The sequence below is a fragment of the Halobacteriovorax sp. GFR8 genome, from assembly GCF_050955245.1.
In the GTDB taxonomy this organism is placed as follows: domain Bacteria; phylum Bdellovibrionota; class Bacteriovoracia; order Bacteriovoracales; family Bacteriovoracaceae; genus Halobacteriovorax_A.
In genome coordinates this window covers 1498609-1556279 of the sequence record NZ_JBPBLR010000002.1, presented here as the reverse complement: position 1 = coordinate 1556279, position 57671 = coordinate 1498609, and the positions used below count along the sequence as shown (strand labels likewise).

Genomic DNA, 57671 nt, shown 5'->3' with positions numbered 1-57671 from the left:
GCTGCGGATCTTCAACTTGATTGATGAAGGTTTGGACAAGATCAAACCCATACATCGCAGGTTTACCCATTACTAGGTTAACATCCCATTCGATTCCGTTCTTATTTTCATTTGGATTTGTTTCATAAGAGTATTGGATAAGCTCAGTACAGACGAATCTTGAGTACGAGTTACCATTAAATGAATAATCATATTTTTTGCCAATACTTTTAAATGTACGCTCTAAGGCAAGTGCTTTGTCTTTCTTTGAAAGGTTAGGGCGTAGAATCACAAGATTATCCCATGCCATTGATGGGCCGAGCTCCATAAAGATAACTCCTGGCTTTAGGCCTTCAAGTGTAACATAAGGCCTACCCTCTTTTTCGCTCTTTTCATATTCATCCATAGACTCAGGATATTTCTCTCTAAGATATGACATATAGTCATGACATTTCAGCAGTTCATCTCTACAGCGCTTTGCAAAGACTTCATTTGTTTCAACATCATCTTTGAAGTAGTTATTAAATTTTGAATACTTGCCAATAAACATAAGGCCATGAGTCCAATTACCTTTGAAGACAAGGTTTGATAACTTCCCATAACGTTGGATCGCACCAATATCTCCAGGCTCAAACTCTCTTTCAGAAATCTTCTTAAGCTCTTCAATTTTGATAGCATGCTTGATTGGAAGGGCAACGTAGCTAAAACTTTTTAAGATGAATTCTTTAATGTTATAAAAAAGATTGTAGCGGCCAGCATTCCAATTTGTTTCTTTTTGTAAGCTTTTAAAAGAGGCCAGCTCTTGGCGTGATTCATCAATATCATCTTTAATATCTTCAACAAGGGCCCTTAGGTCCTTGTCATTTCCTGCAAGCTTCGTAATTTCACTGTCAAGATTATAGAAGTCTGTAATTGTCGGTGCCTTAATAAAGCGAAGGTTATAGCGATTATACGGAGGGTCCATATGATCACGGCCACCTTGATTATGAGAACGATTTGAATCGTTTAGCTGGCGTTTTGTTTCTTTGAAGTCTTTTTCAAAATGCTTTGAATAATAATCAATGTCTTCAAAGTCGTCAGAGAAGACAGAAATAAAATTCTCCCCAGACATCATCATATAATTCATGAGAGATAGCATTGCTTTATATTTGGCCGTACGAATTCGTATTAACTCTAGGGCCTTGGCATTATTCTTCTTTCTTATATGATAAGTTATCTTTTCCAGTGCCTCATCATGTGAGTGAAGAAGGTAATCAAGTTTTTCGAATTCATTTATTAACTCTACTCTTTCGTGATAACGAACAATATAGCGCGGAGTAAATGTTGTTTGATAAGATATGTCCTTAGTCGCGAAAACAAAATCCATTAGGGCATCTTGTAATTGTTTATCAAATGAAGCTGCTGACTTTTGAAAGTCTGAACTTTGATACTCTTTGGCCATGATGGAAAAAGGCAAAGATGTGGCAATTAGAATTGATACAAATAGAGTTTTCATTCTCCGCTTATACCAAATTTATTGGTATCGAGGCCCTGGCCTGTAAAGCTTACAGACCAAGTATCAATAGGTTAGTCACTTACCATTAGTGATAACATTATGGCGATAACGGTTATTAATCCAGTTACTTACATCACTTTTGTAGTTATTTGAAAACCTGCGGTCACTGAGTCCTCCAGGTAAAACGGTATAGACATCTGGGGATGAGTGATCTGTGACCATTTTCCAAGATGGAACAAATGATGTTGTTCTACCGTGGGCCTCATAGACAGCACCTTGAGTGATTGTCGAGCGATTACCTGGAATTTCGACATTATCAATATCAAAGCCTAAAAAGAGGGGAAGCTTACCATCAAATAAGATATGCTTCATCTTATAACGATTCTTATCTCCCCAGCGCATATTCTTTGGTGCCTCAACAAGGCACTTATTTAGGGCGGCTTCGATATAGCGCTCTTTTTCTTTGCTATCTTTAAACCAAATATGGTCAATATCATTCGTGAGGAAAATTCGATCAAATAAACCGTAGAAATCTGCAATGATTGAAGTTTCATCCATGCAATATGTCGTCACTTGCTCGCCGAGTAAGTGATCACTAAAGAAGCTTTTTAGTAAGCTGCGGTAGAAGTATTCAAAGATTGTAGCATCACGATTATCGACATCATAATGTCGCTTCCACTCTAGAAGACGTTTTCCAATTTCATTCTTTTCAAAAACACTATGAAAAACATTAATATAGAGATCTGCTTGGCGTGAGAAGGTGTCTGATTGCATCGTCTTAAACATCTCAACACTATGATCCTTATTTCCAATTAAAAGCTCTTCAATTCTATCTTTGCGATATGACGCCATTGGCGCATTAATCGCTGTGGGAAATTGCTCGTCTTGAATACGATTATTGGCCGTTGCAATAACTTTGATATCTGGATTCTTAAAATGATAGAGCTGGTGGCCTTCGTAATAGCCTTGCCATATATTTTGCTTAAAAAAGCCTTCAACAGGATATAGGCCAGAGTGGGCCCTTTTTGGTAGTACCCCTGATTGATGGTAGGCGATATTTCCGCTCGAATCTGATAGTAGCCAGTTACAGCTAATGGCAACGTTTGAAACGCAACCGAAAAGATCTTCAACATTCTTAGCATAGAGAAGGTCCATGATGGCCTTTAAGGTCTTTGCACCACCTCTTTTTCGACATGACCATGCCATCGATAGGTAGTGGCCATCAATGATATTTTTGTTTTCACTGTCGACTTCAAGAAATCCCGCATGAGTTTCTCGTATATAGAGCTCGACATCTTCTTTCTTCTTTCTTTTAATTATGTCTCGTCTCACTTTGAAATCAAAGAGGTTTGATTCAAATCGATACTTATTATCGCGGACTTCTTCAATAAAATGATCAACCATATCCATGAAGCCATAAGTAAAAGAAAATGCTGTATCATCGCTTCTTCCCATAACAAAGCCTGGTACACCTGGCATAGAGATACCAAAGAAGTTTCCAACATTTTTGATATTGGCCTTCATCTCATACCAAATGGCCGGTAGGCGATTGCACTCTAAGTGTGGATCACAGGCGTGAATGGCCTCTCCCTTCATATTTGAGACCCAATTATTTGAGGCCTGAATTTTTGGGATATTTTTCAAAAATTTATAGCTTTCAGGTATTAGTGGATTATAGATCCTAACCTTACTGATAAGATTAATTTCACTATCCGTAATTGTATCAAGAGCACCTTTTGCAAGTGATTTAATACGCTCAACTTGTGTATCTTGATCATTCTTGTCGTTTAATCTCTGGGCGTTTTGTAACAATTGAATAATAAGTTTTTCTAAATCCTGTTGTCCTTGAGCAAGTCCTAGAAAGCTCATGGCCTTAATTGTAAGAATAGTATCACTAATACGCCATTCATTGGGCCTGTGACCTAAAATTTTAAATTCAAATGGGAAGCCTTCACTGATGGCCTTATTAATTCCATCTACGTAGTGTGTTAATAAGGTATTGGTCTCTTCATCGATATTTTGAATTTCTTCTTTTGCAAAGTGGTCAATTCCCAGCTCTCGCATATATTTATCTATGGCAAAAGTCTCATCACTGTCCTTTATGCACTCACAGAGGCGTCCTTGAGCGATTAGGCGCAACATCTCCATTTGCATGAAACGATCCTTGCCGTGATAGTAGCCTTGTGCGAAGAGAAAAGATTTGACGTTCTCGCATGAAATATGTCGAGTGACATTATCTAAAACATCTGAGGTATAATCTAAATTAGGTTTTTCCATATCTTAATAATGACACGTTTAGCGTTTCCTAAAAAGGAATATTTTGGGATATAATATGTAAAATTACATTCAAGGATTATTTTATGACGACGACTGATCTATCAACTGATCACTCTCAAGATCACATGAAGATACCAGATCTTGAGCACAGAAATTTTAGAAATGATGACTTTTGGAAACAGATCCCAGCATGGGCAAATGTGACAAGAGGTGAGTTCTCAGACCACCTATGGCAGCTGAAGAATTCCATTCGAAAAATTGACCAAGTTAAAAAAGTTCTTGGTGATAAAATCTCAAAAGAGTTCTTTGAAGACCTACAACAAGGTCAACATATTACTCCAATGAATATCAGAATCACTCCATATGTTTTTGCACTTATCAATTGGGATGATCCTGTCAACTGTCCACTACGTAAGCAATTCTTACCAATTGGCTCTCAGTTCTTAGAAGACCACCCAATGCATATGGCCGACTCTCTTAGTGAAGATGTCGATTCACCAGTGCCAATGCTAACTCACCGCTACCCTGATAAAGTTCTTTTTCTTCCACTTACAATTTGTCCAGTTTACTGTGCTTATTGTACACGCTCTCGTGTGATTGGTGGTTCAACTGAAACTGTTGAAAAAGAATCTTACGGTGCAAACCAAAAGCATTGGGATAATGTGTTTGCTTATCTTGCTGCACATCCAAAGGTTGAAGATGTTGTTATCTCTGGTGGGGACGCATTCATGCTTAACCCTAAGCAGATTCAATATATCGGTGAAAACCTTTTAAAGATCCCTCATATTCGTCGTATCCGTTACGCGACGAAAGGGATTGCAATTTTTCCACAAAAGATTCTTACTGATGATGCGTGGATGGATGCCCTTATTAAGGTTAATAATCTTGCCAAAGGCTTTGGTAAGCAGATGATGATTCATACTCACTTTTCTTCACCACTTGAAATTACGAAGTGGTCACAAATGGCCATGGAGCGTCTTTTCAGTGAAGGGATTCTTGTTCGTAACCAAGCGGTTCTGCAAGAAGGTGTAAATAACCATGTTGATACAATGGTTCTTTTAACTCGTAAGCTTGGGTATATGAATATCCAACCATACTATGTTTATATGCACGATATGGTTCCAGGCTGTGAGCACTTTAGAACAACTCTTGGTGAGGGTGAAGAACTTGAAAAGGCCGTTCGTGGAACGACTGCAGGATTTAACACGCCAACATTTGTTTGTGATCTTCCAGGCGGAGGTGGTAAGCGCCACGTTGCTTCTTATGAATACTATGATCAAGAAAATGGAATCTCAGTATGGCGTGCTCCATATGTGAAGCCAGATAAGTTATTTACTTACTTTGATCCAATTCATAAATTAGCACCTGATGCTCAGCAGCGCTGGAGAGATGCAGCAGCTCGCAAGGCCATGATTGATGAGGCAATTGCAAAAGTAAAATAAATCCTAACTACCTAATATTACACTTACGTGTGGCATTTTCTTGGCACACGTAAGTATCTGATATTTCATTTTAGTAACCTGAAATTCAATATTTATATTCTGCTTGAGTAATTTACTCATTATTCCGATAAAATATATATAAATTTAATCTTAAGAAAATTAAGAGGGAAATATGTTTCGTCTCATAATATTAATCACTTTTGCCACTCTGTTTAATATGCACTCATATGCTGCAAATGAAACTGATGCGTTCATAAAAGCAGAGGCCCAAAATCTTGTGGCCGTTGTTGGAAAATCTTCAAAAGTTGATGCCAAGGCCATTGATGCCTATATCAAGAAAAATCTTGAGGCATCAAGTGATGAGTACGTAAAAGTAATTGTTAATAAGCTCAACAAGACTTCAGTCAATTCTAGGCCTCTATTGATGGCCCAACTCCTATACTCAGAAAAGAAATATCTTAAAAGGGGAGAAGCCTGTTATTCAGCAACGAACCAATGTCACAAAGGGCTAATCTGTGGCCTGCCACTATACTCTAAAGATAAGAATTATTATGAGAAATGTTTAGTTGCAAAAAAAGCAAATCAGGCCTGCTCGCCAGAAACTGATATGTGTGAAGCAGGCTCATGTAAGAAAATGAGACGCCTAACTAATATCAACACTTGTAGTATTGAAAAGGACTCTTGTTCAAAAGATAGTGAATGTTGTTCAAACTCTTGCGATAAAAGAAGAAAGATCTGTCGCGCAAATTATAAGTGTTCGAGTTGTTTTGGAATGGGACAAAGACCAGATAAGGGTGGAGAGTGTTGTGAATCACTTTTCAAAAACTCTAATGGTGTTTGTGCTCCTATTCTTCCAACTTTTTCATCACTACTTGAATTAATCATTCCAAGTGCGCATGCATATACACGTGCTGGTGATTCATCTGAAATTGAGGCCAAGGTAACGGCCCTTAAGTCAAAGCTTGAAGGCCAACTTTCAGACAATCAAGTTTCAAGCTCTCGTGTCGCTACTTATATGAGTAGTATTGAAAATAACTATAGCTCTTGTTCTTCAAAGCAAGTAAGAGTTTATGATAACGATGGACCGACTCGTTATCCACGTAAGGCATGTTTTGAAGAACTTTATGCAGGTATCTCAACAGAGTACTCTCACCAGCAAGCTGTTGGTAGTAAAATGAATGAGGCCACGAAATTAATTGATAATTTTAGAAAAGAAACGCTGGCCAACCCAAAACATCCACAAAATTCTGATGATGCGTTTAATAAGTTTGCGGCCCCATATCGAAATGCAATCACTTCATGTGCAAATAAAGGCGCTCCCTTAGGAACTGATCATAGCACTCGTTTGAGATTAGTTAAGCAATGTGTGGATAATGCTAAAATTACAATTAATGATGGTGTTGTTGAGGCGAATTATATTTCTATGATGACAGGAAAAGAAACAACTGATCCTGATTATACTCTTTATAATGGACACCAAGACGCTTCTCCGTTATTTGAAGATGTCTATATTTCAGATATGAAGTCTTGTCGAGTTAATCTATTTGGTGACTTTCTATCAGCACAATCAAATGACTACTTTGAAGTTATGATGATGATGTATGCAATGGACTATACAACTGGTGGGAAAGATGAAGGTGACTTCTTTCACATCAAATCACAATATAATACCTATAAAGCAGCAAGTGGATCTTATACTGGGACAGATAATCAGCCTTATAATTGGAATGTACAAACAAATTCAATGCGCGGCTTTAACTTCTCTCGCTTTGATCCGTCTATTGTTGGCCGTGGAAGACCGTTATGGGATGAGTTTGATTACTCTGTTGGTGAGGAAGCACTTAAAGAAATTACTAATTATATTGAAGACCTTCCTAAGAACGAAAAGAAAATCTTTCTGCACCTATTCTACAATGGAAAGCTTTCTCATAAGGATCGCAATAGTATTGTAAATTACTATATGAAAGATGATGATAAATTCCTTGAGGGATTTGATGGACATGACCCTAAGTCAGGTGCTGGACGTTACAATATTCGTGACGTTGTTCGCTTTGAGGCCATTAAGTATAAGCACTCGCAATTTAAACTTTATTCAGTTTTAAAGAAGAGATCACTTGAGATGATGTGCCGTTGTGTTGATACAGTCGGGCCAATGAGTCCTGAGGATTGGCTACAGCCAGATGTTGAGGCCAACTATATCGCAAATTGTAATGGCCTTGGTAAGTATGACACTTATGTTCTAAATAATGAAAAAGAAGTCTGTGATGAAACAGGTGGTAATTGTAAGAAAGTTTCTGATAAAGACTATATGAAGACAATTACGGATAAAGAAAAGCAAGAAGTAGAGTCTCTTGGTGGAGAGTCAGCGATCGAAAAAAACTCGCTTGGAAACGCGGTTGTTAAAAATGATGGTTATTCTTTAAAAGACCGTGAACAAGACTACTTTGTTCAAACCCTTGACCAGGTTACTGCTTGTATCGGAAGTGGTGAGTGTACAAAATCTTCTCGTTACGCAGAATTTGTACAAGATGGAAAAGTAAAATTTACGGATGCGAGAAAGGAGACAGCAAAAGGCCATGGTATGGATTTTACGCTATTTCTACGTGATATGGCCCTTATGAAGATTAAGGCCATCGAAGATGCAACATTACAAAATATTAGTGCAGGTACAGCGCTTTTTGAATACACAGTTCAGTGGCTTAAGGAATATAATTGGAATTATATTAAATACAATGGAAAGAGGTACACACTTGGCAAGAAGTGTCTTTATCCAGTTTGTTGGATTATGAAGTTAATGAAATTCTTTGGACTTCATAAGAATAGCCTTATTGGAAATCTCGTCAATATTACAACTGGAGGGATTCTCTTTGGTAGTGACTACGACGTCGATCTCGATCCCGAAAGAGGGCCGGAAAATATTTGTGGGCCAAGAACAAGCTCCACTTGGAAAATTTCTCGCATACCTGTTGGCCGTAAATACAAGATTAAATGTATGAGCTTTCACTCCCAAAATAACGACGTCTGTAATAAAGAGTTAGCAGCAGGGGCCTGTACGCGAAATACTTATGCAAAAAAAGAGGGAAGTGTTGCTCTAAAGCTTCTTGATCCTTTCTTACCAGATATGTCGAGTCTGTATTCGACTAATTACTCTTCTCGTACGAAGATTCCTTTTAATGCAGGAAAACACGATATTCATAACTATTATATCTTTAATGATCGCATCACAAATTTCTACCGCGATCATGCCAGAGGTTATTTTCTATCAACTCTTGTTTCAGAAGATAATGGTGATGAAAAAGAAACTGAAGATCGTAAAAGAATGGCCGATGAATTTGCCCAATATGCTTATCGTTACCACTTCTATGCTCCGAAAGTGAGTCGACTCGATTATTATATTACACCTGGTCTGATCCCATATTTTGAAATGCTTATAGCAAAGCTTAATAACTTTATGGGACAAACTCTAGCAAACTTATCTGGGACAGCGGCCTATGCGCTAAAAATGCACAACTTCTATCATACAGTAAATGACGGAATTAATGCGTCCACAAATGTCGAGCGTAAGCAGACTCACCGTGGGATACCTGATGTTCAGCTTAGTAATGGATTTGGTCAGTTTACCAATTGGCTAAGTGGTTTCAGCACTGCTGGCTCTAACTTTCAAGATGCTTTAAATGGTAAGAAAACCCTCGATTCAACAGTTAGTGGAAAATTAGAAACAGGTGGAAATTCAACGAACTCTGCGATTTCTCGTCTGAGTAAAGGGATTAGAAAACAACTCGATCGAAATGCGAAAAGACGTACCGATACACAACTTATGAAGGACACTCTTGCAAAACGCGGCAAGAGTGGTGAATTTGCTTCTCTTCAACGTATCGCTGATAAAAGAAGTGCTGAACATAGTGCAAACCTTTCTTCACTTACTGATTCTTTCCTAAATTCGACTCTCGGAAGCTCTGCCGCTTCTCGAATTAGAAGTCGTATGGCAAATGGTGGCCAAAATGGTGATGGAAGTCTTTCTGGAGAAGGCTACTCTCAAGGAGAGATTAACCCTGATGCTCTATCTGCAAGCTCTAAAAAAGGTCGCGGTGGAAATGGTATTGGTGATGGTTCTGGCGGTGATGGGCTTAATGGTCGCGCTGGAGCTGACGGTCTTGGTGCTGATGGAGCTATACCAGCTATATCATTTGATAACTTAGACGATACTGATGGCCTATTTGATATGGATGATGGTGCCATGGTTATGCTTGGCGATCAGAAAATGACAGCTGGGCAACTAAAGAATTATATTTCAAATATTAAGGATAAACGTGCTAGACAAAATCTATTCCAGAAACAAGACAAGGAATGGGAGCGTGATGGAGTGACTCTATTTGAACTGATCTCACAGCGCTATCAGCAAACAGCTTTTCCGAAAATGCTTAAGTAGGTGCCATGCACTTTTGGTTTCGCACTCGCTAAATAAGATGAGAGCTTATATTTTTTAGAAACTTGGTAAAATGGATAGGAATTAAAAAGGTGCAGCACTTTTGATTTAGCAAATGCGAAACCAAAAGTGCATGGCACCCTATGAACCAGCAATCATTAGATCTTTAAAGAGAATCTTTGGTGTGAATAGTGAGTGATCACTTGAAGATTCGATTTTATCTCCAATTAATTCGATTTCACTTAGCATTTTAAAGAAGTTTCCACTTACTGTTACGTCTTTAAAATAACCTTCAATTTCACCGTTATTCCAAACACGTCCACTAACTCCCAGTGAAAACTCACCACTAATTGGTCTAATTCCACTGTGAAGTCCTTGTGCCGTTAGGATTTCGACATAGCGACGAGAATTAAATTCGTTTTGAGTGTTTGTCCCTGCCTCAATAATGAAGTTTGAAGTCGTTGCTCCAAGAGACGACTTTGCTCCACGAGTTGCGCAGAAATTATTTTCAAGCCCTAGCTCTTTTGCTGTGGCACTATTATGTAGGAATTGAGCAAGCTTACCATTTTCTAGTAAAGTATTTACCTGCTTCTTCTTTCCTTCACCGTCAAATGGACAAACACTATAACCACCAACATAGAAAGGATCATCTTTAAATGTTAGACGTGAGTCTGCAACGATTTCTCCTAGTTTGTCACGCCATGGGTTTGATTTATCAATGGCCGCACGTGCACTAAAAAGAAGCATGAAGCTTGATAGAATATTATCAAATAAATCGATTTCAAAATTAACGTCATAGTCACCAGTTTTAATCTGGGAAGCATCAATGAAGTTATTGGCAACTTCTAATGAAGTATTAATTACTTTATCGTAATCAAGATCTCTAAAATCTCTCTTTGTATCAGCGAAGTAGTGCATAGCATTTTTATCGCCTTTTTTTACAAGGGCCGATGTGTATGCTGTATATGCCTTTGATTGATGCGTACAAAGCACACCTTTTGAGTTACCAATTGCAAAATTAGAAACCCCTTCTGCAATTCCATTATAAGGAGCACTTTGACAGTTCTCATCACGACGTCTTACTTCTGATTCAAGATAAAGTGACTTTTCAATCATCTCATTTGCATCAGGAGCATGTTCGATATTTGCGGAAGGATTAGCATCATCAAGAATGATTCCTTCTTGAATTGTTTGGTACTCATCAACTTTAGAAAATTTTGAGTTTTCACAAGCATTGTAAAGTGTTGTGCGAATTGCTTCGTCACTTAAGTCTTCTGTGAAACTCAGGCCAACTCTTTGATCCTTGATGACACGAACACCTAGAGCACCAGTGTTAGACTTCTTGTATTCACTTAGTTCGCCTTGCTCGGCCTTAAGTGAAAATGACTCAGAACCAGAAATGATAACATCGACATTATCAATTCCCATATCCTTGGCCATGTCAAGGGTACGGTTAATATAATCTTTTTGTAGTTGTGTTTTTGTCTTACTCATTACTTACCTCCACCCACTAGAATTTCATCTACTTTTAGGGCAGGTTGTCCTACAGTTGTGTTAACACCACCAGATACTGAACCACATACACCGGCCGCAAAATCAAGGTTGTCTGAAACCATCGAGATTTGCTTAAGTGTTTCTGGGCCTGTTCCAATTAGAGTTGCACCTTTAACCGCATCACCAATTTTTCCGTTCTTAATTTCGTAACCTTCAATAACTGAGAAGTTAAATTCACCTGTTCCCGGACTAACTGAACCACCACCCATTTGAGCACAGTAGATACCGTGATCAATTGAGGCGATCATATCTTCAAATTTATCCTTGCCTGCTTCAATATATGTATTTCTCATACGTGAAGTCGGTGCGTATTTATAGTTTTCACGACGTCCTGAACCCGTGCGTTCAAATCCCGTTTTCATAGCGCCAAGTTTATCAACCATGAAACTTGTAAGCTTTCCGTCTTTAATAAGTTGAGTCTTTTGTGTCTTCATCCCTTCATCATCAATATTGATTGATCCCCAGTAGTTCTGGTTTGTTCCATCATCTACAGCACTAACTACAGTAGAAGCAATCATTTGATCCATCTTGTCCCAGAAGACAGAAGCTTTCTTAGCAACAGAAGTCGTCTCAAGAAGGTGACCACAGGCTTCATGGAAGATTACTCCACCAAAACCATTATCAATAACAACAGGCATCTTTCCTGCTGGACATGGCTTTGCTTTAAGCTTCGTTAAAACTTCTCTGGCCAGCTTTTCAGAAATATACTTTGGGTCTTGACCTTGAATGAATTCCCAACCTGACATCGCTCCAGGAGAGTATCCAGCACTATCTTGAATCGTTCCATCACTTGCAATACAAGAAGCATATAGTCTTACATAATTTCTTTCATCAGTTACATGAAGACCTTCAGAGTTGAAAATTTCAATTTCTTGAAAGCGTAGTCCTGAGTTGATAGGAACTTGTGTAATTTTATCAGAGGCCTTTCTTGTCATCTCTTCAATCTTCATAAGAAGAGGGATCTTTTGATCGAGGGAGATATTGTTTTTAAGACCTGTTTGGACAAAGTGATTTTGAATTGGCTTTTCGAAATTAAAATTCGTCGCTGTCACAATCGGATCTCGAAGATCTTTTGCACTTAGAGAAGAAACAATATCTAGCAATTCTTCTTTCTTTGTTGAGTTTGTGTAACCATAGAGAACTTTTGTTCCGTAGAATAGGCGGATACCAATTCCAAAGTTAATACCGTTTTCAATATTTTCAACATTAGAGTTCTTAATGCTGATTGATTCAAACGTTTGGCGATCGACAAAAATTTCTGCAAAGTCAGCGCCGCGAAGTAGTGCGTAGTCGATAACTTCCTTTGCAATTGTACTATCTAACATCATTGTGTTTCCTCCAAAATATTAGGATATGTTAACAAAGAATGAGGGTGATTAAAAGGCAACAAGCGTACTAGGGCCCAGATTATGCCGCTTCTGGTTCGTTTTTTTCCTGTTCCTTAAGCTTTTGCTGAACTCGTTTCACGCTTGGGCTGTGACGCTCTGAACGATCAGTGGAGCGACGAGTTGTAAGACTTGTGATACTTACGAGAAGGTCATTGTGACGCGAAGAGATTTCATCAAATTGTTCTTTATCAAGCCTGTAGAGTTCACAATAACCAAGTGCGCGCACATTAGCGTTTCGCTTAGTGTCGTGCAGGAGGGCATTTTCGCCAAAGAATTGGCCTTCGTGAAGGGTGGCCACAACATTTCCATCACTGAGGATAACCTCAACACTTCCATGGCCAATAAGATACATTTCATGGCCAGTTTCGCCAATATTAATAATGGTTTGTCCTGGGCCATAGTATTTTTGCTCAAGGGCACCAGCAACTTCTTTTAAGCAACTTGACGTTAGCGTCTTAAAGATTGGAAGGTTTCGGATGAGCTTAATATTCATATAGACAGTAAGCTCACCTTGAAGGGCCTGAGGCAATTCATTAATGATCTTATTATCATTTTCTGTAAGCCTCTTTGTCACAAGGTGGTTGTAGTAGCTATATACATTTTGTTGCAGACGTTCAGGGACGTTATAGTGCTTCATAAAACTCACAAGATCATGCATCTTCTCTCTATTTTGCTGCTTGTAGCGTTCTCCATCTTGAACCATCTTGTTGACTGTACCAATAACAAAACCGTAGACACCGACTCCTAGGATCATGATAACCATTGTAAAGAGGCGGCCTTCATTTGTTGTTGGAGTAATATCACCATAGCCAATTGTCGTAAGAGTCGTTACTGTCCAGTACATGGCCGTAATATAGTGAGTGACGCGATCTTGTATTAGTGATTGGTCAATTGGAGTGATCATAATCCAGCATAGACTAATCCAGTGAACGGCAACCATAAAGAGCGTTAGAACAGCTGTGAATTTAATCATCTTTGGCACAAAGGCAAGATTTGAAACCATCTCGAAAAGACGTGCAATTCTTACAAGACGAAATAGTCTAAAATAAGTGAAGGCATGAAAGCCTAGGGCATAACTTAGAATGTCGTATGGAACCGATGCAATGAGGTCGATTCCGATTAGGGCATACCACTTATTCTTATGGGCCTTTGATGTGAAGCTCATATTCTGTGCTCTTTTTTTACGGATTCTTAAAATAAGGTCACTTACAAATAGAGTAGAAACTAAGAAGTCACAAATTAGCTGCCAGCCTTGAATCTTGGTTTGGAAAATAAATGAGAAAGGGGCCTCAATGGCCGTAAAGATAACTGCTGCAAAAATGATCGCATTCCATAAAATCTCTTTCTTTGTAATGTGTTTATTGTTGATCATTTTGCTCTTTTAAATGAAAATCGTTAACAGTTCCTTATTAATTACTCGGTTATTTATTAATTTTCTTTAAACTTTCTTAACACTTGAGAAGAATTGTTAAATTTTTGTAAACAATAATTCATCTTATTGACCAAATTTAGAATTACTCTCTATCATGTTGGGAATATTATTTTTTAGGAGTTAATCTAAAATGCTAAGAATTGGTTTATTTTTACTAACAAATATCCTTGTTGTTGCAACGATCGGTATTGTGCTTAATCTACTTGGAATCCGTGGCTATATGACGGAAGCGGGGATGAATTATAATTCCCTTATCATCATCTGTGCCGTTTGGGGACTTGGTGGATCTTTTATTTCTTTGGCCCTGTCAAAATTTATGGCGAAGATGGCCTATCGTATGACAGAGATCTCTCCAAACGATCCAAATTACGGTTGGGTTGCTCAATCCGTGCACCAATATGCCCGTGCAAGCGGAATCAAAAACCCAGATGTTTATATTTATAATTCAAATGAAGTAAATGCCTTTGCCACAGGACCTAGTCGCAATAACTCAATGGTTGCCGTTTCTGCGGGACTTCTTCATACAATGAGTCGTGATGAAGCTGAAGGGGTAATCGGTCACGAAGTCGCTCACATTGCTAATGGTGATATGGTGACGATGGCACTGGTCCAAGGTGTCGTTAACGCTTTTGTTATGATCTTATCACGCATTGGTGCCATGGTGATTTCAAATGCTCTTCGTTCTGATGACGAAGAGGGACCGGGACTTGGGCCTTTTGCTCATATGGCACTTGTCTTTGTTCTCGACATTGTTTTTGGCCTACTTGCTATGCCGATCACGATGTGGTTTTCACGCTTTCGTGAATACAGAGCAGATGCTGGAAGTGCGAAACTTGCAGGGCGTGACAAGATGATTGCGGCCCTTCAAAAGCTGCAACAAAGTACAAAAATGGTTGATAACTCAGATCCTAATCTTACAGCATTCAAGATCTCTAGTGGGCCATCATTTGCTGAGCTTTTTAGCTCACATCCAAGTTTAGATAAGCGTATTCGCGCGCTTCAAAGCGGTCTTTAAGGTTCTTAAGACTGCTTTAATGTAAATTGCGTAAAAGCTTCTAAGATACTCATGCCCCTTTTCACATTTGAACTTGGGGCATGATTGATCACGATTCCATCACAAGGTGCTAGGATAGGGGAGATAACTTCTTCTAAGCTATCTAACTTATCAAAGTGATAGACACTCATAATCTTTTCACCTTTTTTAAACTTCTCTCCAGGTGCCTTGTGGTACTCAATAAAGCCTGCACTTGGAGAAAAGAATCCTTTATAATTTTTTAATTCACAAAAATACTGTGTATTCTTCTTTGTGTTGATCTGATCTGCATCAATGACGCCTCTTTTAACAAGATAGTTAAAAATATTGATGGCATCAATTTGGCCGGCCTTAGAGTCAATTACTTCTTCACTTCCTAATTCAAGAGTATAAGCTTCAAAAGAATTCTCACTCTTGTGAGCTTCATGAAACTTTACCCATGGATAGAAACTTGCTTCATCCATTGCTCCACCAAACTCAGGTGGAATAACTAAGTGAAATGGAAAATTTAACTCTGCCATCTTCTCTTCTAAGAAGTCTGGGCCATAGATATAGCGACAGCCAACACCTGCAGTATGAAGGTCTAAAACAATATCTGCATCACTTGCTAGCTCTTGAAGGGTAATAAAGAGATTCTTATTTTCATCAATACCGTAGGCCTTGTGATAATTTCTGTATTCAGCAATCTTGGCCTTAAGTAGCTTTTTATACGCTTGCTTATTCTCACATGCTTTAATTTCATCTTCTGTGATTAGGCCTTGTCCTTCTTTTTGATTAAAGAAGTTGAGGTACATTCGGTTCCAATTATCTCCTGTAATAGGGTTGAAGCGCCCATAGGTATAGGTTCCCATCTTGATCGAGGTTGCATAAGGATTTGCATTTGGAACCATTCGAATTCTTGCGTTTATCTGTTCATCTTCTAATAAGTTTAGAAGCTTAAAAATTGCCATATTTCCTTGTAATTCTGCGCCGTGAACATTTGCTTGAATATAGATTGTTGGAGCACTTTCATCCACTTTGTCAGGAACTAGATCATAGATATTAAGTTGGTACTGGGCGTGATTTGTTTCATCGATATTAATAATTTTCTTTTCTAAGTTCCAATTAGACATGATCAACTCCCTAGTGCCTTTTTTATAAGTCACTAAATATTCGAATTTTGACAGATAACCTCTTAATTATACATTAAAACCCGTAAGTTGTTTGAATTAATCAAAATTTAAATAATAATTAAGTAATTTTAGATGCCCAGACGATAAGGTAGCGATGGTAAAAATAAGTCGACTTTTATATTCAGCTTTTCTTGTTCTAGCAGTAGTTCTATCTACCACTACGAGCGCGAAAACGAGTCAAAGAGTTTATACTCTTGATTTAAGTAAGCCTGATTATAAGAATCTTCTTACTCTACAGTACTACCACAATTCCATTGTCGATTTTCACGAAAATATTGAAAATGCTCGTAAGTATAAGAATCGTTACACGTTTCAATTCTTAATTGATGAAGCTTATGCAGCGTCGAGTGATTGTTTCCTTGCAGGACATAAGTCAACTTTAGTTAGTGGAAAGTGTCAGATCCCAAGAAAGATCTCTTGTGAAAAAAGTTTCTTTGGTAATCGAATCCTAAAAGTTAGATGTAATCCTTTACTCTTTGGCCCTGGTCAAGATGGACGAGGTGCTTGTGTAAACGCACGCCAAAAGGGCAGTAATCGCTCGAATTTTGGTACAGCTGCTTGTAAGAACTCTGCAAGTGAATACACAACGCCACAAATTGTTAAGGATCTTTTATCTGATGAAAAGAAAATGCAGGCCTTTGATAAGTTAGCTTCTGAAGTCGAGGAGTTTTGTCGTCATAATGTTGCTGATGCAGCATGTATCGCACAAAAAGAGAGAATTGCTAAGATTAAGGACTCTGTAGCTAAGGCAAAAGAAAATCAAGAAGGTCTTGAAAAAGGTGTAGGCCTAGGTCTTTCAAAGGGTGTTGGAATTCTTTCACGATGTGAAAAAGATTACCGTGCAGAAGCTGAAGATAACACGCTTGGTACTTTCTTTATGAGTTCACGTAATATTGGAGACACTCTTGTTCAAGTTGCTTGTAGTAATGATCAAATTGTTCAAAGTGTAAGTAGTTCTGAACTTGATACACTTTCAAAGGATTTCGATCGTATTAAGAGACACTCATCAATTAAGTCTCTCTTAGATGACGGATTAAAAATCGGTAGTGAGCTTTCAATGAAGAATTATATTCTTCATAAGCTTAAGTCTAAAGGTGCAAGTGAGTCCAATTTAGATCGTGCAATTGATGATATTCTTAAAGAGGCTCAAGATTTCGGACAGGAGCCATTTCTAGGAATTCTTAATAGTGCAAAAGATGAATTTAAGAAGGCCATTGCTGAAGGTAAAATTAAAAAGACAAATAAAGGAGAGTTAAGAACTAAGGTTAACGACCTCCTTGATGGTATTAATAAGCAATGTGATAAAATTAAGAGAAAGTTCCCATGTGTGACGTCTTCTCAGGCCGGTAATTATTATACGGGGACACTTCCATATTGTGCATCTGTAAGAAGCTCTAAGAATTATAAAGACTTTATTGCTTCTGAACAGAATAACTATATTTCTAATATGATGAATTTTTCGAATGAAAATCCGGATTTTAGAAAGTATTACGCGACAAATGAATTTCGTTCAAAATTTCATGCTCCATCAAATGACTTTGCAAAAGATTGTGCTGAGAAAACTCCTTTATTTGGAGCACATAAGCCAGCTAGTGCTATTTCTACAAGTGATTTTGAGGACCTTGATAAGACAGTAAGTAAGAATATGCTTGAGGATTTAGAAGATCTAGAAGATAAAATTCCTTCTTCTTCTAAGGATATTGACGATATGGATAAAGATCTAAAGGATCTTCTTAAGTATAGGCCATATCTTGTTGCACAAGCTTTTAAAAATAATAGAGTTATTCCTGGGCTTCAGGATATGCAGGCATCATTCTTATGTAGTCAAATGCGTGATATTTATGCAAATGATGAAACATGGAAGCTTGCTAATGTCACGATGGCCGGGGCGGGGATGGCCCTATCAGGTGTCCTTGTTGCTACAGGGATCGGAAGTCCGGTCGGGATTGCACTTGCTACAGCAAGTTCTGCACTAATTGTTGGTGAGGCGGCCGTTGGTGTAAGAGAAATTAATGACGCTAATAAACAGCTTGATACAACTGATACAAAACACTCTCTTGGCCTTTCTTCAACAGAAGAAAATATGGAGGCCATTGCAGCTGCTGAGTCTCAAAAGCTTGGTGGTCAAATTTCCGTTGGACTATCGCTTGTTAGTGTCGCTGCCGATAGTGTCGCTGTTGCAAGATATGGTGCAGAGGCCTTAAGTGCGACAAGAGCTGGCCGAAGTGCTGGTTCTACTACTGGTGCCGCCATAACTAAAACAGCTAAAGGAACACAGGTTGCGACGACAACAACAAATGTATCTCCTTCACCAATTGGAATTTTAAACGCTAGAACTTCACTTAACGCACCAAAGCCTGAGGCCGTTTTAGCACTACCTCCTCCGAGAGTCCTTGGACTTCCGGCGCCAACGTCTACTAGTAAAGCAGTTGCTGTTGTTGATAATCAATCGCAAGTTCCAGCGATGCTGAGAAGACTTGAAAATCAATCAGGCGGTAAGTTAACTAATACAAGATTCTTATCTGATAAGGTTATTCCTGAGGTAAGAAGCTATATAAATGGATTTGACGAAGCCGCTAACCCAAATGTTGTTTTCTATACACGCTTAGGAAAGCGTATGGAAACATTAAAAGATGGAAAGCTTCTTGAAGATGGAAGTGGTTTATTAATCAATAAAGGTTCTGATAATTATCAGGCCATCATTGATTCAGGGCTAGGAACCGTTACTGATAAAGGTGTTGTCCTTAAGTTTGGTATTGATATTGATAATATTAAAATTCTTTCTGATGCCAAGACTGCTCAAGGCCAGGCCATGAGAGCGGAAAGACATTTTGTTTTCAAAGAGACTAAACTTCCACAAATGAATGGTGTTGTACGTAACCTTGATGATGTTAAGGATAGAATCTACGACTTTTCTGGTTTAAGTGATCTTCAAAAGGCCACAACTTATCAAAATATTGAGAGTAAAATTGCTCGTGGTGAGCGCTTAAGTGATATGGACTTACTTGCTTTGGCCTATCGTAAGGATGTTGCTAAAGGTGGTGAACAAAGGGCACAGGGGATACTTGATCTTGTTACTTCAAGAGATCCTTCAGTTGTTGATAAATTAATTAGTGGATCAAGCGCGGCCTCAACTGCTCGTCGTGAAGTCCTTAGACAGGCCGTAAGTTCAGGTAAGCCTACGACTCCACAGATTGCATCAACAACTTCAAATGCTTTAAACGCGAGACCAGCTCGTGCTCCACATGGGACTCCACAAGGTGCAATTACAGGAGAAAAAGTGTTAGCGCTCCCTTCGCCAACACAAGCAAATCTTCCAGTTCCAGCTAAAGGGAATATCATTAAAGCAACAGGACAGCGTATTGTTGATAGTGCAAGACAACTTGCTCACACTATTGCAAGAACTGATGATAAGATCGAACTCATTAAGGCCGCTAATAAGAAAGCAAGTGACGCAAAAACGGCAAGTGATACTAAGAATGCTGTTAATGATGGAATCACAATTGAAGGTGAGTATACGGATATTACGAAGCAGGTAAATGCGCCAAAATTGAGTGGCCCAAGTCTTACATCTAACAATACTGGATCGACTACACCTGCTATCTTAAGGAATCCTGGTGTGACACAAGGTGCGGTTCACACGTCAAATGCCTCAGCAGCTATTGCTGAAGTGGTTAATACTGTTGTGGAAGAAGTTAATACAAATCAAGAAGTTGTCGTACATGAGCCCGATGTTGTTGAGCCTACTCCAACAGTAAATCCAGAACCTGACAATACAGATGTTCCTGGAGATGAAGTAGATGCTGATCTCTCAATTGACTTTAATGGGTCAAAACCGGCCATTACTGTGACTTTCACAAATGAAAAAGTTAAGGCCTGTAAGATCAAAAAGACATACTTTGAAGAAGATGAAGAAGGAAATCGCAAAGAAAAAGTAAGCACTCTCAATTCATCTCTTGAAAGCGCAAAAGAGTATGAGCTGTCTTCATATGACTATGATTATATTGTCTCTGTCGAATGTAAGGTTGGCGATGGTGATTTTAAATTAGTGACGAGCGATAGCTTTGCTGATTCAGAAATAAGTATTTCTGGACTAAGTGATGGTAAGGCCGAGTATGTTGTTACTAAGTGTGATGGTGACAATTGTGCTTCTGAAGACTCTACAGGTCCTGGACGTGGGCTTCCAAGACTCACTCCTGCACAGCTAAGACAGATGGCACCACCAAATATTCAACTAGAGAATATTCCAATTCTTAACACGCTTTAAGAGTGGAGCTATTCAACCCAGTCAGCACTTGTTTTAATTGTTCTAGGAATCATGACGTCCCCTTTATATGAGACGACTTCTGCTGGCAGATTATGACATAAGAAAAATGGCATACTTTCTGTAAAACCATAAGCACCACATTGAGTGAAAACTAGCCAGTCTCCGTAATCACAATCTTTGGGTAGTTCAAAGACACCAAGCTTGTCTAATGATGTACACAAAGGGCCATGAACATGAAATTCTCTGGTCTCTTGTGATTTTTTGTCTTCATTTAATACGCGACAAGGGAAGGCCTGATCAGTAAGGGCAGGGCGCGCAATATGATTAATCCCACCATCGAGAACCAGTATCTCTTGGCCACGTACATTCTTGCGATCAATAACTTGGCTTAAGTAGAACCCACATTCGCCAACGGCAAATCGCCCTAGCTCCATCCAAATTTTCTTTAAATTATGCTTAGTTTTTAAGCGCATAAGTGCCGCATTGATATCTTTAAAATCAATTCTCTCGTCTTGATTTTGATAGGGAATACCAAGTCCGCCGCCAAGATCAATGACTTCAGGAGTGATATTCATTTTGTTTGCTAGGGCATTGATGCGCTCACATGTCTTATCCCAGACTTCTTCGAGTCTTTTGGGATCAAGAATATTACCCCACTGAAAAACGTGAAAGCCGATGGCCTCAATATTTTCGTATTCTGATAAATCAATTTTCGCCCACGTGGACTCATCTAGGCCAAATGCCGTAATCTCATCACCACCTAGGACTGATTTTTCTTGTGAGTTCCACTCTAATTGTACTCTTAAGAGCGCGCGGGCCTTAACTCCAAGCTCACTTGCTTGTTCATTTAGCCATTTCAGTTGGTAGAGGCTTTCCACTACGACGCAATTTATTTCATGCTCTAGAAGTGTTCTGATGTATCCTCGTGACTTACTTGGGCCAGTTGATATGATGTCACTAGACTTCACACCACTGGCCACGACTTGTGTAAGCTCTCCCTTGGAAGCAACATCAACGCCGATGCCAAGGTTTCTGATAAGTTTTAAAATCGAAGACAAAGGGTTTGCCTTACAAGCATAGTAAAGCTTAATGCTCTCATCTTTATTATCTGTGATATAGCGAAGGTGTTCTTCAAGTGCATCTAGATCATAAAAGTAAAATGATGAGTCTAATCTCTTTGTTAACTTCGTTAAAACTTTTTCCATTCCAGTATTTGCCTTATCTTAAAAATGCTTCTAGCTCAAGTGAGGCATCTGATTTTTCATCACGGTATTTTACAATCATGGCACAATTCATTGAAAGTCCCATATCTCTGGCCCATGAAAGTTTTTCGTTAACAGGTCTTGTTCCTGGAACAACGATAGCACCTTCTGGAATAGGCTCTCCTGGTTCTAATCTTCTTTCATTGACACAGTCATATACCGGAACACCTTTAGATAGGATGACTCCAGGGGCGATAACAGCGCGTTTTAATACTTGAATACCTTCGACGATAACGGCCCCCGCACCAATAAAAGCATCGTCTTCAATGATTACTGGAGCAAGTCCGATTGGCTCTAGAACGCCACCAATTTGTACGCCAGCACTAAGGTGTACATTCTTTCCAATCTGAGCACAAGAGCCTACGAGTGCATGAGAGTCAACCATTGTCCCTTCATCAACGTATGCACCAATATTGATATATGCAGGTGGCATGATAATTACACCACTTGAAACGTAAGCACCACGACGAACACTTGATCCACCTGGAACCATGCGAACACCACGGTCTACAGTAAATTTTTGTGCTGGAATATTGTGCTTGTCCACAAAACCTGGCCAACCAAATTCAGATTGTTCAACATTTTTTCCGGCCTTAAAAACCTCAAGGATCATTTGTTTTACTTCAGTATTTGCAACCCATTGACCATCAACTTTAGAAGCTGATCTTAGAGTTCCACTTTCAAGTCCAAGAAGGATTTCATCTACTGTCATTGTCATTATGCTTTTCTCCATTCATTTATTTTCTTATTTGCATTTAAAACATTTGTTTCTAATTTCATATCTTTGATTGAAAGAGGTGGGCGAAGACTTGCGTCTTTAATTTGTCCATTTTCTTTCATTAACCATTTTGCTGGAACAGGGTTAGAGGCAACGAACATAGCATTGCTTGATTCGACCCACATTTTAGTTTCTTCTTCACTTAATTCGCCACTTAAGCAAGCCACAGTGTATGCATGAGTTTGGGCAGGCCACGGATTTGAAGCGACTGAAACAAGTCCTTTGGCACCAAGTGGCGCAAATTCTGGTAGCATTCCATCATCTCCACTGTATACTCGGCCTTGCTCACCAGCTGCTTCTACATATTTTGCAAATTTCTCAGGACTTCCACTTGCTTCTTTGATGGCCCAAAATTGTTTATGCTTATTAAGGCGTTTCACGGCCTCAAATGACAACTCGATCCCTGCACGAGATGGAACATTATAAAGCATAACTGGTTTATTTGAGACGTCCATAAGGGCCTTAAACCACTCATATTGGCCTTCAGCTCCAGGTTTTGCATAAAGAGGTGTCACCATAAGATAGGCATCGATTTCAAGTCCATCTAAGTATGAAACCCACTCACATGTTTCAGCAAGGTTAATGCCTCCAACACCACACATCAGTGGAACTTTTAACTCAAGATCGATAACGAAGTTTAAGATATTTTTTCTTTCTTCAAGATTGAGATTTAAGGCCTCACCAGTTGATCCCAGAATAAGGATTCCGTTTCCAGCAGCTTCTTGCTCTCTTAAAATCGACTCTAGAGAGTCAAGATCAATCGTTAGGTCTGAGTTTAGGGGAGTGATAACCGCCGTCCACAGTGGTGTTGAATTAATATAATCGTGATTTGCCATTGAAATAGCTCCTTAATTAGTTTTCTCTTATTACTTGTAATGCAATATCGCTAAAGTCGTGAAGACCTGGTGTTAAGTCTTTTACACGTTCACAGGCCCAAAGAGCTCCTGCTGCAAAAATTTTTCGATCCTTAGCTTCATGTTTAATTGTAATATATTCATTTGGAGTATCAATCTTTAATTCATGAATTCCAATAATATCGCCAGTGCGCTCACTTGTAATAGTTGAGTCATTTTCTAGCCATTCTTGCCATGAAAGGGCAGTGCCACTTGGGGCATCCAATTTCTTCGTATGATGTACTTCATGAATTTCATACTTAAGATCACTGGCAGGAAAGAGAGCTTGTGCCTTGGCCGCTATACGAATCATCTCTTTAGCTAAATTCATCCCTAAACTAAAATTAGTGGCCTTAATCCAAGGTGACTTAATTTTGCTTACTAACTCTGGTGTCCATGCAAATCCAGTAGAACCAGTTACTACGCAGATTCCTGACTCGCTTAATAATTCAAAATAGTGCTCTAAAAAAACATCTCCATTCAAAAAAGAGAGGACCATATCAAATCTATTAAGATCATCTTTCTTTAAATAATTTTTTGAGTCAAAAACTTCTAATTCTATATGTGAATATTCTGGTGATTCGCATAGTTCAATAACTTTTGAGCCAGTTTTTCCTTTTCCTAAAAGTGCAATTTTCATTAAATGAATTCCTTGTGTAATCTTTGTATTGTTTCATCAGCGTCATTCTTACCTACTAAGAAACAAAAATTGTGCTTACTGGCACCTAGGCAAATCATACGAACATTTATTCCATCAATAGCACTGAAAATTCGTGCTGCTATATTTGGCGTGTGATTAATTTCATTTCCAATAAGACTTACTAATGTTAAGTCCTTTTCTACTTTCACGCTACAAAGCTCGGCCAAACGATCAATAATCTTTTTATTTAATAAAGCACTATCATCTAAAGTAAGTGCAACAGAAATTTCTGACGTCGTGATTGAGTCAATACTGACTTTAAATTCGTTAAAGATCTTGAAAATTTCAAATAAGAAACCATGGGCCTGTAACATTTTCGGCGTCGATAACGTGACAAGGCTTTGTTCACGTCTTAATGCCATTGCGCGAATTAACGGTGCAGACTCGGTACTACTCTTAATCCATGTCCCTGGCTCATTAGGTTCGTAGCTCGATCCAACAAAGACCTTAATCCCGGCACGTAAGGCAGGAGTTAAGGTCGTTGGATGAAGTATTTTTGCACCAAAAGTTGCCAGCTCGGCCGCTTCAGAAAATGTAATTTCATTTAGAAGTTTTGCTTCTTTAACAATTCGTGGATCTGTTGTTGCAATACCTGCAACATCGGTCCAAATTTGAAGAGTATCAGCACCCATCGCCTCAGCTACGAGGGCCGCTGAATAATCAGAGCCGCCACGTCCTAAAGTTGTCGTTAGTCCCTCGCTAGTTGCTCCGATAAATCCCTGTGAAACATAGACGATGTCGCCATATTTTGCGTTAACTAATAACTGGTCTGCACGGGCCCTAGTCGCCTCAATATCAGGTGCAGCTTTTGTAAAATTGTCATCTGTTACAAGAACTTGGCGAATATCAAATAATTCGACTTTCTTAGTTGAAGCCGATTGTTCATTGATTCGAGCTAGAACCTCACTAAAAACAAGAGATGAAAGACGCTCACCAAGACTAACAAGTGAATCATAGGCACGGTCTGAGCACTCTCTTAAAAGAAGCATGCCTTTTGCGATCATATTAACTTCTGAAAGAAGTTGGGTTACATCATCTCTTAAGCTCTCAGAAGCTTGCATTTCTTGAAGGATTTCACGGTGTTTATCTTCGATTTCATGAATAAGTTCATTAACTCGGGCCTCGTTACCAGCAGGTGCTTTTTTAGAAATCTCCACAAGAAGATTTGTAACACCGTAGACGGCCGAAACGACAACCATGTTAGCGCCCTTATTAACACTGATTTGAGCACTACGAGTCATGGCCTCAAGATTTGCCATCGATGATCCACCAAATTTCGCAACAATAACTTCATTTGTTTGAGTTGACATAAGTCTCCAAAGTAAAAACGTTTAAAGCTTTAAAATTAAGATAATTGTATGTAGGAGAATAAAGAAATGCAAAAAAACATCTAGCTAAAAGATATAAGCTAACATTTGCATTTGAAGCTCTCCACATAACTAAATCCTAATTTCGTTAATTAAAATTTACTATATGACAGTCCTAAGGCTTCTCCCTTAGTGACCAATAAGACAAGCTGTACACTCTGGCCTTATTTCGGCAATATTCCCATTGTGTTGACTGATAACGGACTAAAATAGTTGTACACCCTTATCAACACGCTCTGAACACTGCGCCTCTTCAATTGAAATTAATTGTAGTGGATAGACACATTGATGTCTATACTTTTATAATTTTAGGCATAATTAAATAAAAAAGGCCGTTGCCTCTGGAGATACATATGAAAAAAGTAGGAATTATTGGTTGGCGTGGAATGGTTGGTTCTGTTCTTTTAGAGAGAATGGAGAGCGAGGGAGACTTTGCCAAAATCGATCCATACTTCTTTTCAACTTCGCAAGCTGGCCAAGCTGGTCCACTTATTTACAATGCTACTCACACGCTTAAGGACGCAAATAATATCTCTGAACTTGCAGATATGGATATTATCATCTCTTGCCAAGGCGGAGACTATACAAAGCAAGTACGCCCTGAACTTGAAAAGGTTAACTGGCCAGGCTTTTGGATTGACGCTGCTTCTGCAAAGAGAATGGATGATGACTCGCTAATCATTCTCGATCCTGTTAACCGCGATATCATTGACAAGGCCCTTAACGATGGAATTAAAAACTTTGTAGGTGGAAACTGTACTGTTAGTTTAATGCTTATGGGAATTGGAAGCCTCTTCCAAGAAGGGCTCGTTGAATGGATGAGTACAATGTCTTATCAGGCGGCTTCAGGTGGAGGTGCTCGTCATATGAAAGAACTTCTTAAACAAATGGAAGTAATTGGAAATATGGCCAAGCCTCTAATGGATGGACCAATTCTTCAACTTGATCAAAATATTTCAAATCTCTTAAAAAGTAATGAGCTAGACAGTGACTGCTTTGGTGTACCACTGGCACTTAACTTAATCCCTTGGATTGATAGTGCTGTCGAAGATGGCCAAACACGTGAAGAATGGAAAGCATTTAGTGAAACAAATAAGATCTTAGGACGTTCTGAGAATCCAATTCCTATTGATGGGACATGTGTAAGAGTCGGAGCACTACGTTCGCATTCACAAGCATTAACAGTAAAGCTTAATAAGTCAGTTGATCTTAAAACAATTGAAGATATGATTAAGAACTTTTCTGAATATACTGAGTTTGTTGAAAATACACCAGAGGCCACTCGTGAAAAGCTAAACCCGCGCTATGTTTCAGGAACACTTAAGACGACAGTTGGCCGAGTTCGTAAGATGCATATGGGAGATGAGTACCTAAATATTTTTACAAGTGGGGATCAACTTCTTTGGGGAGCAGCAGAGCCATTAAGAAGAATGCTTAATATCGTGCTATAATGACTTTATGGAATTAGATTATAATAAATTAGTAAAAGATTTTTATGAAAATGGCTTTTGCATTGTCGAAGGCCTTTTTGATTACACAGAAATTAAACGTATCAAGCGCTCATTTGATAATCTCTATGAGGCATCTCTAACGATAGATGAAACTCAGATGCTCAAGCTAGCGCAATTCGTTTTTGACAAGAATGCATTGAACCGCATTGTCTGGTGTGGTGGTTATGATGAACACCTTCTTGATATTGGTGCTGACAAGAAAATCTTAAATATAGTGAGTAAAATTCTCGAATCAAATGAAATGGTTCAGCTCATTAATCAGGCCCACTTTAAGCTGCCTGGACAAATTGTCGAGTTTAAGTGGCATCAAGATAGTGAACATCGTCGTTATGGGACAGAGATGTGGGAAGATGTTGATGGGCGAGGAAGTTACGTTCAAACAGTTATGGCCATTGATGATATGAATTCACTCAATGGACCTCTTAAGTTCATCCCTAAATCACACCTTCAAGGGCACCTAAATTATAAAGAAGACCCGAAGATTATTGATGAATTACTGGATAAACTACCAGCTATTGATCTTAAGCTAAAGGCCGGTGATGTGGCGTTCTTTGGGCCATACACTTTTCATTCGTCATCTCTTAATAAAACAGATTCACCAAGAAGAGTTTTAATTAATGGATATGCACAGCCCGGTGCAAATAAGAGAGAGTATCCGGGAGTTGGACTTGGTAGGCATTTGACTCTTTAAATACTTAACCTTAATTCACGATTATTAAGTTCATTGCTATCTTCCTTGCGCTATATTGTGACTATGCACACAATAAAACAAGGAAATAGCGATGAGCAAATCAAGTTACCAAAAATACCTTTTTCCTGCTTTAGGGGTGGTCCTTGCTATCTCATGGATATCAACTGTTACTTATCTTATTCAAACTAATACACCAGAAAGCTATCGAACGCATCTCTCTCAAGCGGCCATTGATAAAATTTATTATGGCAAAGAACGTGGCAGCGCAGAGAGGTCAATTGCTTCTGTTCCAGTAAGAGAAGATCCGCTTTTAAAAGAAGCCTATGCTCTTGGCCTAAATGCTTATCTTTGGGGGTCAACACTTGTTAGAATGGAAAATATCGCCCGCACTTATACTGACGTAACACAAAAGCAGCCTGAAACAAGCTACCGTGCACCTTTAAACGAATTTGGTCACTCTAGACGTCTGCCAGGACCAACTGATACCGATATGCCTACGGCCAATCAGGACACTCTTTATTCAAGTGCTATCTTAGACTTAAATCAGTCACCAATGGTTCTATCAGTTCCTGCAATCAAGGATCGCTACTATGTTATTGATGTATTCGATATGTGGCATAACCTCATTAAGTATGTGGGGACAAGAACAACAGGTACAAATGCGCAGAAATACTTAATTGTGGCGCCAAATACAAGTGAGATGTACAAGAAGGATAAGAATCTTTCAGCCCTTACGATCGTTGAGGCACCAACATCAAAAGTTTGGCTTTGGGGACGCACACAAATACTTAAGTCAGAAGATATGGATGAGGAGCTAACAAAGGTTCATAAAATCCAAGATCAGTATAAGCTTACAGAGTTAGATGAATACCTAGGAAAGAAAAGCCGAGTGAGAATTTATCCCCTTGAGAAGCGCGTAGGAAGCGATAGTGATCCACTAAGATTTTTTCAAGAACTAGGAGAGTACCTAAAGGTAAACCCTGTCGCTGATAAAGAAAAGGCCCTATTTGGACAATTTAAGAAAATTGGATTTACTAATGATGGTTTTAGAAAAGAGATGCTCTCACAGGCCGTTCAAGATGTCTTAGTTCAAGTGTTAAATGATGGCCCTCAAGTCGCAGCTGCTCAAATCAGAAACCCAGCTAATACAAAATTTGCAAACGGTTGGAGTTATGTTTTTGGGCTAGATAATTTTGGGGATGATTATGCGCTACGCTCGATGGTCTCTCATCCATACCTAGGAGGACAAGGAGAGAAGGAAGCTTTATATCCTCTGGCCGAAGTCGATATAAAAGGAAATAAACTTACTGGCTCTAAAATGTATCGAATTCGCTTTAAGAGTGGGCCAAAGGTTGGAGCGTTCTGGTCGGTCACTGTCTATGACAGTGTTAGCAAAATGCTTATAAAAAATGATCTCGAACGATATTCGCTGAATAATAGCAGTAATCTCACTAAGAATTCTGATGGTTCATTTGACCTATATCTGTCGAATCGTATACCGATGGATGAAAAGCAAAAGGCCAATTGGTTGGCAACTCCAAAAGGAAATTTCTATGTCATCATGAGACTATATATTCCATCACAAGAGATTCTCGATTTGAAATGGAAGGTTCCAGGCATTGAGCCTATTGAGCCAAAAGTTATTTCAATGAAGTAGGTGGTGTTATGGTTTATAAGAATTTTTTTAAGATCAGAAATACTATCCTATCAATCGTGGCCATCATTTTATGGGTGGCCATGATTACTTATATGATTGTGGAGCGTGATAAGGGTGACCGGGAACCAGCATCAGCACAAGAAAATCAACAAGAAAGGATAAAAACGAAGCCCCACAGTCTCTATCGAAATTAGTGTCACAGCTTTTTACACCCATGTAGAAATGTCATAAATTTCTGAATATAGCTAATGATTTGCTATATTTGGCCAATGCGTTTCTTATTATTACTTATCCTATTTTCAATTTTTAGCGTGAATTATTCCTATGCTCAGGATTATGGCCTACTTGAATTAAATGATGGGGTTTTGTCTAAAAGAAATGTTGAAAATTACTTAAGGCCATTTCAAACAGATGGTTGCTCATCAATTTCACCACAAGGAACATTTAATGCTCCAAAGTTATGGCAACATTGTTGTATTGAACATGACGTTAGCTACTGGATGGGTGGAACTCTGATGGAAAAAATAGCGGCCGACGAAGAACTTAGGCAATGTGTTTCAGATGTGTTCTCTAAGATATTTGGTAAGGCCATGCAAGTTGCTGTCTATATCGGTGGCAATCCATCATTTCATACAGGTTATGCTTGGGGCTATGGTTGGAACCATATTAGAGGCTATCACGATCTCTCAACACAAGATAAGTATGAAATCTCTCGAAAAATGCCTGAGGACCCACAAGGACAAGAAATCGTAGAATTAGGTTTTGATAAAGAAAGAATCCCACTTAAGAATGATAATCTTTGCTTAGAAGAAGTGAATGATTTTCTTGAAAAACGAATTAAGCAAAAGGTTGATATTAGAGTCATTGAAGAAATAGACACTTTTTTTAGCACAGGCTTTTTTATCGAAGCAAACAACTGCAAAGGCACAATCAGAGCGATTATGAAACGTGGAGTTAGTCATAATGACTGTCGTGATATACCATTTGAAAATAAATGGCAGCGTACTCTCAAGTCAATTGAGGCCACAGGTGAGTGTGCCGATATCTACGGACGCATATACTTAGCAAAGTAATCATCCATCTTATGCTTAACCTTTGGCGCTAGCCAAATTGTGGCAATCATATTTGGAATGGCCATCAAGGCGAAGCCAATATCCATAGCATTTACCATATCATCTGGTGCTGAGACTGCTCCCAAAAGCACCGTTGAGGCATAAAAGATTGCAAAGGTTAATCTTGCTCCTAAAAGAGGCACTCCACCAAAGAGAAAATCCCAACACTTCTCACAATAATTTGAACACCCGATAATAGTCGATAAAGCAAACAGAATAATTGATAGGCCTAGTAAGTGTGAACCCATAACTCCAAAATTTTTCACAAACGCCATTTGAGTGATAAGAACACCATTTGAACCCTGTAGCTCCTCAGGAGTAAGCGAGCTTAAGATAACAATTGAAGTCATCGTACAAACGATAATTGTATCAATAAATGGGCCAACCATTGCAACGAGGCCTTCGGCCACAGGCTCACTTGTTTTGGCATTTCCGTGGGCCAAAGGCGCTGAACCAACACCGGCCTCATTTGAATATGTTGCTCTTTTTATTCCTGTTTTAAAGATGTGGACAACTGCTAGGCCAGAAGCTCCTCCGACGGCCGCTCGTCCATTGATGGCCTCATTAAATATGAGATAGAACACATCCACAACACTTGATAGATTCATGATAATGATAGCAATAGCACAACCAACATAAAGTAGGCACATGGCAGGAACGATTTTAGAAGTTGCACCTCCAATTCTTCGTACACCACCCATAAGGATGTAAATTATTAATAAGGCAGCTACAATTCCTGTTATATATGTTGGAATGCTATAATTTGATTCAATAAAGGTTGCCATTTGATTCGTGTTAAAAATTCCTAGAGTACCAATGAGTCCTGCCACAGCAAAGAAGTAAGCAAGAAAGTGCATATACTTTGGAAGCGCCTCTATGATTGTATACATCGGTCCACCTTGAATTTCTCCGTGGTGATCATTCTTACGATACATAACGGCCAGCGTACACTCGAAGAACTTGGTATTCATCCCAATAAGAGCACCGACCCACATCCAAAATATTGCACCAGGGCCACCTTGTGAAATCGCTACCGCAACACCAGCAACATTTCCCATACCAACCGTTGAGGCCAGGGCATTTGTTAAGGCCTTAAAGTGTGAAATTTGTCCTTTACTCTCATCATCATGAGCGTGGTGATACTTTCCTGCAATAAGTTTTAGCGCGTGAATGAAGCCTGCAAGCATTTTTAAACGCGAAATCACCACTAGATATAAACCACCACCAACAAGTAACATCACTAATGGTAGGCCCCAAAGGATATCTACAGTTTGCGCAAGAAATACAGAAATATCCATATAATTCCCTATGATAATTGAGTAACAAAACTTATTTAAAATTTTTCCACAAAATGACATAAATGGCCAATTACTTTACGGCCCGTTACGAGTTTACAAAATTAACCATAATTAAGGCCAAGACTTTATATTGTGGCCTATGAGAATTATCTTAAGCCTATGCTTTTTAACTATATTCTTATCTTGTCACAATCAGGATGCTGAGCTTCTTATTAAATCAAATAAGATGATTTATGGTGATGATAATCGCCGTGAAGTAAGTAAGAATATTGTCTCTGATGCGACAGCTGCCATAATACATAAAGATAACTTAGAGCGCTTTGTTAGCATTAAAGAACGCTCAAACTTATGTCCCGACGAAAGATTCGCCCATCAGAATTCAATTGGTGAGTGCAGCTCTTTTTTAATTTCTGAAAACAAGATGATGACCGCAGGTCACTGTGTTTTCTTAAACAAGGGTGATCAGTATAACTTCTGTGATAACTTTGTCTTTGTTTTTGATTATACACAAGAAAATTCTACTTATAAGAAAGTTTATGAATGTGAAAAGGTAACTCATGTACTCTTTGATGTTGAGGAAGAAGCAGATGTTGCAATCATCGCATTAAAAGAATCTGTCTCACATACAAGGCCTTTAAAACTTTCGACAGATTTCCAAGAAGAAGAAAAGTTGATTACTGTAGGAAGCCCACTTGGGGCACCTTTAAAAATAGTCGATCAAGGTAAGGTTGAATATGATAATGGGCCAACTTTAGAGTACAACCTCGATGTCTTTGGTGGAAACTCTGGCTCGGCCATTTATAGTCTTGATCAAAATGCAGTAATTGGAGTCCACACATTCGGTTCAGGCTGGTCTCTCGTTAAAGACACGGCCAATAATTGTATGCGCTATAATCGCTGCCCGCAAGACTCACAGGATCCTCTATGCATGAGTAAGGGCGGATTTGCTGGTGGCATGCCTATACGTGAAATGCCAGCGTATTTTCTCAATGACCTAAATTAATAAAGTTGGCACTCTAGTTGCAACATATACCCCTAAGAAATCATTGAGAGAGGTATAAGGTGTTTAAATCTAAATTTCTACTAGCAATTCTTTTGACAGTGACTATTTTTTCGACACAAGTGCAGGCCAAGCCGATGCACAGTGGACCGATCAATTCTCGCGCCGATGAAGAATGGGGTAATGAAGAAGCACTGGTTTCACTTAAGTGGCCTCTAAAATTTCTACGCTATGATTTACAAGACCTTCTTGTTGGTGATGGAAAAGGAAGCTTTAAAGAGATTACTAAGATCGATCTCGATCCTATCAATCGCACCTTTCACCTCGATGCCACAATTATCATTCCAGACTCAATGCTCTTGTCGATGGAAGATAAGGCCGGAGATAAGCTTTTAAATGAGCACTCGATTTCACTTGTTCTAGGTTTTCCTCCATATGTACGTGGCCAATATGTAGAGCTATCAATTGAAAAATTTATTCTAGATGACGTTGATTATACAAATGGTATGCACATCGTAACGAATGTGACGGCGGCACTTTTAAGAAACCGTAGTTTACTCAATTACTTTATGGCCGATGATAAGGCCCCAACAGATTATTCTGATGAAGACCTTTCTAAAGTCATTAAAGATTTATTTGATAATGAAGAAATCGTTTTGAAAGATAATCGCGTTCGTCTGCGTTTCAACTTTATGAAACTCTCCGGCCTGACTCGCTACCGCGATCTTGAAAATCTTCAGGTTTGGTATATTGGACCTAAGAAGCTTAAGGGAACAAAGCAAGGTGCATCTTTTTTAATTGAAGGTGGTATTGGTAATCCTTCTCTTAGCTATATCAAAGGAGTTAAGGCCGAAGGAAAAGTTGCAGCTGACGAGCTTAAGAAGCTTCGTGAACAAGAATATAAGACTTACGGTTTCAGTGCTGATACAGAACTAAGACTCTCCAAAATGCATTCTAGACTGTTAGAAGCGACAGGGATTTATAATTGGAATGATCGTGAAAGAATGATCATTAACGAAATACTCAAGACTTCTATCTCAAAAGCAAGAAAAGCACTAAGTCAAAAAGACCTATACTTTATTGACGAACCTCAACTTGCCAATATTAAATTCTTTGAGCAAGCAGATGAGTTTCTAAGGGTCTCAATTGCCGATTTAAAGCTTAGACATGTTGTGGATATGGAAACTCGAAATGGAGGACGCAAAGGACCTGAGATGCCTTTTGTAAATTCTCGTATCTCGCAAAATGCAGTGTCACAATTTACGAATTTTTTCCGTGACTTTAAGCTTATTGATAAAGAGCCGCTATTTAAAGAATTGGATGTTGTCCTAGCACCACATCTACCAGGTGTTATCTTAAGAGGACGTGTGAATCTTGAGCTTAACTCATTATTTGAAATGGGACTTGAAGGCGAAGGCATTGACTTTAATAATCCAGATATTCGCCTCGATAGCAAAACTTATGGGGATTCTGTTCCATTTGAAATTTCTCTTTATACGTATATGAGAGATAAAGGTGTTCTAGAACTTGATATTAAAGATGCAACTCTTGGTAGTGGCCAAGGACGTATCCACTTAACTCCTAAGACAGATAAGGGGTACTTTCTTGAAGAATTTACGAAACTTGCTACAGCAAATATCTTAAAGACTTACCTTATAAGCGATCCACTTGCGACCAAAGAAGATGAAGTGATTGTTGATGAAGCAGAAGTAAAAAGAAAGCTTATTGAAAAGCTAGAAAGCTTCAAGGAGAACTTCCAGCGCACCCAGACTGTAAAGACTGAAGAACAAATCATTGCTGTTAAAAAACTAGACCTTCAAAGTCCATTTAACTCGATTCCAGAGGAGATGACTGAAGAGAACCTTGTGGAGTTCTTTAATAATATCCTAGGAATCGATCGCCGCACAGGAAGACTTCAGATTAACCTAGACCCTACAATTCTGAGTGAAAAGATTCTCTATGCTCAAAATAATGTTCAAGTTTGGAATATTGAGCCGATCTTCGATAAGTTAATGGATAAGACCTATATTGATCTGGCCATCGGTCACGGTGTGAGAACAAAGGATTTCTTATCAAAAATTTACAGTCGTCCAGAGAAGAAAGATAGCCTTAACTTTGTGGGGACTTCAGGTGATCTAAATAATGAAGGTCCAACTGATTACTCGTTTAAGATTAATCTTAGAGAGTTTGAATCGATGGTAAATTCAATTCTTACGGCCTCGATTGCGCCTCAAGTGAAAGAAGCAAAGGCGATGCTCTCAAACCTTGAAGAAGGAAGCGTGAATATCCTTGAGGATCTAACTGTTAGATCACAGGGAGACAATCAGCTATATCTATCAATTGCTCTTAATCAAGTTGAGAAGAAGAAGCGTTGGTTTGGCGCCAGAGTCTTTAACAATATGTTTGGTAATGAAGATAAGAATTATGTTATCGAAAATAACCGCTCATCAATTAGTGCCAGAATAAAGCTTCATGCAGTGGCATTAAAAGACTACAAGAAGGATCTTCTTGAAAAGAATGAAGATGAGATCTTCCTAGGCAATACGCTACTAAAGATTGAGCTTGAATCAATTGGCCGTACAGCAAAGAATGCTGGATTATTTGGCTCGGTTTTAAATGCCATGATAGGGGATGTGAACCTTAAAAATGGTATCGTAGGCTCTAACCTTAAAAAGCTTGTTCTAAAGATTGCTGGGCCAATGCTAAACCCTACAGATGAGAGAAATGGTAATGCAACTCTTGCTGGCTTTGCTCTTAATAATTATCTGAAGGTCTTTACAACGAAAAAAGATATCTTATTACAACTTAACCCACGTCTTGCTGGACCAGTGTGGGATTTACTCTTAGTTCAAGATCAGGACTTTAAGGGACGAAAAATTGGTATTGGAATCGATTACCCAAGTGAGACAATTAATTTTGACTTCAAGATGGTCTTTAATCCATCAACAGTTGATAAGCATGAGCTTTACCTAATTATGAAAGAGGCCAATGAAATCTCTAAATCTGTAAAAGATGGAAAGCTTAAGACGCCGGCCGACTTTCTAAAAGCTTATGATCGTCTCTTCTATAACAGTGACATCTCAAAGCTTTCATTAAAGCATCGCCTGATGAAAGTCATTAATAGTTACAATGCGCTATCTGTTTTAAATGATGAGCAGTCTCATGCAGATAATTACTCAACAACAGGTGCCGAGCTAATGCAAATTGCAACTGCTGCCAAGGTATTAAGAGATGCACTAACAAGAATAAGTGATCTTAAGCATCCAAGTAGTGTTAGATCGTATGCTGATAATGCACACAGGGTTTTAGCTGAGCTTGATGAGCGCTTTATTGGGCCATATTACCGCTTATATAATAATCGCTATAAGAAGAATAACCTTAAGATTATTAACAGCGACATCACTGACTGGACACTTTATATCCTACCTGATGCACTCTTTGCACAGAAGGCCTTTGAGTTTCTTGACTAGATAGCAAATTTAGCGAGTCGACTCTCCAAGAATATAATTTAGACCAAGAAAAATACTTTCACGATAGCCTCTTTTAGTTAAGGGGCTATCTTCTACCGCAGCTGAATACTTCGTGTACGAATAGAAGCTATTAAGCACGTACTTCTTGCCAATAGGGTAATTCACAATAAGCCTAGCACTTAGCTGATGAGAGGCCCCTGGAGTATATTCTGGACGACCTGCACGTGCTTCACTGTTAGAGACACCAAAGTAGTAACGGCTCCAATTGTCACTATACTGAGAATACGTAAGACCTGGAATTAAAACAATTTTTTCACCTTTCCAAGGTTCAATTGGAAACGCTTTTGATACTGAGACATAGTACTTGCTGGCCTCAGAGCGGCCACTGATATCATGAGTGTAGCTAAATCTCGTCATAAACCACTTCGATGGTAAGAGAAATGTTATTCCTAAATCAAGTGAGCGATCACGCTCTTTGAGTCCATCGTTGTATGTTCCTGCCTCGGCCTCCACTTTGTTAAAGTCTGGCGTAAGGGTCAGGTTTGTGAGAGGAAATAGGCGAAAGCTTGCGGCAATACCGCGAAATGAGAATCTTTTATAATTGTAGTTAATTGAAGGAACGACTGGGATATCGAATTGATCCCCAACTTTATAGAGTGAAGATGAGAAACTGGTTCCTAGACCAACTTGGTTGGTTGGAGGTGGCCTCTTACTCTTTTGCCTTTCTAACTCGTTGATCCTTTCGGTTCTTCCGTTTGAAAAAGCAGGGGCCGAAATAACAACGGCCCCTAAAGTGATTATTTTGAAAAATAATTTTTTACTACTTGGCAAACGTACTCGCATTCTTCTTCCGTGATATAGGCGAAACATGGCAGGTTTAAAACTGCTTTACTAATATAATCGGCATTACCGTGATCAATTGATCCAACACTGTGGGCAGGAGCACCTTCTTGCTTACTCATGGCACCTGGATAAATTGTCCCAAATCCTACATTTGCTTCTTTCAGAGCAGCTGTAAGCCCATCTCTAAGCTCTGGTTCAATAAGAGCAACACTACAGTAACCATTTTCACCAACGTGAGCAGGAACTGATTGCATCTTAAGAGGTAGACCTTGAAGATTTTCTTGGTAGTACTTAACGGCCTTGCGGCGTGAATCAAGTCTTGCATCAATATGCTCTAACGATAGGTTTAGAAATAGCGCTTCGTAAGCACCAATTCTTGAGTTCCAACCGATTAGACCGTGGCTATAGTGACTTGTACGTCCGTGGTTGATTAGTGTACGACAAGTATTAATTAGAGTTTCATCGTTTGAGAAGATTGCACCAGCATCACCTGAAGCTCCAAGAACCTTTGCTGGGTAGAAGCTTGTCGTTGAGATCTTAGCAGTTCCAAGAATCGATTCTCCATTGATTGTCGTTCCATAGCACTGAGCACCGTCTTCAATTAGCATCACGCCATTTTCTTCAGCAATTTGTCTGATTTCCATTGTATCTGGACATGCCCAACCATATAGGTGAACAAGAATAGCGGCCTTTGGCTTAAATTTCTCAACAGCTTCTTTGAAAGTCTCTTTATCCCAGTGAAGAGTTTCACGACTAACATCGACAGTTGCAGGGTTTGCACCAACGTTGACTACGGCCTCAAAAGTCGCCCAAAACGTCATATCAGGAACAAGAACGACATCGTTTTTTTCAACGCCACTTGCTCTTAGAGCGATTTGGATTGCATCTGTTCCGTTAGCACAACCAACTGAATACTTAGCTCCAGTCTTAGCTGCTAGCTTCTCTTCAAGCTTATTAACTTGAGGTCCACCGATAAATTGTGTGTTATCAAATAGTGTTTCAACGCCTGAAAGGAATTCTTCACGAAACCCATCTTCAAAGCGATTTAAAGTAATAAATGGTACGCCGTTTACTGACATATTTCCTCGCATTTTTAAGTAATTAGACACATTATAGGGGAAAGAATATGACTTAGGAATAGCGAAATTTGTTAAATTTGGGTCAATATAAGGGTCAAAATAGGGGATTTTCAGCACCATTTAGCATCAACAAAATCTGTACACCACTATATATAGATTTCAATATTACTCATTGCGTTCAGATTATCTGTTATACAGATAGAATGAAAACAATCTTACTTGCAGCAACTTGCCTTATCTCAACTAATTTATTGGCCTCTAATGTGATCACTTCAGAGGGAGAGTTTCGCGAGGTCATCGAAAGCGTTCTTAGTATCTACGACCAAAAGTTACCACAAGGTAAGAATCGCCAAGTCGACATTAATTGGGAGTCAAAAACCCTAAATGCATCAGTTGGATATAAAAGACACTCTGAATCTGTGCGCTTTAGTTTTCACGGAGAGTTTGTTCGCAAAAATAAGCTTTCCAAAGATGCTTTTGCTCTTATTGCTTGTCATGAAGTTGGCCATATTATCGGAGGTTATCCGAAAGTGATGCCGACACAGAAATACTCAAGTGAGGCCCAGTCTGATTACTTTGCAACGAATGAATGCTTGAAAAAATACTTTGTCGCCAATAGCGCAGAGAATGTAGATATTAGTGGTATTAGCTCAGAAAAGCTTTCGCAATGTAAGGACGATAAATTGTGTCTAAGAGGACTTGGTGCCATTAGAGATGCTTCTGTGATTTATCCAGGAAGTGATATCAATGCAAAATCAGATCATATCTCAAAGGTCACAATCTTTAATGATTACCCTCAAAATCAATGCCGCGTGGACACACTTAAGGCCGGTCTTTTAAATCAACCAAGGCCAAATTGCTGGTTTAAGTCTTATCAAGCTGAGCGCTATGAATATCAGTATGACTATGAGTATGAAGAGGCCCAGGGAGTTGCTGAAATTACAGAAGTAACCGCCACAGACTACGGTTGTCACATTCGCACAAAGTATCCTGATGTATGGATGGGAGCTTATCTAAACCCATTATCTGAAAGTGAGCTTCTAATGCGTGGTGTACGCTATGTCGGGACTAATTGTAAGTATCAGGTAGGGGATACGCTTAGTGGCGCCATGAGCCTATTTCGTGGGAATCTATATCTAAATCTGAATCCAACTGATAAGTAAATTTTAAGTTTTCTTAACTATGAACTTCGCCTCCAATTGAATAATAATTGTTAAATATTATTTACAGTTGGGGGACAAATGAAGATTTTAACTAAAATCTCGATTGCATTAACGCTTATTTCCGCAGTATCAACAATCGCAGCAACCGTTGACTTTGGTACAACAAATCACATCGCATTTCGTTGCCAAGTGGACATCTTTGAAAAAAAGGTCAACCCAGTTTCATATCGTGCCTATGCTGGGCGTCTTATTAACTCAGTATTTCACGAACAATATAATAATATTACTGGCCCAGACCTGAAGATGCTTATGGACTATGGCAATGGCCGTGCGCTTTTTTCTAACGTTATCATTGGTGGAAACGGTTACTTAAAATGGTCAGTGGTTGAAACTGATGACCGAGGTTATGGTATTACTGAGGCCAGCTGGCCAATTTCGGCCCGTGTTCTTTATAGTCCACGTCATTATGATCGTGCTAAAAATCGTAAATCAGTAGGAGAGTCAAACGATCACCTATACCGTGTAGAATGCTTTGATGTGAAACAAGCACCTGGTGACGACGATATCGTTATTGGTGTCTAAAATAGTGATTGAAAAATCCCCTTCTTTTATGAAATAATTTTTGCTTACTTATTGTTTTATAAAAGAAGGATTTTTCATGAAACTTTCCCTAGTTATTTTATCTGCTATTTTTAGCTGTTACTCATACGCACTAAATTTCGAAAATACGAAACAAAATACCTATGAAGCGGCCACTTTAATTGGTGGTGTTGGGATCAAATGTGACAACGGCTCAAATCAGGCCGTAAAGGCATTCGGATGCAAAACGCGACATCTATATCCCGTAAGATTTGAAGACTTCATTGTGGGCCAAAATTTGGAGGCCGATAAAATCATCGTGTCATATACGGATGAAAAAGGCAGAAAAAAATCAAAAACTCTCCGTTACGATATGACTAGTCAGCGCACGAAAAAATCACTGAATCTTTGGCAAAAAAACTTGCGAAAAAAACCTGTGCTACACACGGGTAAAAATATCATTAAAATGAGCGCATATTTCAAAGGCCGCTTAGTGGAAGAAAAAACACATGAAATATTTGTTGAAGACCTAGGTCAAGTTTCATGTGGATCACAGATGTTTATCTCACGTGATATGTCAGATTGTTTCTCAGCAGCAAGAGCATGCGAGAAGTTATATCAACTGACAAATTTCTGTCGTTAGAAATAATACAAAAAAAGTGACGTTCTAAAATCGATTCTAAGAGCTTCAAATAAATTACGCGACCAAGTTGTCGCGTTTTTTATGTCAAATATTGCCTAGATGTAGATAGTGATAATTGGGGTTATAATCATTATCATAAGTTAGAATATAGCCTTACCCCATATAACTGATATTATATGATATAAAATATTTTCCCCTATAGTACTCAATCCCGTCTAAATAAGTCACTCTCTGAAAGCTTTATATCCATAAATTATTCTATGTAGTTCATTATATTTCTTATCTGCGTCTTTTTTGTTTCTTAAAAGCACCTCCATGTAAATGAAAGAATACCAAGGCTTTTTGAGAGTTTCAAAAATTAAGAGTTTAATTTAGTTTATATTTCGTGCCCTAATATTTAGACATAAAAAAAGCAGAGAAAAATCTCTGCCTTAAATATATCGTTTAGAATTTTATTTCTTTCTACTTACACACATCAATCGAACGATATTTCTCGTAGTCTGAATAAGCATCACCATAACTCGAGTAGCATTTTGCGTTTAACGCATTCTTCTTGATTGAACCATCGCCCGATAATGTAAAAGCAATAATTCGGTACTGATCACAAGTATACTTACCTTCAACGGCATTCATATCATTACCTTCAAAAATTCCACAATTTAATGGAAATTGGTTTAGCGACTGACTTGCAAAAACGTTAAGTGCACATAATGTCGAAATTAAAACTAATAATTTTTTCAAATGAGACTCCTATTGACTAAAATTACAATATTTTATTTACTATGCCAGAATTCCTCAATCCAAAGGCCATATTTGTAATGTTTTTAGCTATGTCCATATATTTAACGGCCTGTCTCCCCTACAAATTCTTAAACTCAATGGCAGTATATCCATTGAAATCTATCTTCAATACGTATTGGTTTCGTGTGACATATTCGCGGTAGTCATCACAGTCATCATAGATTTCAAATTCTACTTCATTAAATTGTGCAATCAACTCCAGTGTTTCATCTAATTTGTTAGTGATGAAATCATAAGCTTTTTGCGCTAGTGAAGGCTCCATAAATTTCGACTGAAAGAAGACCTTTTCATCATTTACTTGTGCCCAAAATACGATATTTGAAACATTAGTGTAGACGCTCTTGATCTGCAGGCTTTCACGATAAGCTTTGGCCGTTGTGAGATACCCTGGTCTAATTGAAGTTACATACTCATTATATCCAAAACAGCCTGATGCATATGCATTCGTAAAAGTTAATAAATTTACAATAAATAAAGCGGCCAAAACCTTCATAAACTCTCCTATTAGTTACAAGTTGAAGTATTTATAGTTGAAACCAATTAATAGATATAATATATAATAAATATAATTATCATTCTAAATATGAATAATAGGAAATCTTATGGAATTAGGTCATTTAAAGCATTTCTACTACGTTGCAAAGTATGGAGGATTCACAAAGGCCTCTAAGAAGTTGTACGTCCAGCAGCCATCAATTAGTAAGACCGTTGCGCTTCTAGAAGATCAATTAGGAGTTAAGCTCTTAAACCGTGAAAAGCGCAAAACTACCCTAACTGATATTGGCCTAGAGATTTATAAGAAATGTGACGAAATCTTTAAGTCCATTGAAGATATTGAAACAATCGCAAGTGACGGAAAATTTGAATGCTCTGGGCCTTTGAAGTTTTGTGCCAGTGAGCCAATCGCAGCACACTTTGTTCCTCGAATTTTAAAAGAGTTCTTAATTGAATATCCGCAGGTACAACCAGCGTGTTTCACAAGCTTCTCATCTGACTTATTTAATAAGATTGAAGATGGAGAGTTTGAATTTGGACTATTTTTTCATACGCCAGACATGGCCAAATACGCTCATAAGCTTGAACTAGAAGAAGTGGCATCAATTCCCTATGATCTTGTCATAAAGGCATCAGAACATAAGAATTTGGATGTTATAAGATCTTTTATTGGTTCACGTGAAGTGGATGATATCACAACGAAGAAATACCCGACAATTACAAAGATGAATAAGGACTTTAAAAACGTCAAAATAACGATTTCATCCAATAGTTTAACTTCTCATAAGGAAATGGTGTTAGAAGGCCTAGGTGTCTCGATTTTACCTTCCATAATGGTTGAAAAAGAGCTTAAAGAGCGAAAGCTTAAAAGACTCTATCCAAAGGGAACGTTTCACTTCCCTCTTAAGTTAGTAACTAAGAAGAATTATCACCTATCTCGAAATGCTCAGGCCTGGATTAAGTCCTTAAAGGAGCAATTCCATCAGTGATCACTCATGCAGCTTGAAATGACTTGGTAGCCAGCAAGAATGATATCAATTCTCCAGGCCGACGCTCTGACAATTCTTATGACTTGGTTTTTATCTTTTTTACTAAGCTCGCAGTAACCAGCACTCAGATAACATGGAACGTGATGAGAGATGGCCGTCTTCTTGAAATCTCGGCAAGTTGTCTCGGCTGAAATTTCATTCATGCCTGAGATTAGACAGGCCTTAACATTCTCAACCCATTTCTTACCATCTTCAGAAAACTTCTCGATCCTAGAATCGAATTTATTACAATATTTTTGCCCAAAGGCCAAAGGATAACCACGCTTTCCACATACTCGCTCTTTTTCGATACAACTGTAGTATGCACAATCGTCATTTAGTTCAGCACAATCATTTGCAGCAAACGAATGCGTGGCCAAAAGAATGGAGATAAAGGTGAAAATAATTGTTTTCATAAGCAATAACTAGCAAACTTCTCATTGCTTAGTAAACTTAATGAAAAGTTTATATTCCCTTTGAGAGATTTACATACATTCAGAGTATCCCTTAATCAGAATATTCTTTAAACTTTTTGTGCTCAGTAAATCATTTGTTGAAGCATTATCTTCTACATATTTAACTGCACAACGAGTCATCTTCTCACCTGGCGTCTCACAAAGGGCTCCAACATCAAAGTGCAGAGCTAGAAGTCTTCCAAATGTTGACTGGAAAAAAAGCTGTCCAACACAGTTTACAGTTTCATAGTCGTGCTTTTGACACATCATTAAGTTGTAATCGAAACCGTATTCGGACGAAACGATAGAAGCTGTCGCGACTGCACAGTCAATAGTTTCAGATGAATGCTTCTTACATGTTTTTAGATTATCTTTAAAAGAGTTTGGAATCCAGATTGATTTCGAATTAGATAATTCAGTCGCACAATCTAAAGACCCTTGACTTTCATTAGAGCAATATTTAACCGCCGAAACGATTGTCATATTTGAGTTTTTGAATACAAGATTTTTACCGCACTCTCTTTGCTCTTGAGTATAATTCAGGCACAGCTCAACTCCGATACTTGGATTTGCTGGAGATATATCTAATCCACACTTTATATTCTCAATATCAAGTGAGTATTTTCGACATAGATTTATTACTTTTGCAAAAGAGGCACTAGAATTAGCTAATGAATTAGGTGCAGTTTCAAGGGCACACTCCACCTGAGCTTCAGTCACGTTATTAACTTCAGTACAATTTTCCTGTGCAAAAACACCAAAAGAAAGAAAAGTTGCAATAGTAAAAATAGCTATATTTGTGAACATCAAAAGTTCTCCCCCAAAAGTATATAAAATTTCAAACTACAGCACTCTAGAATGTTTATTGTAAATAATAAACGGGGCGTGTAAGGTTTACTTACTTGGGACTTTACCCAGCAAGAAAGATGGCCAAAGCAAAGGCCACTAGCAAACTAATGACGATTGCCTCAAAGAAGTAACTCTTCTTTATCTCCGGTTCTTTGAACTCACCTGTTAAGCGAAAGTGAGAATCATTGATATTGTTTATCACGTATTGAATTTTCCCTAGGGGCGTAAGTCCTGTGAAGTCATAAAGAACTTCTCGGTTTTCACAAATGGCCGTGTAAGGAACGCCACGAACACCAAAATTTTGCGCAATTTCAGGGCTCTCCATGGTATTTACTTCATAAACATTCACGTCTGGATTGTTTTCATTCAGGGCTTCAAACACAGGTGCCATTGTTTTACATGGGCCACAAGTATCAGAGAAAAACTTGATAACGAAAACACCTCTTTCACTAGATACGACAGATTCAAAATTATCACTATTTATTCTTTTTATACTCATACTAAATTCCACATAAAAACGGCCAATATTTATAGCTGACCTGATAAATTCAATCTTACTATAACCATTCACATCAAAGTTTACAACAAACTTAGTTGGTTATAAAAAAATGTATCGAGGTGGCATGTACCTCTTATTTGAAGTAGAATAGTATTTTTAACCTAAATTAAGAAAAGGCAAATATTATGAGAGGAACATTCTTCTTAAAACCATTAGAGTTGAATTTAGAGCTTGCTGGCGAAAGCTGGCCCCAGGGCGAGTTGATAAACGGAGAGCTTACGATTAAGGCCCATGGACAAGCCGATCTATCGAAAATAGGTATCCACCTCTGTGAAGTCAATATGAAGAAATTTAAGGCCAAGGATGAGTCCGCTTTTAAAGTTATTGAAACAGTTGAAGCAGGCGGTGAGCAGACAAGCTTTAGCTTTAAACTTGCTGAAAACTGTCTTATTACAGAGAAGGCCACTTCCCTTTATGTTGTCTGTGGCGATCTTGATTCTCCATTTGAATGTGGCCATCTTCAACTTGATATCCTCCCAAATAAGAATATTCTAAGCTTCATTGAAATCTTTGAAAACTTCCTGAAGTTCAAGTTTAAACCTTTAAAGAATAAGGCCGGCCTAGTACAGGCCAAGGTAACGCCACCAGATATTAAAGACTGGACAAGTATTCAGACGATGAATCTGGGGATGTCATGTGTTGAGAATAACTTAAATCTAAGCTTTGAGTTTAAAGTGAAGAAAATGTCTTATGAAGGCGGCGCTGTTGAGACTAAAGAAGTTAAGATAAAAAACGAACTTAAGCTTATGCCTAAGGATTATATCCTTTTTGAAAATACGCTAAATCAAGACTTCATTATTGGAGAGTTAAACAAGGTTCTCGATGAAGTAAGGTTTAAGCCGGTTATTTAGTAAAAGAAATTTTTAGGGGCGCGGGTACCAATGGAGATTTCCAATACTTAGCCCCAGATTTTTATTAGATCTCGCAACTTTATCCTAAGAAAGAGCAAAGACACTGCTAAAAATTCAACTTATCTCCATTTATTGGTCATTTTTTGAGAAATACACAGCAATATTCATCATAAGCGCAATGTAAGTTTTTAATATCTCGATTTGTACCCGCGCCCCTTTTAACTTTTAAATAAGCTTCTTATCATACGCAACCTGCAGGCTTCGCTCAATCAGATTATTCACAACCTCGCCAGAAGCGTTGGTTTGAAAAGGCATGGCGAACGCGAAGAAGATTTGATAGTAAGTTTCGAGTCCATCGGCAATACTGAAACGTTCAATTTCATTGCCATTAGCATCTTCTACGACTGTTGTGGCCCTAAGCCATGTGGTTTCCTTGGCCGGAATAACTGTTAGAGTCATAGCAGATAGGAATGAAGCTGGACCGGCCTCTTGATATGTTTCAATTGTGATCTTAAGCCTTCTACTTTCCTTTCTGTTTTTACAGCTTTTTAAGCTACAAATTTCAAAGTCCTTAAGCTCCACCGGGTTAAGTCCTAATGAAACACCTAGTGGTTTGTTGCTACGGTGTCCATCTGCTTTAGCGTTATAATAGCGAGGGATGACCAATACCTTTGAAAAGCGACTCTGATCGCGTTTATAGCTGGCCTCATTTTCAGCACTGAGCTTTTTTGTTGCACATGATAGTGATGAAAATAACATGATAAAAAATAGCAGTTTAGACTTCATTTCTTAGTCCTTTTTTCTTATGTTCTTCTAAGTCAGATATAACCGTATCAATTAAGACCTTCTTGTAGAGTTTAAACTCTGGGCCTTCATAGATTTTGATAATTTTCTCTATGTCTTCATCTTTCATACTTTTGATGACAAGAAAGTAATACGGCAGCGAAATTTCTCTCGAAACCTTCATCATACTAGAGAAGTTAATCTTCATAAAAGTTTTTGTTTCGTATTGAGGAATCTGATCAGTCGTCTTTTTTAGAATTTCATCAGCAACAATAAAAGAAAGCTCTAGCTCTAGGATTCTCTTGGCATATGCAATTTTCTTCTTATATGCTTTTTGGTCAACTTTCTTGAAGCTCTTTACAATCTTATTTCCATTCATGTTATTATAGAAGTTTCGTTTATGCTCATAACTCTTCCAAGCAGGATAATCACTTAGCTTATAAGCGAAGCTATAAGTCTCATCTCGCTTCGTTTTTGATTTGAGGTTTTGCTTGAACTTTGCATACAATTTATCTGCATCCAAGGAACTATAATATAAATAGGCCGAATTATTTTTAAGCTCTGGGTATTTTGATACTGGGATTTGAGAATACTGATATTTCACATTGGCCAACATTCTAAAGTAATCAATTGAGAAAGATCGGTAAGCAGTCACGTTAATAAGTCTTTCATGATCTAAAACTTCAAGTGGCCTACGAGATGGATTTGAGCATGAGCTAAGTCCAAAGATAATAATCGCAACAAATACAAATAATCTTGTATATTTCAAGAACTCCCCCTTAAGAAAACAATAATTTAATCTTAACCTCTTTTGGAGTTCTAGCGTATCAATTCATAGTATTAGAAAAGTCACTTTAGCTTCCTTTAAAGTTATCAAGCTAAGTGACTGGAATACAATATTGCCCTTAAGAGATGTACTTCAGGAGAGTAGGCCATGATAGAGAGTAATGCGGAAAAAGCTGCCAACATTCTAAGTATAGCTAAGGAATGAGCCCAATTTTTCGCTCTAGGCTTCTATCGTGTTGAAAGAATTTTACTTGGCTGCGATAAAATTCAACAACGGTCTTCTCCATTTCTGGATAGACGTTTTCTTTCATATAACTCACAAGCTCTTCGCACTTGATTTGCATATCTGGCCTATCTTGCACATATTTAAAATAGACTGTCTGTTGAACTCTTTTATAACTAATATCAAATTTTATATTTTCTGCAGGCAGGAGAGTTTTATTTCCATCCATATGAAGCCTTAGAAGAATTGAGAAAATCCAGTAGCCATTATCAGCAAGCTTAACTGCACCATGTGGAGTATAGGACACATCTTCATCTATTGGAGAGAAATACTCTCCTTCGTCTTCCTCACTAAATTGGATTGTTGGCACTAACTTGATTAAATCATACTCATTCTCAGCGATCCTTAAATAACTCTTAAATCCTTTAAATAAAGTTATGGCAAAATCAGCGGCATCGTCGTGAGTCTTAAAGAAGAGTTCACGAGATTTCTTATATTCACTACATAGATCAAGATATGACATGAATGGATAATCGGTGTATTTCATCTTCATAAGTACTTAAAAAATCTTAAATCATTGTAAAGCTTACACACTTTTTTAAAACGTCACCTGATGTAAATGAGAGAAATCGAGGATTCGATTACTTTGTCCTCACAGAAAACAAACGAGGAGAAAAACATGAAAAAATTAATCTTAGCACTTGCACTGGTATCAACACTTTCAGCATCTGTTTCAGCAAATTGTGTAGGAATTTATGAAAATACAACAATCCAACACAGTGAGAACGCTTCTAAAAACGTCTTAGCTGTTATGGGTAGTGAGTATAAAGATATGTTTCAGTTTCTTTGGGCCAGTGGAGATGGTTATTCAATCATCATGTCACCATTAGCTGCAGTATTGATGTCACCTCTTGTTCTTTATAAATCGATTCATTACAAAGGAACGTACAAATTCTATAAGAGATTCGTGTCGACGATGAATGAAAATAGTGAAGATCATAAAAAAGACTTTAAAAGATTTAAACGCTCAGTTGCAAAACGCTATAAAATTTCGAATGAAGAGTTTTTAGACGTATTAAATGACCTTAATGACAGCAGATCACTCTGTGAAGGATATAAGAGAAATACAGTTTTAACTGAGGAAGGTATCGCTTACCTAGAGTCAAGAGGATATAAGACATTTCTTCAAGCAGCACTAAATGGAAAAAGAGATCCTGTGACATTTAGAGAGCTACAGTCAAATCCAAGATACTTCACAGTTGTTTACGGCGGAGTTATTGATGCATATGATTTTAAGAAGATCGTAAGAGCAGAAATTGAAGCTCGCGGTTACGAAAAATAATTAACAAATTCAAAGGCCTCGAACTTAGTTCGAGGCTTCTTCATCTGCTTGATTATCACTGAGATAATTCACAATATTTGCTATTTCATTAATCTTTTCTTTCCTACGCTTATTATAGAGAAAGGTCATACGAGGGTCAGAGTGCCTGGCATACGTGGCCTGATCTTCAAGGCTAGCTCCATTCTCATAGAGGTTTCCAATGCCAGTAGCACGAGATGAGTGCGGCGAGATTCTATGCTTGATCCCCGCAAGCTTGGCATATTTCTGAAAGATTTGGTCAATAGTATTACGATTAAGAGGCCTAAGCACACTAGACTTACGTCCAGAAGTAAATAGAGGTTCAGTTTCATGAAATTCACGACGTGAGCTAAAGACATCCATATAGTGTTTGATATCATTAAAGGTTTCATCGGAGATATATACCTTCTGCTTCTTTCCACCCTTACTTCTTACGTGAAGATAGTTTCCGATATTATCACTAGCAAAGTCCCCTACTTTAAGTGCAATTAATTCCGACTTTCTAAGTAAGGTATAGAACATAACTTTTAGAACAGTATAGTGAAGAACGCCGCTTAGATTGTCGCTACCATCACGATTTGTTTGTGTGACACTTTCAAACAGGTCCATAACCTCACTAGCACTAAGGTCATTTGTCTTAACTTCCATAACGACTTTAGGGCGAAAGACACCTGTTGCAGGATTCTTATAGCAAAGCTCTTTTTCCACTAAAAAGTCAAAGAAGCGCTTTATGGAAGACAAATGCCTTGCGACAGTTGCATCTTTTAGTTCTTCTTTTTTCAACAGATAGTCACGGTAGGCCGAAATATGGCGCTGAGATACATCAGAGAGGCCCCCAAAGCTTTCAAATCCTTTCAGAAACGTTAGAAACTTCTTAAGGTCGCGTCTGTAAGCATCTCTAGTGTGAGCTGAATTAGACTTAGTTAAGAAGTCCTCAAAGATATCATTAATTTTCGACTGGGCACGAGTAGGCCTTATGGCCCTTGATCTAGCGTAGCTTATCTCAACCATTACTGAAACGACCTTTCATCCACAGTATGCTTATAACTCTTTGACCACGACTCAAGTGCTTCTAGAAGATTTTCCTTAGGAGAGATAACCCAAGTGTTAATTTGTGCCAATTCCTTTTTCGTAAAGACTTCTAAGAGATCGTCTTCATCAAACATGAATTCAAAATGTAGGCGTTTAAAAATATGGCGACCTTTCAAAACACGTGCTTGGTAGTGCTGGGCCTGACTATGGCGTCCATGCTTCTTATTAGAGATAAGAAGTTCTGTATCATCAATAATGAGATCAAACAGATTTCTAAGCTTAGTGAGAAGCCTCTTCTTTCTTACAAGTTCCTTATCGTATTGCTCAACTAATGTCTTAAGGATAGTTCCAAGCCCTGGCCTCTTTCTTGTTACTTTTGAAGCGACGAGATCATAGGCCCATGAAATATATTTATTCTTTATCATAAGGGTCTTATGAATGACTTCTTCATTTTCATGCTTATGTGCGAATTCGCTGTGCATACTTCCTTGAGATAAGATAAGCATGTCATATTCATCGTATTTGGGTGCTTCTATCAATGGTGTTGTTTCAGGCTTTGAAGTCCTGCCAGACAGGGATCTAAGCTCTTTCATAACCGCTCCTTGGTTACATTCTATTTTATCATTCACATGGGTAATAATTCAATTTTTCCCCACGTCGAATTTCATCTTTGATTATCTAGGCATAACTCCAATTATGCCTAGATATACTACATGTTACTTTTTGTTCAAAAACATGTCATGTTTTTAAGATTAAAATTTGTCACGGTAAATATTTTTAAGCGACATCAAAACTATCATCTGTATTTTTCTCGTATTGTTTCATGCGATGATCGACATCTAATAGCCACAGGAGCCTGATTGCTGAAGCGATATGAATAAGCCTAATAAAAGTATGTAAATAAATAAGTGACGCAAAAGCTTGATAACGAAGTTCTGCTAATGAGGTAAGATTGAGTGTCATAAAGATTAAGGCACAAATAATTGAAAGAGCACATGAGATACGTGGCCTCTTATTCTTTATAAGGAATCCACTTAATACAAAGTAAGAAATGCTCATAAGACTACCCAAGACAAACTCGGGCTCAAGTAAACTCATTCCTCGTCCTATCATCATAACGAAAGCAATTGCTGCCCATAAAGCGTGACCTAATAATATTGAAGCGGTCATAAAACGCCAAAAAGTTATTGGGTTAAAATCTACTTTTTCACTTTCGATTTTTTGTGTCTTATTATCGATTAGTATTATTGTTAAAAAACTTAGAAAGATTAAAGTTAGTGGAATAAAAGGCGTTATTCCAACAAAGCGAAATGTAAAAAAACTGATTAGGCCACTAATGGCCCCAACGAGTTGAGCCTTCTTATTAATCTCTTTCATAAACTCTCCCTACACTTAATTATTATTGTAAAGAGCGCCAGATCAAAATTTTTAACGAGAGCTATTGGCCTGCTGGAAACTTGATAATAGGCTCCCCTAGAATTTTCAATACTTGAGCCTGTTTGCCCAAAAGAACCTTAATCTCAAATTAAATTTAAAATACGTATCATATTTAAAAAGTGCCAAAAATTGTAAATATGATGAGACTAACGACATTCGCTATATAGGAGATACTTTGAAAGATGAGAGTACTTCTCTCCAAGGATCTCACATTGATCGACTTCAACAGGACACGACATAGGAATCTTATCCATGGCCTTCTTGATATTTTTTCGCATAAAGTTTGAAGTGTAGCTATTACAATTTATACCTTCATCCATTCCATCATCAACAAATTCGGCCATGTCAATTTCGGCGACGACTTGAAACTTTCCATTAATACACTTGATAATACCATCGCCTTCTAAATCATCATTAGTAAGGGGATCAATTCCTTTACCAAAGAGGTGCTGATAAAAACGCATCCCTTGAAAATTTGCGACTAGGTCACCATTTGAAACAATGCCATTAAAGAAACCACCCCACATGATCCTTTCTGAGTTTTTTCCATAACGAAGGATCTCTTTAATACTTAGGCCATGTTCCATTTTTCGAAAGTATAGATAGCCTAAGTTAAACATGTGACTAAATTTATCGCTTCCAATAAGAGCATCGTTTACCTTAAGTAATGGAGAGTAAGGAGTTAGGTTTAGAATGGGTTTATAGATAAGTGGAATATAGCGATAAATAGATTCTTTCTTTCTAGTTTTTACCAAGTACTCCTTACCAATTTTTCCTTTGTCGATATAGCGCTGAATTGGAGCTGTGACAAAGATCCCCTTTAGGCTAGCAACGAATTTCTTCTTAATCTTTCGACGAATGGTATAGTTACTACACCTCTGGCCAAAAATCCTATCTGCATGATTGGCTTCAGCTACAGCAGAACTTATCTTATTATTTACGTACTTATTTACTTGCGCTAAAGCATCTTCTTTACTTATGGCCTCATCACGATGAGTGAAGCTATCGACTTCCAAGGCAAGAGTACTAAAACTAACAAGAAATATTAAGAGTTGAGCTTTCATTCAAAAAGACTAGCCCAATGGAGGCATTGTCAGTATTTAAGAATTCTTAATTTTATAACTACGTATATTATTAAATATCTTTTCCATTTGATTTTACTGAAAGCACACCAGACTCAAAAGGATCATTAATATTAATAAAGTAATAACATTTTGAATTGTCGATCATGAATCCATTAGGTGTTTTTGAAGACATTTGCATTCGCCAGCCACGGGCCAGAATAGGAACATCGACTTTTATCAAAACTCCCTTAGTGTCATAATAGAAATTCACCATCGTCATCTTTAGAAATGTCGGGTCATCGCGAAGCTCACTGCCGTGCAAGATATTGAAGGTATAAACCATACCTGTGGCCTGTTTGGCCTTAAGGACATACGCATGCTCTGGTACTGCGAAATAATAAAATGCTCTTTCAAAATCCTTGATACACATATCTTGTTGGCCAAAACGGTTTTCAATCATGCCAAGATTATCGCGGGCCTCAATTCCCCTATCACGCCAATTTTGATCAAGCCTGTCATAATCGCTGAGTTCTTCGGAGCTGGGGGTTCTATCTTTTACTTCGCCTTTCTCGTTACTAGAACATGAGAAGGCCGAAACTAAGATGAAGGAAATCATAAATATAAGGAGAGTGAGATACTTAATCATAAGAAACTCATCGGGCACAGAACAATTTAAACAACGGTTAAAGGACTCTTTTAAGAATATTTAACCCATTAAATAGGCCCTTAAGGCCCTCTCTATTCGTTCTCGGCTCTGGCCGTAACTTAGTGGCCAGTCCTTGATCAAAGCAAAACTGATTACTAATTTTTGCCGCAACACCTATACGTCCTATTTTCTTTTGAAGAAAAGTTTTTGAAGCTCCTCTTGGATACTGAATCTCATCCCAAGACTTCTTGAGAGGCATTAGTTTATAAGTGTCTAACTGAAATTCCTTTTGAGTGTACATTAATTCTCGATAAAAACAGCGTAGAACCTTTACTGATAAGATATTGCTTTCATTATCATCACTAGTATAAAGATCCTTAATAGCTGTTAAGACTTTCAATAGAGATTCACTCATTATCGTTTTTGCTTCATTAGATATATCTAATCTTGAAATAGACCCTTGAAGTTCGGCCAATGCTTTTTCGCCGTGGCCATGAATGATGCTTTTTTCAAGTAATTGCGAATCCATATGGTCTTTATACTTACCGAAGCCAATGGCAACAGCAACAATTATAATGAGAACAGCAGAGAATGAAATTAGTATTTTATTTTGTGACATTAGTAATAATCTTCTTCATTTTTTAGAGAGTCACGAATTTTTTGAAGCTCAATAGTATGTTTAGTCCCAAGGCCTAGGTGATCATTTAAATATAGATCATCAATAATGATACTTAAAGAATCTTTTACACTAGAAGCGTAATAATCATTGTACATGTCAGTATCATTCATTCTTTTATTAAGATTTGTTTTAATTGATTCAATATTATCTTTTAAGAGTTTAAGCGTTTGTTGAGGATCTTGTTTGATATATGCTTCATGAAAAACTGAGGCAACGATACGTGCTGAAGGGTAGGCCACGTAATCAACAGAGCTTTGCGCTTCAATTTTATCAATAAGATTATTTGCCATTTCATTATCATACATTTTTTCACCCCAGTCAGAGATGATTAGAGTCGATAAATGTAGACCGATTGGATTAAAATACTCACCTTGTGAACTTGCTAATAAGGCCTGGGCCTCCAAACTATCTGGATTTTCTTTTATGTAGATAATTGTTGCACGTATTCCATTTCTAGTTAGATATGCTTGTTTTGAATAATCGAGAAAGTCTTTTACATAGCGAATATCGTTTTCACTAACATAATCACCCTGACAAACACGACAAGCGGCATCCACTCGTGCATTCTCCTCGTCTCCCTTATAAGACAAGCAACAGTCTTCACAAGCATACGAGAACTCGAATCCTTGTCCATGAGAGTAACCTAGGTTATGGAGCTGTTCATGAAAAAGCGTTTTTCTAAGCTCCTTTCTTTCAGCGTCTCCTTCAGGTGTGAATTCTAAGGAAGATGGCTGACTGGGATTAATTGCCATATAGGGGTGCTTTACTTTCCCACCAAAAGTCGCTTGTGTTTCCTCTGAAACCGAAGCATAGGCAAGAGTTCCTTCCCAATAAGCTGGATCATCAGACTTGTCGGTACACATAATCGTGACTTCCTCATTCTTTAGTAACTCTTCAAGTTCATAAGCTATGCGAGTTGAACCGACAGGCTTCTTTAGTCCTTTACCTAGCTTTTTCAGACAAGCAATACCATCATCGATTGAGCTCTTTAAGAAATTTGGAAAGTCTTGTCCCCATTTTGAAAGACAAGCATTTTCAATTCGATACCCAAAATCAGTTGGGAGGAAACCGTCATCAAAGCTTGCGCTCACTTTATTAACAAAAGCAGATAGCTCGCCTATAACAGACTTTGCTTGAGGTAAGTGACACTCCTGTTTTTGAATGAGACTTTGTGTGTTTTTATACTTGATTTCAAAGATACCATCAAAATCCTTATCGACTTCGATTGTTGCCTGAAACTGTGAATCATTTAGCTTTCGGTAACTAACCTTACGGTCAGTTTTTCCATCGCCGTTGAGATCTTGAAGAGTTTGTTTATAAATACCTTTTAAATTGAACTTAGTAATAAACTCAAATTTTCCATCACCGTTTCGATCTTCTTGAATCTCAATAAGCTCTTTTCCACGGCGAATTTCAATACGATCGACTTTGCCATCTTTATTGATATCAACTTCTTTTCGACTCAAATTCTGGGCCGCAAAAGAATTAAGAAATAGAAAAGCAATTAAGAAGTGTTTCACTCCTTAATTCTAACATATAATTAATTTACCGACGGATAAATTCTAAAGAAATCTCACGATCACTACTAAAGACAAACTTCTGTTTTGGCTTCACTTTACTTAAATCACAAGCCGCTTTTACGCGATAACTTCTTAGAATATGTGCAAGAATAAGCTTTACTTCGATGCTGGCCATCTCTCGTCCAAGACAAGTTCGTGTTCCAGTTGAATACGGTATATAGGCCTTTCTTTGTTCACTAGATAAGTTGTTAAAACGGTGTGGGTTAAATTGGTTGTGATCGTCTCCCCAGATCTGCTGATTATTCAGGATTTTACCAAGAAGAGAAAAAACAATGGTACCTTTCTTTACTTTGAAGTTTATATCTCCATTGGTTAAATCTTCATCTTCGACGGCTTCTCTAAATAAAATAGGGAAGGCCGGTCTTAAACGTAAAGTCTCCGCGACATGGTTTTCTAGCAGTTGATTTTTTATAATAGAATCTGAATTCGTAAGATCTAATAAGCTTAATTCTTTATATAATTCATCTTGGAGTTCTTCATTTTGGGCAAGAAAGTAAAGTGCCCAAGTAAGAGAAACAGCAGTCGACTCAAACGATGCTCCGACAAGCCCATAAATTTGGCCAATGATTGCTTCAGTATCAAGGCCTTGATCCTTTAAGTGAGTAATTAAAGTATAGCTCGTAGTTCCTTCTTCGACTTTTTGGCGAACAAATTGTTTCCCCTCTTTGATGAATTTAGAAAAACGAAAATTGCTCAAAGTTGGTAGGTACTTCCACATCGGCCCATAATTCATACGTTTTGTCAGTTCAGCAATTAGAAATTTTTGGAAGTAATAAAAACTATCACATTCAGCTTTTGAGTTAGTAATTTCTTCTTTTTGAATTTTAAAGTCGTGTTCGATAAAGAATTCACTTGTAATCGCTAAAGCTATTTTTCCCATTAAAACTTCGACGTCATCAACAAGAGAGTTTTTACCAAGAAGTGGAAGATCCTTTTCAAGTCTACGATTTGTAATTGTATAGAGATTCTCAAGAACCTTGGGAGTAAAAAAGTTGACTAACTCCCCTCTTAAGTCTTGCCATTGTTTACCATCGGCATCAAGTATTGAGGCCCTACCTTTATTAATATGCTTTATCTCGTTAAGGGTACTTCCCTTTAAGAATGTATTTCTTTTTTTTACAATAACGTCTTTGTAGAGATCATAATTTCCAATAACAACAATATCTTTATTAAAAATTTTAAATCGATATGAATCACCAAGCTCATTACTTTTCTCATTAAGCTGTTTAAAAAGGCAATCTTTGAAGTTTAACTCTCCAATGCTGCCGATAATTGGTAATTTTTTTAAACTTGGAATAGTGCTCATATAACCTTCTTCTAAAGACCTAGAATGTCGCCAAGGCGATCAAAAATTCCACGGGCCGTATCACTTACAGGTTTTTTTAATCCATATTCAACTGTACGAGGAGAAATAACAAAGCCAAAAACCTCATACTCTCTCGCATCTAATTCAATAGGCTCGTCTTGAATACATGACTTTTCAACTTCATCTACCTTTAGTGTGCCTGTTTTTAAGTAATTCTCAACACAATTTTTTTCTTCTTTCGTATTAATAGCGGCCGTTAATAGAACTGCCGAAGTAGTCGGAGCAGGATACTTCATATCGAGCTCACCTCTGCCAACATAATTTCTTAATACAGCTAAGCCTAATTGTACTTCTTCAGATTGAGAAACATAGGCCGAACAGGCCGCAATACTTGCGACTTTGAAAGAAGAGTAGCTTGTAGCGTACGTCATACAAGTAAATTGCACTTCAGAAGTGATCTTATTACAATATTCGACGACTTTATCATCGATATTATAATCTTCCTTAAGATAATCAACACATGCTGGAGATGGATCAATTAAGCCGGCCTTTACCTTTTGAACAATCAGCTCTTTCTTATTAACACCAATACACTCTACTTCTGCATCAATTGAACAATAGGCAACGTCTCCTGCAACATAACAGTCAGAGTTACTAAAATCGATTCTCTCGTTATTGTCACAAATTCTCTTAATACTATAAGTAGCATTGGCCTTGGCCTTCTTAGTCGCGGATAGCTTGGCCTTTGTTTCTGCAAATAACTTACCCTCTACCTTGGCTTCACCCTGCGCGCGAAGGCCTAGGTCTGCGCGGTCACCATATTCATGAAGACGAATTTCTTGGTACTCAACACTATCCATGGCCTGATCAGCGATAGAGATCGCGCCAAGACACATCGATTGAACTAAGAAAAGAGCGAAAATAGAGATTAATTTATTCATAAGTATTACCCTTTGAGAATCGTATACTTATAGGCCAGCTGTTCAAAATAAGAACGCTTCAATGCCTATAAAGTGCTAAATTCTTTAACAAATTACATATTCAGGGTAATAAACTGCAAGGGATGGGCCAAGTTAGAAATTTGTTTCGTAGCCACTTTCTTTGAATTCGAGTTCACGCCAGACACTATCCCAATCTCCATTTCGAAGAGTTGAAGGAGCTAGTCTTGATTCATTTGGTGAAGTATCATTGAGTTCATATTTCTCAAGTCCAGATATAAGGATGAG

Annotated in this window: 49 protein-coding genes and 1 riboswitch (2 of these 50 only partly in view); of the genes, 17 read left to right on the top strand and 32 right to left on the bottom strand. The window is 38.1% G+C overall.

What is annotated here, in order from left to right; genetic code table 11:
- Both ACRXC1_RS07935 and ACRXC1_RS07930 read right to left on the bottom strand, forming a co-directional pair.
- Window positions 1–1474: the 5' portion of a hypothetical protein gene (locus tag ACRXC1_RS07935; protein WP_433657882.1), read on the bottom strand. It extends 131 nt beyond the left edge of the window; 1474 of the gene's 1605 nt are visible here — the first part of the coding sequence; it begins with the start codon at window positions 1472–1474; the stop codon falls past the left edge of the window.
- Window positions 1475–1549: 75 nt separating this feature from the next.
- Complete coding sequence (locus ACRXC1_RS07930; protein WP_433657880.1) at window positions 1550–3751, bottom strand: penicillin acylase family protein; 2202 nt, start codon at window positions 3749–3751, stop codon at window positions 1550–1552.
- A gap of 83 nt (window positions 3752–3834) precedes the next feature.
- On the opposite strand from ACRXC1_RS07930, the gene ACRXC1_RS07925 reads away from it, so the two are divergent.
- Both ACRXC1_RS07925 and ACRXC1_RS07920 read left to right on the top strand, forming a co-directional pair.
- Window positions 3835–5193, top strand: a complete 1359-nt coding sequence (locus tag ACRXC1_RS07925; protein ID WP_433657878.1) for a KamA family radical SAM protein — start codon at window positions 3835–3837, stop codon at window positions 5191–5193.
- Between the two features lie 172 nt (window positions 5194–5365).
- Window positions 5366–9622 (top strand): hypothetical protein, encoded by a 4257-nt coding sequence (locus ACRXC1_RS07920; protein ID WP_433657876.1) that lies wholly within the window; start codon window positions 5366–5368, stop codon window positions 9620–9622.
- Window positions 9623–9760: 138 nt separating this feature from the next.
- Here ACRXC1_RS07920 and ACRXC1_RS07915 read toward each other — a convergent pair whose 3' ends face one another.
- The 3 genes from ACRXC1_RS07915 to ACRXC1_RS07905 all read right to left on the bottom strand — a co-directional run bounded on the left by ACRXC1_RS07915 (window position 9761) and on the right by ACRXC1_RS07905 (window position 13933).
- Window positions 9761–11113, bottom strand: coding sequence for a TldD/PmbA family protein (locus tag ACRXC1_RS07915; RefSeq protein WP_433657874.1), 1353 nt, complete (start codon window positions 11111–11113; stop codon window positions 9761–9763).
- On the bottom strand, window positions 11113–12498 hold the full coding sequence (locus tag ACRXC1_RS07910) for a TldD/PmbA family protein (RefSeq protein WP_433659908.1): 1386 nt from the start codon (window positions 12496–12498) through the stop codon (window positions 11113–11115). The genes ACRXC1_RS07915 and ACRXC1_RS07910 overlap by 1 nt, the downstream gene beginning before the upstream one ends.
- Window positions 12499–12580: 82 nt before the next feature.
- Window positions 12581–13933 (bottom strand): cyclic nucleotide-binding domain-containing protein, encoded by a 1353-nt coding sequence (locus tag ACRXC1_RS07905; protein ID WP_433657872.1) that lies wholly within the window; start codon window positions 13931–13933, stop codon window positions 12581–12583.
- 190 nt (window positions 13934–14123) lie between these two features.
- On the opposite strand from ACRXC1_RS07905, the gene htpX reads away from it, so the two are divergent.
- Complete coding sequence (htpX, locus tag ACRXC1_RS07900; protein ID WP_433657870.1) at window positions 14124–15008, top strand: protease HtpX; 885 nt, start codon at window positions 14124–14126, stop codon at window positions 15006–15008.
- Window positions 15009–15013: 5 nt separating this feature from the next.
- Here the strand turns inward: htpX and ACRXC1_RS07895 are convergent, their stop codons facing one another.
- Window positions 15014–16138, bottom strand: coding sequence for a hypothetical protein (locus tag ACRXC1_RS07895; protein ID WP_433657868.1), 1125 nt, complete (start codon window positions 16136–16138; stop codon window positions 15014–15016).
- Window positions 16139–16292: 154 nt separating this feature from the next.
- Here ACRXC1_RS07895 and ACRXC1_RS07890 point away from each other — a divergent pair, with 154 nt between their 5' ends.
- Window positions 16293–20465, top strand: a complete 4173-nt coding sequence (locus tag ACRXC1_RS07890; protein ID WP_433657866.1) for a hypothetical protein — start codon at window positions 16293–16295, stop codon at window positions 20463–20465.
- An 8-nt stretch (window positions 20466–20473) separates the two neighbouring features.
- Here ACRXC1_RS07890 and ACRXC1_RS07885 read toward each other — a convergent pair whose 3' ends face one another.
- From ACRXC1_RS07885 to lysC, 5 genes are read right to left on the bottom strand one after another with little or no spacing between them, the layout of a single operon-like run.
- Window positions 20474–21670, bottom strand: a complete 1197-nt coding sequence (locus ACRXC1_RS07885) for a PLP-dependent decarboxylase (RefSeq protein ID WP_433657864.1) — start codon at window positions 21668–21670, stop codon at window positions 20474–20476.
- A gap of 13 nt (window positions 21671–21683) precedes the next feature.
- A complete protein-coding gene (locus ACRXC1_RS07880) occupies window positions 21684–22439 on the bottom strand; it encodes a 2,3,4,5-tetrahydropyridine-2,6-dicarboxylate N-succinyltransferase (protein WP_433659906.1) in 756 nt (251 codons plus the stop codon).
- Window positions 22440–22444: 5 nt separating this feature from the next.
- Window positions 22445–23341, bottom strand: coding sequence for a 4-hydroxy-tetrahydrodipicolinate synthase (gene dapA, locus ACRXC1_RS07875; protein ID WP_433657862.1), 897 nt, complete (start codon window positions 23339–23341; stop codon window positions 22445–22447).
- Window positions 23342–23357: 16 nt separating this feature from the next.
- Window positions 23358–24038, bottom strand: a complete 681-nt coding sequence (locus ACRXC1_RS07870; protein WP_433657860.1) for a 4-hydroxy-tetrahydrodipicolinate reductase — start codon at window positions 24036–24038, stop codon at window positions 23358–23360.
- Entirely contained in the window at window positions 24038–25408 is a 1371-nt protein-coding gene (gene lysC / locus ACRXC1_RS07865; RefSeq protein WP_433657858.1) for a lysine-sensitive aspartokinase 3, read from the bottom strand. The genes ACRXC1_RS07870 and lysC overlap by 1 nt, the downstream gene beginning before the upstream one ends.
- A gap of 106 nt (window positions 25409–25514) precedes the next feature.
- A riboswitch (Lysine riboswitch) is annotated at window positions 25515–25727 on the bottom strand.
- Between the two features lie 91 nt (window positions 25728–25818).
- On the opposite strand from lysC, the gene asd reads away from it, so the two are divergent.
- The 5 genes from asd (at window position 25819) to ACRXC1_RS07840 (ending at window position 30397) form a co-directional block, all read left to right on the top strand.
- The gene (gene asd / locus ACRXC1_RS07860) at window positions 25819–26916 is read left to right on the top strand and encodes an aspartate-semialdehyde dehydrogenase (RefSeq protein ID WP_433657856.1); all 1098 of its coding nucleotides are present in this window, start codon (window positions 25819–25821) and stop codon (window positions 26914–26916) included.
- A gap of 7 nt (window positions 26917–26923) precedes the next feature.
- The gene (locus tag ACRXC1_RS07855; RefSeq protein ID WP_433657854.1) at window positions 26924–27667 is read left to right on the top strand and encodes a phytanoyl-CoA dioxygenase family protein; all 744 of its coding nucleotides are present in this window, start codon (window positions 26924–26926) and stop codon (window positions 27665–27667) included.
- A gap of 91 nt (window positions 27668–27758) precedes the next feature.
- Window positions 27759–29324: a DUF1254 domain-containing protein gene (locus tag ACRXC1_RS07850; RefSeq protein WP_433657852.1), complete on the top strand. Its 1566-nt coding sequence runs from the start codon at window positions 27759–27761 to the stop codon at window positions 29322–29324.
- A gap of 8 nt (window positions 29325–29332) precedes the next feature.
- Window positions 29333–29518, top strand: coding sequence for a hypothetical protein (locus ACRXC1_RS07845; RefSeq protein WP_392908458.1), 186 nt, complete (start codon window positions 29333–29335; stop codon window positions 29516–29518).
- 75 nt (window positions 29519–29593) lie between these two features.
- Window positions 29594–30397: a hypothetical protein gene (locus ACRXC1_RS07840; RefSeq protein WP_433657850.1), complete on the top strand. Its 804-nt coding sequence runs from the start codon at window positions 29594–29596 to the stop codon at window positions 30395–30397.
- Here the strand turns inward: ACRXC1_RS07840 and ACRXC1_RS07835 are convergent.
- On the bottom strand, window positions 30370–31734 hold the full coding sequence (locus ACRXC1_RS07835; protein WP_433657848.1) for an alanine/glycine:cation symporter family protein: 1365 nt from the start codon (window positions 31732–31734) through the stop codon (window positions 30370–30372). The two genes, ACRXC1_RS07840 and ACRXC1_RS07835, sit on opposite strands and share 28 nt — an antisense overlap.
- A gap of 139 nt (window positions 31735–31873) precedes the next feature.
- Here ACRXC1_RS07835 and ACRXC1_RS07830 point away from each other — a divergent pair, with 139 nt between their 5' ends.
- Window positions 31874–32737: a trypsin-like serine peptidase gene (locus ACRXC1_RS07830; RefSeq protein ID WP_433657846.1), complete on the top strand. Its 864-nt coding sequence runs from the start codon at window positions 31874–31876 to the stop codon at window positions 32735–32737.
- A gap of 59 nt (window positions 32738–32796) precedes the next feature.
- Window positions 32797–36204, top strand: coding sequence for a hypothetical protein (locus tag ACRXC1_RS07825; protein ID WP_433657844.1), 3408 nt, complete (start codon window positions 32797–32799; stop codon window positions 36202–36204).
- 9 nt (window positions 36205–36213) lie between these two features.
- Here the strand turns inward: ACRXC1_RS07825 and ACRXC1_RS07820 are convergent, their stop codons facing one another.
- Together ACRXC1_RS07820 and ACRXC1_RS07815 are read right to left on the bottom strand one after the other, a co-directional pair.
- Complete coding sequence (locus ACRXC1_RS07820) at window positions 36214–37047, bottom strand: MipA/OmpV family protein (RefSeq protein ID WP_433657842.1); 834 nt, start codon at window positions 37045–37047, stop codon at window positions 36214–36216.
- Window positions 37002–38126 carry a DegT/DnrJ/EryC1/StrS family aminotransferase gene (locus ACRXC1_RS07815; RefSeq protein ID WP_433657840.1) on the bottom strand — a complete coding sequence of 375 codons (1125 nt, stop codon included), beginning with the start codon at window positions 38124–38126 and terminating at the stop codon, window positions 37002–37004. Before ACRXC1_RS07815 ends, ACRXC1_RS07820 begins: the two co-directional genes overlap by 46 nt.
- Window positions 38127–38329: 203 nt before the next feature.
- On the opposite strand from ACRXC1_RS07815, the gene ACRXC1_RS07810 reads away from it, so the two are divergent.
- The 3 genes from ACRXC1_RS07810 to ACRXC1_RS07800 all read left to right on the top strand — a co-directional run bounded on the left by ACRXC1_RS07810 (window position 38330) and on the right by ACRXC1_RS07800 (window position 40511).
- The gene (locus ACRXC1_RS07810) at window positions 38330–39289 is read left to right on the top strand and encodes a hypothetical protein (RefSeq protein ID WP_433657838.1); all 960 of its coding nucleotides are present in this window, start codon (window positions 38330–38332) and stop codon (window positions 39287–39289) included.
- Window positions 39290–39367: 78 nt separating this feature from the next.
- A complete protein-coding gene (locus ACRXC1_RS07805; protein ID WP_433657836.1) occupies window positions 39368–39871 on the top strand; it encodes a hypothetical protein in 504 nt (167 codons plus the stop codon).
- A 76-nt stretch (window positions 39872–39947) separates the two neighbouring features.
- On the top strand, window positions 39948–40511 hold the full coding sequence (locus ACRXC1_RS07800) for a hypothetical protein (protein ID WP_433657834.1): 564 nt from the start codon (window positions 39948–39950) through the stop codon (window positions 40509–40511).
- Window positions 40512–40973: 462 nt separating this feature from the next.
- Here ACRXC1_RS07800 and ACRXC1_RS07795 read toward each other — a convergent pair whose 3' ends face one another.
- Together ACRXC1_RS07795 and ACRXC1_RS07790 are read right to left on the bottom strand one after the other, a co-directional pair.
- The gene (locus ACRXC1_RS07795; RefSeq protein WP_433657832.1) at window positions 40974–41252 is read right to left on the bottom strand and encodes a hypothetical protein; all 279 of its coding nucleotides are present in this window, start codon (window positions 41250–41252) and stop codon (window positions 40974–40976) included.
- Window positions 41253–41370: 118 nt separating this feature from the next.
- Window positions 41371–41805, bottom strand: coding sequence for a hypothetical protein (locus tag ACRXC1_RS07790; RefSeq protein ID WP_433657830.1), 435 nt, complete (start codon window positions 41803–41805; stop codon window positions 41371–41373).
- Between the two features lie 109 nt (window positions 41806–41914).
- Between ACRXC1_RS07790 and ACRXC1_RS07785 the strand changes: the two genes are divergently transcribed.
- Complete coding sequence (locus ACRXC1_RS07785; RefSeq protein ID WP_433657828.1) at window positions 41915–42796, top strand: LysR family transcriptional regulator; 882 nt, start codon at window positions 41915–41917, stop codon at window positions 42794–42796.
- On the opposite strand, the gene ACRXC1_RS07780 is transcribed toward ACRXC1_RS07785, so the two are convergent.
- The 3 genes from ACRXC1_RS07780 to ACRXC1_RS07770 form a co-directional block, all read right to left on the bottom strand.
- Entirely contained in the window at window positions 42790–43251 is a 462-nt protein-coding gene (locus ACRXC1_RS07780; protein WP_433657826.1) for a hypothetical protein, read from the bottom strand. The genes ACRXC1_RS07785 and ACRXC1_RS07780 overlap by 7 nt on opposite strands.
- Window positions 43252–43320: 69 nt before the next feature.
- Entirely contained in the window at window positions 43321–44097 is a 777-nt protein-coding gene (locus ACRXC1_RS07775) for a hypothetical protein (protein ID WP_433657824.1), read from the bottom strand.
- 103 nt (window positions 44098–44200) lie between these two features.
- The gene (locus ACRXC1_RS07770; RefSeq protein WP_433657822.1) at window positions 44201–44638 is read right to left on the bottom strand and encodes a thioredoxin family protein; all 438 of its coding nucleotides are present in this window, start codon (window positions 44636–44638) and stop codon (window positions 44201–44203) included.
- Between the two features lie 185 nt (window positions 44639–44823).
- Here ACRXC1_RS07770 and ACRXC1_RS07765 point away from each other — a divergent pair, with 185 nt between their 5' ends.
- Window positions 44824–45549 (top strand): hypothetical protein, encoded by a 726-nt coding sequence (locus tag ACRXC1_RS07765; protein ID WP_433657820.1) that lies wholly within the window; start codon window positions 44824–44826, stop codon window positions 45547–45549.
- Between the two features lie 225 nt (window positions 45550–45774).
- On the opposite strand, the gene ACRXC1_RS07760 is transcribed toward ACRXC1_RS07765, so the two are convergent.
- The 3 genes from ACRXC1_RS07760 to ACRXC1_RS07750 all read right to left on the bottom strand — a co-directional run bounded on the left by ACRXC1_RS07760 (window position 45775) and on the right by ACRXC1_RS07750 (window position 47864).
- Complete coding sequence (locus ACRXC1_RS07760) at window positions 45775–46335, bottom strand: hypothetical protein (protein WP_433657818.1); 561 nt, start codon at window positions 46333–46335, stop codon at window positions 45775–45777.
- Window positions 46325–47101 carry a hypothetical protein gene (locus ACRXC1_RS07755; RefSeq protein ID WP_433657816.1) on the bottom strand — a complete coding sequence of 259 codons (777 nt, stop codon included), beginning with the start codon at window positions 47099–47101 and terminating at the stop codon, window positions 46325–46327. The genes ACRXC1_RS07760 and ACRXC1_RS07755 overlap by 11 nt, the downstream gene beginning before the upstream one ends.
- 211 nt (window positions 47102–47312) lie before the next feature.
- On the bottom strand, window positions 47313–47864 hold the full coding sequence (locus ACRXC1_RS07750; RefSeq protein ID WP_433657814.1) for a hypothetical protein: 552 nt from the start codon (window positions 47862–47864) through the stop codon (window positions 47313–47315).
- A gap of 156 nt (window positions 47865–48020) precedes the next feature.
- On the opposite strand from ACRXC1_RS07750, the gene ACRXC1_RS07745 reads away from it, so the two are divergent.
- Entirely contained in the window at window positions 48021–48683 is a 663-nt protein-coding gene (locus ACRXC1_RS07745; RefSeq protein ID WP_433657812.1) for a hypothetical protein, read from the top strand.
- Window positions 48684–48707: 24 nt separating this feature from the next.
- Here ACRXC1_RS07745 and ACRXC1_RS07740 read toward each other — a convergent pair whose 3' ends face one another.
- The 10 genes from ACRXC1_RS07740 to ACRXC1_RS07695 form a co-directional block, all read right to left on the bottom strand.
- Window positions 48708–49712, bottom strand: a complete 1005-nt coding sequence (locus ACRXC1_RS07740) for a tyrosine-type recombinase/integrase (protein WP_433657810.1) — start codon at window positions 49710–49712, stop codon at window positions 48708–48710.
- On the bottom strand, window positions 49712–50326 hold the full coding sequence (locus ACRXC1_RS07735) for a hypothetical protein (RefSeq protein ID WP_393061051.1): 615 nt from the start codon (window positions 50324–50326) through the stop codon (window positions 49712–49714). The genes ACRXC1_RS07740 and ACRXC1_RS07735 overlap by 1 nt, the downstream gene beginning before the upstream one ends.
- Window positions 50327–50510: 184 nt before the next feature.
- Entirely contained in the window at window positions 50511–51110 is a 600-nt protein-coding gene (locus ACRXC1_RS07730; RefSeq protein ID WP_433657808.1) for a hypothetical protein, read from the bottom strand.
- Between the two features lie 206 nt (window positions 51111–51316).
- Window positions 51317–52234 carry a hypothetical protein gene (locus ACRXC1_RS07725; protein WP_433657806.1) on the bottom strand — a complete coding sequence of 306 codons (918 nt, stop codon included), beginning with the start codon at window positions 52232–52234 and terminating at the stop codon, window positions 51317–51319.
- Window positions 52235–52304: 70 nt separating this feature from the next.
- Window positions 52305–52880 carry a hypothetical protein gene (locus tag ACRXC1_RS07720; protein ID WP_392908379.1) on the bottom strand — a complete coding sequence of 192 codons (576 nt, stop codon included), beginning with the start codon at window positions 52878–52880 and terminating at the stop codon, window positions 52305–52307.
- Between the two features lie 37 nt (window positions 52881–52917).
- Window positions 52918–53499, bottom strand: a complete 582-nt coding sequence (locus ACRXC1_RS07715; protein WP_433657804.1) for a hypothetical protein — start codon at window positions 53497–53499, stop codon at window positions 52918–52920.
- Window positions 53499–55079, bottom strand: coding sequence for an FG-GAP repeat domain-containing protein (locus ACRXC1_RS07710; RefSeq protein WP_433657802.1), 1581 nt, complete (start codon window positions 55077–55079; stop codon window positions 53499–53501). Before ACRXC1_RS07710 ends, ACRXC1_RS07715 begins: the two co-directional genes overlap by 1 nt.
- A 25-nt stretch (window positions 55080–55104) precedes the next feature.
- Window positions 55105–56445, bottom strand: a complete 1341-nt coding sequence (locus ACRXC1_RS07705; protein WP_433657800.1) for a cytochrome P450 — start codon at window positions 56443–56445, stop codon at window positions 55105–55107.
- Window positions 56446–56456: 11 nt separating this feature from the next.
- A complete protein-coding gene (locus tag ACRXC1_RS07700) occupies window positions 56457–57386 on the bottom strand; it encodes a hypothetical protein (RefSeq protein ID WP_433657798.1) in 930 nt (309 codons plus the stop codon).
- Window positions 57387–57518: 132 nt separating this feature from the next.
- On the bottom strand, window positions 57519–57671 hold the end of the coding sequence (locus ACRXC1_RS07695; protein ID WP_433657796.1) for a hypothetical protein. Its footprint extends 414 nt past the window's final position; 153 of the gene's 567 nt are visible here — the last part of the coding sequence; its start codon lies off the right edge, out of view — the gene reads right to left on this strand; it ends in the stop codon at window positions 57519–57521.

Excerpts from the sequence above, each read along its gene's own strand:
- ACRXC1_RS07930 (WP_433657880.1), bottom strand. The coding sequence starts at position 3,751 with ATGGAAAAACCTAATTTAGATTATACCTCAGATGTTTTAGATAATGTC.
- ACRXC1_RS07925 (WP_433657878.1), top strand. The coding sequence starts at position 3,835 with ATGACGACGACTGATCTATCAACTGATCACTCTCAAGATCACATGAAG.
- ACRXC1_RS07920 (WP_433657876.1), top strand. The coding sequence starts at position 5,366 with ATGTTTCGTCTCATAATATTAATCACTTTTGCCACTCTGTTTAATATG.
- ACRXC1_RS07915 (WP_433657874.1), bottom strand. The coding sequence starts at position 11,113 with ATGAGTAAGACAAAAACACAACTACAAAAAGATTATATTAACCGTACC.
- ACRXC1_RS07910 (WP_433659908.1), bottom strand. The coding sequence starts at position 12,498 with ATGTTAGATAGTACAATTGCAAAGGAAGTTATCGACTACGCACTACTT.
- ACRXC1_RS07905 (WP_433657872.1), bottom strand. The coding sequence starts at position 13,933 with ATGATCAACAATAAACACATTACAAAGAAAGAGATTTTATGGAATGCG.
- htpX (WP_433657870.1), top strand. The coding sequence starts at position 14,124 with ATGCTAAGAATTGGTTTATTTTTACTAACAAATATCCTTGTTGTTGCA.
- ACRXC1_RS07895 (WP_433657868.1), bottom strand. The coding sequence starts at position 16,138 with ATGTCTAATTGGAACTTAGAAAAGAAAATTATTAATATCGATGAAACA.
- ACRXC1_RS07890 (WP_433657866.1), top strand. The coding sequence starts at position 16,293 with ATGGTAAAAATAAGTCGACTTTTATATTCAGCTTTTCTTGTTCTAGCA.
- ACRXC1_RS07885 (WP_433657864.1), bottom strand. The coding sequence starts at position 21,670 with ATGGAAAAAGTTTTAACGAAGTTAACAAAGAGATTAGACTCATCATTT.
- ACRXC1_RS07880 (WP_433659906.1), bottom strand. The coding sequence starts at position 22,439 with ATGACAGTAGATGAAATCCTTCTTGGACTTGAAAGTGGAACTCTAAGA.
- dapA (WP_433657862.1), bottom strand. The coding sequence starts at position 23,341 with ATGGCAAATCACGATTATATTAATTCAACACCACTGTGGACGGCGGTT.
- ACRXC1_RS07870 (WP_433657860.1), bottom strand. The coding sequence starts at position 24,038 with ATGAAAATTGCACTTTTAGGAAAAGGAAAAACTGGCTCAAAAGTTATT.
- lysC (WP_433657858.1), bottom strand. The coding sequence starts at position 25,408 with ATGTCAACTCAAACAAATGAAGTTATTGTTGCGAAATTTGGTGGATCA.
- asd (WP_433657856.1), top strand. The coding sequence starts at position 25,819 with ATGAAAAAAGTAGGAATTATTGGTTGGCGTGGAATGGTTGGTTCTGTT.
- ACRXC1_RS07855 (WP_433657854.1), top strand. The coding sequence starts at position 26,924 with ATGGAATTAGATTATAATAAATTAGTAAAAGATTTTTATGAAAATGGC.
- ACRXC1_RS07850 (WP_433657852.1), top strand. The coding sequence starts at position 27,759 with ATGAGCAAATCAAGTTACCAAAAATACCTTTTTCCTGCTTTAGGGGTG.
- ACRXC1_RS07845 (WP_392908458.1), top strand. The coding sequence starts at position 29,333 with ATGGTTTATAAGAATTTTTTTAAGATCAGAAATACTATCCTATCAATC.
- ACRXC1_RS07840 (WP_433657850.1), top strand. The coding sequence starts at position 29,594 with ATGCGTTTCTTATTATTACTTATCCTATTTTCAATTTTTAGCGTGAAT.
- ACRXC1_RS07835 (WP_433657848.1), bottom strand. The coding sequence starts at position 31,734 with ATGGATATTTCTGTATTTCTTGCGCAAACTGTAGATATCCTTTGGGGC.
- ACRXC1_RS07830 (WP_433657846.1), top strand. The coding sequence starts at position 31,874 with ATGAGAATTATCTTAAGCCTATGCTTTTTAACTATATTCTTATCTTGT.
- ACRXC1_RS07820 (WP_433657842.1), bottom strand. The coding sequence starts at position 37,047 with ATGCGAGTACGTTTGCCAAGTAGTAAAAAATTATTTTTCAAAATAATC.
- ACRXC1_RS07815 (WP_433657840.1), bottom strand. The coding sequence starts at position 38,126 with ATGTCAGTAAACGGCGTACCATTTATTACTTTAAATCGCTTTGAAGAT.
- ACRXC1_RS07810 (WP_433657838.1), top strand. The coding sequence starts at position 38,330 with ATGAAAACAATCTTACTTGCAGCAACTTGCCTTATCTCAACTAATTTA.
- ACRXC1_RS07805 (WP_433657836.1), top strand. The coding sequence starts at position 39,368 with ATGAAGATTTTAACTAAAATCTCGATTGCATTAACGCTTATTTCCGCA.
- ACRXC1_RS07800 (WP_433657834.1), top strand. The coding sequence starts at position 39,948 with ATGAAACTTTCCCTAGTTATTTTATCTGCTATTTTTAGCTGTTACTCA.
- ACRXC1_RS07790 (WP_433657830.1), bottom strand. The coding sequence starts at position 41,805 with ATGAAGGTTTTGGCCGCTTTATTTATTGTAAATTTATTAACTTTTACG.
- ACRXC1_RS07785 (WP_433657828.1), top strand. The coding sequence starts at position 41,915 with ATGGAATTAGGTCATTTAAAGCATTTCTACTACGTTGCAAAGTATGGA.
- ACRXC1_RS07780 (WP_433657826.1), bottom strand. The coding sequence starts at position 43,251 with ATGAAAACAATTATTTTCACCTTTATCTCCATTCTTTTGGCCACGCAT.
- ACRXC1_RS07775 (WP_433657824.1), bottom strand. The coding sequence starts at position 44,097 with ATGTTCACAAATATAGCTATTTTTACTATTGCAACTTTTCTTTCTTTT.
- ACRXC1_RS07770 (WP_433657822.1), bottom strand. The coding sequence starts at position 44,638 with ATGAGTATAAAAAGAATAAATAGTGATAATTTTGAATCTGTCGTATCT.
- ACRXC1_RS07765 (WP_433657820.1), top strand. The coding sequence starts at position 44,824 with ATGAGAGGAACATTCTTCTTAAAACCATTAGAGTTGAATTTAGAGCTT.
- ACRXC1_RS07760 (WP_433657818.1), bottom strand. The coding sequence starts at position 46,335 with ATGAAGTCTAAACTGCTATTTTTTATCATGTTATTTTCATCACTATCA.
- ACRXC1_RS07750 (WP_433657814.1), bottom strand. The coding sequence starts at position 47,864 with ATGTCATATCTTGATCTATGTAGTGAATATAAGAAATCTCGTGAACTC.
- ACRXC1_RS07745 (WP_433657812.1), top strand. The coding sequence starts at position 48,021 with ATGAAAAAATTAATCTTAGCACTTGCACTGGTATCAACACTTTCAGCA.
- ACRXC1_RS07740 (WP_433657810.1), bottom strand. The coding sequence starts at position 49,712 with ATGGTTGAGATAAGCTACGCTAGATCAAGGGCCATAAGGCCTACTCGT.
- ACRXC1_RS07735 (WP_393061051.1), bottom strand. The coding sequence starts at position 50,326 with ATGAAAGAGCTTAGATCCCTGTCTGGCAGGACTTCAAAGCCTGAAACA.
- ACRXC1_RS07730 (WP_433657808.1), bottom strand. The coding sequence starts at position 51,110 with ATGAAAGAGATTAATAAGAAGGCTCAACTCGTTGGGGCCATTAGTGGC.
- ACRXC1_RS07725 (WP_433657806.1), bottom strand. The coding sequence starts at position 52,234 with ATGAAAGCTCAACTCTTAATATTTCTTGTTAGTTTTAGTACTCTTGCC.
- ACRXC1_RS07720 (WP_392908379.1), bottom strand. The coding sequence starts at position 52,880 with ATGATTAAGTATCTCACTCTCCTTATATTTATGATTTCCTTCATCTTA.
- ACRXC1_RS07715 (WP_433657804.1), bottom strand. The coding sequence starts at position 53,499 with ATGTCACAAAATAAAATACTAATTTCATTCTCTGCTGTTCTCATTATA.
- ACRXC1_RS07705 (WP_433657800.1), bottom strand. The coding sequence starts at position 56,445 with ATGAGCACTATTCCAAGTTTAAAAAAATTACCAATTATCGGCAGCATT.
- ACRXC1_RS07700 (WP_433657798.1), bottom strand. The coding sequence starts at position 57,386 with ATGAATAAATTAATCTCTATTTTCGCTCTTTTCTTAGTTCAATCGATG.